Source organism: Alcaligenes sp. GCM10023179 (genome assembly GCF_042653705.1).
Lineage (GTDB): Bacteria > Pseudomonadota > Gammaproteobacteria > Burkholderiales > Burkholderiaceae_B > Alcaligenes > Alcaligenes phenolicus.
Genome location: NZ_JBHSIQ010000001.1, coordinates 1,441,791 through 1,498,857, shown reverse-complemented (window position 1 = coordinate 1,498,857; position 57,067 = coordinate 1,441,791). Strand labels below are relative to the sequence as shown.

Annotated in this window: 58 protein-coding genes (2 of these 58 only partly in view); 12 read left to right on the top strand and 46 right to left on the bottom strand. The window is 56.1% G+C overall.

The window, feature by feature from the left end; translation table 11 throughout:
• From ccoN to aceA, 4 genes are all read right to left on the bottom strand, one after another.
• Positions 1-49, bottom strand: partial view of a cytochrome-c oxidase, cbb3-type subunit I gene (gene ccoN / locus ACFPDR_RS06735; RefSeq protein WP_021446465.1) — the 5' end (the start) only. The gene continues 1,439 nt to the left of window position 1, outside the view; only the first 49 of its 1,488 coding nucleotides appear in the window; its start codon is at positions 47-49; its stop codon lies off the left edge, out of view.
• Positions 50-235: 186 nt separating this feature from the next.
• Positions 236-421, bottom strand: coding sequence for a cbb3-type cytochrome oxidase assembly protein CcoS (gene ccoS / locus ACFPDR_RS06730; protein ID WP_009455947.1), 186 nt, complete (start codon positions 419-421; stop codon positions 236-238).
• A gap of 1 nt (position 422) precedes the next feature.
• Positions 423-1,391, bottom strand: a complete 969-nt coding sequence (locus ACFPDR_RS06725) for a hypothetical protein (RefSeq protein WP_051359093.1) — start codon at positions 1,389-1,391, stop codon at positions 423-425.
• Positions 1,392-1,975: 584 nt separating this feature from the next.
• The gene (aceA, locus tag ACFPDR_RS06720; RefSeq protein WP_009455950.1) at positions 1,976-3,283 is read right to left on the bottom strand and encodes an isocitrate lyase; all 1,308 of its coding nucleotides are present in this window, start codon (positions 3,281-3,283) and stop codon (positions 1,976-1,978) included.
• Between the two features lie 308 nt (positions 3,284-3,591).
• Here aceA and queF point away from each other — a divergent pair, with 308 nt between their 5' ends.
• On the top strand, positions 3,592-4,419 hold the full coding sequence (gene queF, locus ACFPDR_RS06715; protein WP_203145671.1) for an NADPH-dependent 7-cyano-7-deazaguanine reductase QueF: 828 nt from the start codon (positions 3,592-3,594) through the stop codon (positions 4,417-4,419).
• A 175-nt stretch (positions 4,420-4,594) separates the two neighbouring features.
• On the opposite strand, the gene ACFPDR_RS06710 is transcribed toward queF, so the two are convergent.
• From ACFPDR_RS06710 to orn, 15 genes are all read right to left on the bottom strand, one after another.
• Positions 4,595-5,845 (bottom strand): MFS transporter, encoded by a 1,251-nt coding sequence (locus ACFPDR_RS06710; RefSeq protein ID WP_137430209.1) that lies wholly within the window; start codon positions 5,843-5,845, stop codon positions 4,595-4,597.
• Positions 5,846-5,850: 5 nt separating this feature from the next.
• Positions 5,851-6,423, bottom strand: coding sequence for a CDP-diacylglycerol--glycerol-3-phosphate 3-phosphatidyltransferase (gene pgsA / locus ACFPDR_RS06705; protein WP_026482947.1), 573 nt, complete (start codon positions 6,421-6,423; stop codon positions 5,851-5,853).
• Positions 6,424-6,462: 39 nt separating this feature from the next.
• Positions 6,463-8,286 carry an excinuclease ABC subunit UvrC gene (gene uvrC / locus ACFPDR_RS06700; RefSeq protein ID WP_035272716.1) on the bottom strand — a complete coding sequence of 608 codons (1,824 nt, stop codon included), beginning with the start codon at positions 8,284-8,286 and terminating at the stop codon, positions 6,463-6,465.
• Complete coding sequence (gene nagZ / locus ACFPDR_RS06695; RefSeq protein ID WP_009455966.1) at positions 8,249-9,304, bottom strand: beta-N-acetylhexosaminidase; 1,056 nt, start codon at positions 9,302-9,304, stop codon at positions 8,249-8,251. The genes uvrC and nagZ overlap by 38 nt, the downstream gene beginning before the upstream one ends.
• Positions 9,301-9,759, bottom strand: coding sequence for a holo-ACP synthase (gene acpS / locus ACFPDR_RS06690; RefSeq protein WP_060185274.1), 459 nt, complete (start codon positions 9,757-9,759; stop codon positions 9,301-9,303). Before acpS ends, nagZ begins: the two co-directional genes overlap by 4 nt.
• A 131-nt stretch (positions 9,760-9,890) precedes the next feature.
• Complete coding sequence (paaK, locus tag ACFPDR_RS06685) at positions 9,891-11,204, bottom strand: phenylacetate--CoA ligase PaaK (protein WP_009455971.1); 1,314 nt, start codon at positions 11,202-11,204, stop codon at positions 9,891-9,893.
• Between the two features lie 74 nt (positions 11,205-11,278).
• The gene (paaI, locus tag ACFPDR_RS06680) at positions 11,279-11,740 is read right to left on the bottom strand and encodes a hydroxyphenylacetyl-CoA thioesterase PaaI (protein WP_009455979.1); all 462 of its coding nucleotides are present in this window, start codon (positions 11,738-11,740) and stop codon (positions 11,279-11,281) included.
• Positions 11,740-12,531, bottom strand: coding sequence for a 2-(1,2-epoxy-1,2-dihydrophenyl)acetyl-CoA isomerase PaaG (gene paaG, locus ACFPDR_RS06675; protein WP_060185275.1), 792 nt, complete (start codon positions 12,529-12,531; stop codon positions 11,740-11,742). Before paaG ends, paaI begins: the two co-directional genes overlap by 1 nt.
• Positions 12,532-12,545: 14 nt before the next feature.
• On the bottom strand, positions 12,546-14,210 hold the full coding sequence (gene paaN, locus ACFPDR_RS06670) for a phenylacetic acid degradation protein PaaN (RefSeq protein ID WP_022983271.1): 1,665 nt from the start codon (positions 14,208-14,210) through the stop codon (positions 12,546-12,548).
• Between the two features lie 83 nt (positions 14,211-14,293).
• A complete protein-coding gene (gene paaE, locus ACFPDR_RS06665) occupies positions 14,294-15,376 on the bottom strand; it encodes a 1,2-phenylacetyl-CoA epoxidase subunit PaaE (protein ID WP_376910926.1) in 1,083 nt (360 codons plus the stop codon).
• Between the two features lie 4 nt (positions 15,377-15,380).
• Positions 15,381-15,881: a 1,2-phenylacetyl-CoA epoxidase subunit PaaD gene (gene paaD / locus ACFPDR_RS06660; protein WP_060185316.1), complete on the bottom strand. Its 501-nt coding sequence runs from the start codon at positions 15,879-15,881 to the stop codon at positions 15,381-15,383.
• Between the two features lie 5 nt (positions 15,882-15,886).
• Entirely contained in the window at positions 15,887-16,651 is a 765-nt protein-coding gene (gene paaC, locus ACFPDR_RS06655; RefSeq protein WP_035272706.1) for a 1,2-phenylacetyl-CoA epoxidase subunit PaaC, read from the bottom strand.
• Positions 16,652-16,659: 8 nt separating this feature from the next.
• Positions 16,660-16,944, bottom strand: a complete 285-nt coding sequence (paaB, locus tag ACFPDR_RS06650; protein ID WP_003799192.1) for a 1,2-phenylacetyl-CoA epoxidase subunit PaaB — start codon at positions 16,942-16,944, stop codon at positions 16,660-16,662.
• Positions 16,945-17,038: 94 nt separating this feature from the next.
• A complete protein-coding gene (gene paaA / locus ACFPDR_RS06645; RefSeq protein ID WP_009455984.1) occupies positions 17,039-18,031 on the bottom strand; it encodes a 1,2-phenylacetyl-CoA epoxidase subunit PaaA in 993 nt (330 codons plus the stop codon).
• Positions 18,032-18,317: 286 nt separating this feature from the next.
• Positions 18,318-18,863, bottom strand: coding sequence for an oligoribonuclease (gene orn / locus ACFPDR_RS06640; RefSeq protein WP_009455985.1), 546 nt, complete (start codon positions 18,861-18,863; stop codon positions 18,318-18,320).
• A gap of 43 nt (positions 18,864-18,906) precedes the next feature.
• Between orn and ACFPDR_RS06635 the strand changes: the two genes are divergently transcribed.
• Together ACFPDR_RS06635 and rsgA are read left to right on the top strand one after the other, a co-directional pair.
• The gene (locus ACFPDR_RS06635; RefSeq protein WP_035272704.1) at positions 18,907-20,154 is read left to right on the top strand and encodes a M48 family metallopeptidase; all 1,248 of its coding nucleotides are present in this window, start codon (positions 18,907-18,909) and stop codon (positions 20,152-20,154) included.
• Entirely contained in the window at positions 20,151-21,050 is a 900-nt protein-coding gene (rsgA, locus tag ACFPDR_RS06630) for a ribosome small subunit-dependent GTPase A (protein ID WP_376910925.1), read from the top strand. Before ACFPDR_RS06635 ends, rsgA begins: the two co-directional genes overlap by 4 nt.
• A gap of 78 nt (positions 21,051-21,128) precedes the next feature.
• Here the strand turns inward: rsgA and ACFPDR_RS06625 are convergent, their stop codons facing one another.
• Positions 21,129-21,800, bottom strand: a complete 672-nt coding sequence (locus ACFPDR_RS06625) for an NUDIX hydrolase (RefSeq protein ID WP_052159464.1) — start codon at positions 21,798-21,800, stop codon at positions 21,129-21,131.
• Between the two features lie 153 nt (positions 21,801-21,953).
• Positions 21,954-22,328 carry a 50S ribosomal protein L19 gene (rplS, locus tag ACFPDR_RS06620; RefSeq protein ID WP_003799181.1) on the bottom strand — a complete coding sequence of 125 codons (375 nt, stop codon included), beginning with the start codon at positions 22,326-22,328 and terminating at the stop codon, positions 21,954-21,956.
• Between the two features lie 272 nt (positions 22,329-22,600).
• Here rplS and ACFPDR_RS06615 point away from each other — a divergent pair, with 272 nt between their 5' ends.
• Entirely contained in the window at positions 22,601-22,876 is a 276-nt protein-coding gene (locus ACFPDR_RS06615; protein ID WP_035272700.1) for a lipoate protein ligase C-terminal domain-containing protein, read from the top strand.
• On the top strand, positions 22,873-23,643 hold the full coding sequence (locus ACFPDR_RS06610) for a lipoate--protein ligase family protein (RefSeq protein WP_035272697.1): 771 nt from the start codon (positions 22,873-22,875) through the stop codon (positions 23,641-23,643). Before ACFPDR_RS06615 ends, ACFPDR_RS06610 begins: the two co-directional genes overlap by 4 nt.
• A gap of 31 nt (positions 23,644-23,674) precedes the next feature.
• On the opposite strand, the gene ACFPDR_RS06605 is transcribed toward ACFPDR_RS06610, so the two are convergent.
• The 6 genes from ACFPDR_RS06605 to ACFPDR_RS06580 all read right to left on the bottom strand — a co-directional run bounded on the left by ACFPDR_RS06605 (position 23,675) and on the right by ACFPDR_RS06580 (position 29,519).
• A complete protein-coding gene (locus ACFPDR_RS06605; RefSeq protein WP_026482961.1) occupies positions 23,675-23,869 on the bottom strand; it encodes a hypothetical protein in 195 nt (64 codons plus the stop codon).
• Positions 23,870-24,076: 207 nt separating this feature from the next.
• Positions 24,077-24,718, bottom strand: coding sequence for a peroxiredoxin (locus tag ACFPDR_RS06600; protein ID WP_009455994.1), 642 nt, complete (start codon positions 24,716-24,718; stop codon positions 24,077-24,079).
• Positions 24,719-24,904: 186 nt separating this feature from the next.
• Positions 24,905-26,722: an acyl-CoA dehydrogenase gene (locus ACFPDR_RS06595; RefSeq protein WP_376910924.1), complete on the bottom strand. Its 1,818-nt coding sequence runs from the start codon at positions 26,720-26,722 to the stop codon at positions 24,905-24,907.
• 108 nt (positions 26,723-26,830) lie between these two features.
• A complete protein-coding gene (locus ACFPDR_RS06590) occupies positions 26,831-27,760 on the bottom strand; it encodes an electron transfer flavoprotein subunit alpha/FixB family protein (RefSeq protein WP_376910923.1) in 930 nt (309 codons plus the stop codon).
• Complete coding sequence (locus ACFPDR_RS06585; protein WP_009456000.1) at positions 27,761-28,510, bottom strand: electron transfer flavoprotein subunit beta/FixA family protein; 750 nt, start codon at positions 28,508-28,510, stop codon at positions 27,761-27,763. It lies immediately after the preceding gene.
• Positions 28,511-28,595: 85 nt separating this feature from the next.
• Positions 28,596-29,519 carry a histone deacetylase family protein gene (locus ACFPDR_RS06580; RefSeq protein ID WP_026482964.1) on the bottom strand — a complete coding sequence of 308 codons (924 nt, stop codon included), beginning with the start codon at positions 29,517-29,519 and terminating at the stop codon, positions 28,596-28,598.
• 11 nt (positions 29,520-29,530) lie between these two features.
• On the opposite strand from ACFPDR_RS06580, the gene mltB reads away from it, so the two are divergent.
• On the top strand, positions 29,531-30,724 hold the full coding sequence (gene mltB / locus ACFPDR_RS06575) for a lytic murein transglycosylase B (protein ID WP_009456004.1): 1,194 nt from the start codon (positions 29,531-29,533) through the stop codon (positions 30,722-30,724).
• Here the strand turns inward: mltB and cysM are convergent.
• From cysM to gyrA, 14 genes are all read right to left on the bottom strand, one after another.
• The gene (gene cysM / locus ACFPDR_RS06570) at positions 30,721-31,626 is read right to left on the bottom strand and encodes a cysteine synthase CysM (protein ID WP_088450354.1); all 906 of its coding nucleotides are present in this window, start codon (positions 31,624-31,626) and stop codon (positions 30,721-30,723) included. The genes mltB and cysM overlap by 4 nt on opposite strands.
• 99 nt (positions 31,627-31,725) lie before the next feature.
• Positions 31,726-32,112 carry a ComEA family DNA-binding protein gene (locus ACFPDR_RS06565; RefSeq protein WP_115633863.1) on the bottom strand — a complete coding sequence of 129 codons (387 nt, stop codon included), beginning with the start codon at positions 32,110-32,112 and terminating at the stop codon, positions 31,726-31,728.
• Positions 32,113-32,228: 116 nt separating this feature from the next.
• The gene (rfaD, locus tag ACFPDR_RS06560) at positions 32,229-33,227 is read right to left on the bottom strand and encodes an ADP-glyceromanno-heptose 6-epimerase (RefSeq protein WP_254002053.1); all 999 of its coding nucleotides are present in this window, start codon (positions 33,225-33,227) and stop codon (positions 32,229-32,231) included.
• Positions 33,224-34,153, bottom strand: coding sequence for a D-glycero-beta-D-manno-heptose-7-phosphate kinase (gene rfaE1 / locus ACFPDR_RS06555; RefSeq protein WP_022983278.1), 930 nt, complete (start codon positions 34,151-34,153; stop codon positions 33,224-33,226). Before rfaE1 ends, rfaD begins: the two co-directional genes overlap by 4 nt.
• Positions 34,150-35,397 (bottom strand): lipopolysaccharide assembly protein LapB, encoded by a 1,248-nt coding sequence (gene lapB / locus ACFPDR_RS06550; RefSeq protein WP_009456011.1) that lies wholly within the window; start codon positions 35,395-35,397, stop codon positions 34,150-34,152. Before lapB ends, rfaE1 begins: the two co-directional genes overlap by 4 nt.
• Positions 35,398-35,413: 16 nt before the next feature.
• Entirely contained in the window at positions 35,414-35,746 is a 333-nt protein-coding gene (locus tag ACFPDR_RS06545; protein ID WP_009456012.1) for a lipopolysaccharide assembly protein LapA domain-containing protein, read from the bottom strand.
• A 114-nt stretch (positions 35,747-35,860) separates the two neighbouring features.
• Entirely contained in the window at positions 35,861-36,220 is a 360-nt protein-coding gene (locus tag ACFPDR_RS06540; RefSeq protein ID WP_026482971.1) for an integration host factor subunit beta, read from the bottom strand.
• 5 nt (positions 36,221-36,225) lie between these two features.
• Positions 36,226-37,944, bottom strand: a complete 1,719-nt coding sequence (gene rpsA / locus ACFPDR_RS06535) for a 30S ribosomal protein S1 (protein ID WP_022983279.1) — start codon at positions 37,942-37,944, stop codon at positions 36,226-36,228.
• 84 nt (positions 37,945-38,028) lie between these two features.
• Positions 38,029-38,706: a (d)CMP kinase gene (gene cmk, locus ACFPDR_RS06530; protein ID WP_009463907.1), complete on the bottom strand. Its 678-nt coding sequence runs from the start codon at positions 38,704-38,706 to the stop codon at positions 38,029-38,031.
• Complete coding sequence (gene aroA / locus ACFPDR_RS06525; protein WP_376910922.1) at positions 38,703-40,025, bottom strand: 3-phosphoshikimate 1-carboxyvinyltransferase; 1,323 nt, start codon at positions 40,023-40,025, stop codon at positions 38,703-38,705. Before aroA ends, cmk begins: the two co-directional genes overlap by 4 nt.
• Complete coding sequence (locus ACFPDR_RS06520; RefSeq protein WP_035272684.1) at positions 40,022-40,906, bottom strand: prephenate dehydrogenase; 885 nt, start codon at positions 40,904-40,906, stop codon at positions 40,022-40,024. The genes aroA and ACFPDR_RS06520 overlap by 4 nt, the downstream gene beginning before the upstream one ends.
• A 357-nt stretch (positions 40,907-41,263) precedes the next feature.
• Positions 41,264-42,355, bottom strand: a complete 1,092-nt coding sequence (gene pheA / locus ACFPDR_RS06515) for a prephenate dehydratase (RefSeq protein ID WP_009463912.1) — start codon at positions 42,353-42,355, stop codon at positions 41,264-41,266.
• The gene (serC, locus tag ACFPDR_RS06510) at positions 42,348-43,457 is read right to left on the bottom strand and encodes a 3-phosphoserine/phosphohydroxythreonine transaminase (protein ID WP_009463913.1); all 1,110 of its coding nucleotides are present in this window, start codon (positions 43,455-43,457) and stop codon (positions 42,348-42,350) included. The genes pheA and serC overlap by 8 nt, the downstream gene beginning before the upstream one ends.
• Complete coding sequence (gene gyrA / locus ACFPDR_RS06505) at positions 43,457-46,141, bottom strand: DNA gyrase subunit A (protein WP_035272681.1); 2,685 nt, start codon at positions 46,139-46,141, stop codon at positions 43,457-43,459. Before gyrA ends, serC begins: the two co-directional genes overlap by 1 nt.
• A 440-nt stretch (positions 46,142-46,581) precedes the next feature.
• On the opposite strand from gyrA, the gene ompA reads away from it, so the two are divergent.
• From ompA to gph, 3 genes are all read left to right on the top strand, one after another.
• Entirely contained in the window at positions 46,582-47,178 is a 597-nt protein-coding gene (gene ompA / locus ACFPDR_RS06500; RefSeq protein WP_009464175.1) for an outer membrane protein OmpA, read from the top strand.
• Positions 47,179-47,261: 83 nt separating this feature from the next.
• Positions 47,262-47,984 carry a bifunctional 2-polyprenyl-6-hydroxyphenol methylase/3-demethylubiquinol 3-O-methyltransferase UbiG gene (gene ubiG / locus ACFPDR_RS06495; protein WP_009464176.1) on the top strand — a complete coding sequence of 241 codons (723 nt, stop codon included), beginning with the start codon at positions 47,262-47,264 and terminating at the stop codon, positions 47,982-47,984.
• Between the two features lie 6 nt (positions 47,985-47,990).
• The gene (gene gph, locus ACFPDR_RS06490; protein WP_083053339.1) at positions 47,991-48,686 is read left to right on the top strand and encodes a phosphoglycolate phosphatase; all 696 of its coding nucleotides are present in this window, start codon (positions 47,991-47,993) and stop codon (positions 48,684-48,686) included.
• Positions 48,687-48,692: 6 nt separating this feature from the next.
• Here the strand turns inward: gph and ACFPDR_RS06485 are convergent, their stop codons facing one another.
• Positions 48,693-49,559: a LysR family transcriptional regulator gene (locus ACFPDR_RS06485; protein WP_239054448.1), complete on the bottom strand. Its 867-nt coding sequence runs from the start codon at positions 49,557-49,559 to the stop codon at positions 48,693-48,695.
• Positions 49,560-49,643: 84 nt separating this feature from the next.
• On the opposite strand from ACFPDR_RS06485, the gene ACFPDR_RS06480 reads away from it, so the two are divergent.
• Positions 49,644-51,179 (top strand): MFS transporter, encoded by a 1,536-nt coding sequence (locus ACFPDR_RS06480; RefSeq protein ID WP_376910921.1) that lies wholly within the window; start codon positions 49,644-49,646, stop codon positions 51,177-51,179.
• On the opposite strand, the gene fdxA is transcribed toward ACFPDR_RS06480, so the two are convergent.
• The 3 genes from fdxA to ACFPDR_RS06465 form a co-directional block, all read right to left on the bottom strand.
• On the bottom strand, positions 51,176-51,508 hold the full coding sequence (gene fdxA, locus ACFPDR_RS06475) for a ferredoxin FdxA (RefSeq protein WP_009464181.1): 333 nt from the start codon (positions 51,506-51,508) through the stop codon (positions 51,176-51,178). The genes ACFPDR_RS06480 and fdxA overlap by 4 nt on opposite strands.
• Positions 51,509-51,629: 121 nt before the next feature.
• The gene (locus ACFPDR_RS06470) at positions 51,630-52,703 is read right to left on the bottom strand and encodes a linear amide C-N hydrolase (protein WP_035272672.1); all 1,074 of its coding nucleotides are present in this window, start codon (positions 52,701-52,703) and stop codon (positions 51,630-51,632) included.
• Positions 52,704-53,247: 544 nt separating this feature from the next.
• The gene (locus ACFPDR_RS06465; protein WP_009456315.1) at positions 53,248-53,577 is read right to left on the bottom strand and encodes a hypothetical protein; all 330 of its coding nucleotides are present in this window, start codon (positions 53,575-53,577) and stop codon (positions 53,248-53,250) included.
• A gap of 106 nt (positions 53,578-53,683) precedes the next feature.
• On the opposite strand from ACFPDR_RS06465, the gene ACFPDR_RS06460 reads away from it, so the two are divergent.
• On the top strand, positions 53,684-54,487 hold the full coding sequence (locus ACFPDR_RS06460; RefSeq protein WP_376910920.1) for a hypothetical protein: 804 nt from the start codon (positions 53,684-53,686) through the stop codon (positions 54,485-54,487).
• Between the two features lie 43 nt (positions 54,488-54,530).
• On the opposite strand, the gene ACFPDR_RS06455 is transcribed toward ACFPDR_RS06460, so the two are convergent.
• A complete protein-coding gene (locus ACFPDR_RS06455; RefSeq protein ID WP_376910919.1) occupies positions 54,531-56,606 on the bottom strand; it encodes a catalase in 2,076 nt (691 codons plus the stop codon).
• Positions 56,607-56,855: 249 nt separating this feature from the next.
• Between ACFPDR_RS06455 and ACFPDR_RS06450 the strand changes: the two genes are divergently transcribed.
• Positions 56,856-57,067 carry the 5' end (the start) of a metallophosphoesterase gene (locus ACFPDR_RS06450; RefSeq protein ID WP_376910918.1) on the top strand. It continues 913 nt past the right edge of the window, so only the first 212 of its 1,125 coding nucleotides appear in the window; it begins with the start codon at positions 56,856-56,858; its stop codon lies beyond the right edge, outside the window.

Genomic DNA, 57,067 nt, shown 5'->3' with positions numbered 1-57,067 from the left:
CGTAATTGAAGACTTCGGCGTTATTTCCGACTGCATCGGAAGTGCCCATTTGCTTCCCCTAAACAAACATTGTTAATACAAGCGACAACAAGCTACATCATCCAGCAAGTCGGTAATCTGCTACTTGATGCTTATCAAAAAACTTCGGAAAGCACGCGCTCGCGCGTGTTTCCGCCCCGCAGACTGTGTGTCGCCGACCATTTGCAGGGCTAAAAAACAAAAAAATTGGAAGGTATCAGGAATCGGGTGGACGCTCTGCTCCCGACAAACCCGCTGTGGAGTCGTCGTCCAGCAAGATGGAATCAGCCGCATTGCCCGTATCTTCGAACTGGCCAGCAAAAATGGCCCACCAGAAAGAGACACCGATAACAATGACCAGAAAAATGGAGATGGGGATCAGGACCAGCAAAGAGCCAAACATATCAGCCCTGCCTTGCTGCTGGACCGGTCCACTGAGCCGGCACCTCGCGGGTGCGGCTGCGATAGATGCGCCAGGAGTTGGCCGCCACGGCCAAAGAGGACACCAGCATGCTGACGGCGGCCAGCCAGGGGGCCACAATGCCCAAGGCCGCCAATGGAGTCATGAGCAAGTGCCAGACAATCGAACCGTACAGGTTTTGACGGGCGATGCGGCCGGTTTGCTGGGTCAGTTGTACAACTTCAAATTCATTCCTGGCAGGTCGGGCCAGCAAGCCGGCATGCGCCGAAGCGACGGCTGAAGGAACCGACATGGACATGGCACAGGGACAGCTCATGACCAGCATGGCAACCACAACAGGAACGACATGCGAAGGGTCCATCCAGTACCAGACCAGACCAAAGGCGGCGGCCAATACCAGCTGAATGCTGACAAACCAGAATGCCAGAGTATTGGCATGACCTGTCACGGACTGGCGAAAGCGTTCGATCAGGTCATGGGATGCGGACTGCGTCACCGACTGGCGGGCGCAAAGCTCCAGATAACGGGCAGTCAGCAAAAAGGCCACGAACATCGTGACCGAGTCGTAGTACACCTCGCCCTGCTGGATCCAGGTGTTGTACACACTAGGCAGGAAGGCACCCACAATACCCAAGGCCACCGGCACATCCATGCCTACACGACCTTCGGACAAGCTTTTGACAGCCCCTTTCAGGATGGGCCAGGCACAGTACAGCACGACAGGCATGGTCAAGCACAGGCCCGCCCAATTCATGAGCACAATGACTTGCGAGAGAGATTCAATGTCTTCAGCGCGAGTGCTGAAAGAGCGCATATAGCCGGGGAAAGCAAACATCATCACCTGCATGGCAGCCAGCCAGGACAGGCCCAAACGGGCTAATGTGTGTCGCCGACGTGACCGCTGCTCATCGGTGAGGGGCTTTGGAAGAGAAAAAATCGAATATGCGCGCATGGAAGGACTATAAGCCACTGATATTTCTTCATTCTTGATTTAAATCAATACGACTTTGCTTCGATCCTATATCGTTGTCCTTATGCATCTTGTTCAGGCCGTTACCCCCCCAACGCGGCGCTAACTGTTCAATGCTTTCAAGGCTGCTTATTGGCAGCCTTTTTTTTATTCCATCCGCAACACAGTGCAAGGATTTCACACTGCTTATGCGTCCCTTGCGCGGCCAAAGTCTACCACGCCTTTTCCCTATGAGAATGCCTTGATTATCAAGACTTTTCATGACGAAATAATGTAGCGCTGTGAATGCAAATCAATCCACGCAAACGTGCACCTTGAATTGAAGAACAGGCAGGTCTGACCATCCGCTTTGCAAGCCTTTTCGGGCTTGTTTCCGCTCCCTCTTTCCATACCTTCAAAGTCTGTTCAAAACAGCTGCCACCAAATATCAAGCCTTCAAATTTGATATTTGAAATATGTAGTTTTTAAGCAAAAAAGTGTGCCAATAAAAAAGCAGCCCACCGACTGGAGCGTACGGTGGGCTGCCTGCAACCAGAGAAGGGGCTATCTACCCTTCCCTGTCCTGCTTATGCCTCGGAGGGCGCAAACTGCTCGGCTTCTGTGGAGCCGGCCAGTGCGGTCGTCGAGGACTTACCGGCTTCAACTGTCTGAGTGACAGCATCAAAGTAGCCTGTACCCACTTCGCGCTGGTGTTTCACAGCGGTAAAGCCCAGGGGTGCAGCGGCGAACTCTTTTTCCTGCAGTTGAACGAAGGCGCTCATCTGGTTGCGGGCGTAGCCGTGGGCCAGCTCGAACATGCCGTAGTTCAGTGCGTGGAAACCAGCCAGAGTGATGAACTGGAACTTGTAGCCCATGGCACCCAGCTCGCGCTGGAACTTGGCAATCGTGGCGTCGTCCAGGTTCTTCTTCCAGTTGAACGATGGCGAGCAGTTGTAGGACAGCAGCTTGCCAGGGAACTGACGGTGGATGGCTTCCGCAAAGCGGCGGGCGTACTCCAGATCCGGTGTGGAGGTTTCGCACCAGACCAGGTCGGCGTAAGGAGCGTAGGCCAGACCACGGGCAATGGCTTGATCCAGACCGGCACGGGTGCGGTAGAAGCCTTCCACCGTACGCTCATCCAGAATGAAGGGGCGATCGTACTCGTCCACATCGCTGGTGATCAGGTCCGCTGCATCCGCATCCGTGCGGGCAACCAGAATGGTGGGAACGTCCAAAACGTCAGCAGCCAGACGAGCAGCCACCAGCTTGGAGATAGCCTCACGAGTTGGCACCAGCACTTTGCCACCCAAGTGACCACACTTCTTGGCCGAAGCCAGCTGGTCCTCGAAGTGAACGCCAGCAGCGCCAGCCACAATCATGGCCTTCATCAGTTCAAATGCGTTCAGCACGCCACCGAAACCGGCTTCCGCGTCGGCCACGATAGGAGCGAAGTAATCCACGTAGCCTTCGTCACCCGGGTTCACCCCTTCCATCCACTGGATCTGATCACAGCGGGCCAGGGAGTTGTTGATGCGACGCACCACGGATGGCACCGAATTGACGGGGTACAGCGACTGGTCAGGGTACATTTCGCCAGCGCTGTTAGCGTCGCCAGCCACTTGCCAACCCGACAGGTAAATCGCTTTCAAACCGGCCTTGACCTGTTGCATGGCCTGGTTACCCGTCAGGGCGCCCAGTGCGTTCACAAAGGGTTCCTGATTGATGGACTGCCACAGACGCTCAGCACCACGGCGAGCCAGAGTGTGCTCCTCGACCAGAGAACCACGCAAACGAATCACTTCCTCAGCGGTGTAACCACGCTTGATACCTTGCCAGCGTGGGTCTTCTGCCCAGCGTTTTTGCAAATTGCGGATCTCAGTTTCTCGAGCATTCATGGTGAACTCCTAAGATGGATTTAACAGTGAACAAGATGACTACAGTCTACCCAAATGCTGCACCGCACCCATGTTTTCTATCTTATATAAGAGTAAATATTTTTCTTTTAAAAATCATATAGATATATAATTAATTTCGAGATATGAAATGACTTACCTGTTTGTGAAATAAAAAACTGTGCGGCGCGCAAGCCGTTTTTTGCATACTGAGACAAGGATTTCACAATGTGGGATAATCGCCTTTATACCGCCCGGTGAGCGCCTGCTCGCTGCACCGGTTTTCCGTTTTATTGCTGCAGCACCCGTCAATGAGCAACAACTCCCCTCTTAAAGACTCGCCTCTTGGGCACGATGTGGTTTATCCCACACAGTACGACCCCAGTGTCCTGTTTGGTATTGAGCGCTCCCTGAACCGCCAGGCGCTTCAGGTTCCCGAGCAATGGTATGGCGCCGATATCTGGAACGGTTACGAGATCTCCTGGCTCAATCCCAAAGGCAAACCTGTCGTCGCCCTGGCGCGCTTTGTTATTCCCTGGAATAGCCCACGCATCATCGAGTCCAAATCCTTCAAGCTTTATCTGAACTCGTTTAATGATGAAGTGGTGGAAGATATGGCCAGCCTTGTACAGCGCATGGAGCAAGACTTGAGCGCGGTTGCCGGTGCCGCTGTCAATGTGACGCTGATTCCGCTCAAGGCCTTGAACGGTCAGCCTATCAGCCAGTTGGAAGGCCACTGCATTGATGAGCTGGACATCAGCATTCAAGACTACACCCCACAAAGCGACTTGCTGCAATGCTTGCCAGACGCCCCCATCGTGACCGAGTCTCTGGTCTCTGATTTGCTCAAGTCCAATTGCCCCGTTACCGGTCAACCCGACTGGGGCAGTGTGCAAGTACGCTATACCGGCCCACAGATTGATCCCGCTTCCTTGCTGCGCTATATCGTCTCACTGCGCCGTCACACCGAGTTCCATGAACATTGCGTGGAACGTCTCTACAGCGATATTCAGCAAAGCTGCAAGCCTGAGCGTTTGCTGGTGTATGCGCGCTACACCCGCCGTGGGGGCCTGGATATCAACCCCTGGCGCAGCAGCCATGCTGATAGCGTGGAAGAACCACGCCTGGCGCGTCAGTAGTCTCTATATAGCTATATAGAAAAGCGTGAACCGGAAAAGCCAATATGCTTTTCCAGGTTCGCGACTACAAGAGACCAGCTTTAAGGCAAGGCAAGAAAAAACCCCAAAACCTTGATAGGTTTTTGGGGTTTTCTTTTATGGCCTTGCGAAGAGGCCTTGCATAGCAGCAAGCAGATCAGGACTTGGTCGCGCGGCTTACTGTAGAGGCCACATACACAGCCAAACCGGCCGCGGTCCAATACCCGATGGCGGCACCATACCAGGGAGCCTGGGTCAGACCCACGTCCAGCAGCAAACCAAAGCCCACTGGTGCCAGGGAAGAACCTACGTCCATGCCCGAGTACACCAGGCCATACACTGCGCCGGTAGACCCTTTGGGGGTAACACGGCGTATCAGCATGTCCCGCGATGGCGAGGCAATGCCCGAGCAGAAACCAGCCGCCCCCACCACAAACAAAGCCAGCGAAGGCATGACCCAACCTGCCCCCAGTACCAGCAACAAAGCGCCCGATACGCACAGGGACACAAACACAATCAATTCAGAACGTGGTGTCGTGGAAGCAATAAAACCACCCACAAACATGCCCGCTGCCGAAGCCAGCATGAAGCCGGACAAGGCCGTACCCGCCGTTACCTTATCAATGCCATAGGTGTTGTGCAGCATAGGAATGGTGTAATTCTGCACCACGGCCATCGCTGCTGTAGCAAAGGCAAAGAACAGGAAGGCACCCCACAAGGAAGGACGCGACAACAAGGTAGACAAGGTCGTCCAGACCGACTCCTTGGCCTGCGGACGCGCAGGCGCTGCTCCCGAGGCCGTGCGCCCTGCCAAAGCATCCCGGTTCATCAGAACCAGCACCAGAATAGCCGCAATCAGGGCTGCCGCCGACAGTACAGCAACGCGCCAGTTGAAATAGATGGTCAGCGTGGTGATAAACACCGGCGTCAGGGCCCAGCCCAGATTCCCAGTCAAACCATGTGCGCTAAAAGCGTGGCCCAAACGAGCCGGGCTGACACGATGATTCAGGATGGAGTAATCCACCGGGTGGAACACGGCATTGCCCACGCCACCGATCAAGGCAGCTGCCAACAGCATTCCATAGCCATTGGCCGTCCCGATCAGCAAGGCCGCCACCACAAAACAGGACAGACCCACTTTCAGGACCGGCAAGGCTCCGATACGGTCAACCAGAAAACCGGAAGAGGCCTGCCCAAAACAGGACACCAGATAAAAGGTGGTCACCAGACCACCCAAGGTCAGGAAGTCGTAACCGAACTCTTGGCCAAGGGAAATATACAGTGTGGGCAGAATCAGCTGAAAGAAGTGCGAACTGGCGTGTGCGATACCGATAACGCCAATAACCCGCCAGTCCTGTGAACCGTCAGGCCCCGCCCCATCCAGCGTCGTTGTTGATGAATTAGCCATTTATCTTAGAGCTGCTTTTTCTTGATTTCCGGCCAGGCCTTCTGCAAGTAATAGCACATGGACCAGACCGTGAGAACCGCGGCCACAATAATCAGGGCTTGCCCAATAATCCGTGTCGGCAGGCCCATGACAGGCGACCAGTACAACAAACAAGGAATGGCAACCATTTGCGCGGCGGTTTTGAATTTACCCAAGCGATGAACTGCCACACTACCACTGGCACCAATCTTGGCCATCCATTCCCGCAATGCCGAAATGGTGATTTCACGGCCAATAATAATCAGGGCGATAAAAGCATCCACACGGCCCAGATCCAGCAAGACCAGCAAAGCGGCACTGACCATGAGTTTGTCCGCAACCGGGTCCAGGAAGGCCCCGAATGAGGACGTCTGGTTCCAGCGGCGAGCCAGCCAGCCGTCAAACCAATCCGTTGCGGCGGCCACGATAAACACCGAAGCGGCCCACAGATCGCGTGTTTCCATGCTCAGCCAATCCGCTGGCAGATAAAACAGGGCGACGATCAAGGGGATCAGAACGATGCGAAGCCACGTCAGGGCTATGGGCAGATTAAAAGGCATAGCTTGGATACCAACCTAATTTAAAACAAAGGCTCTCGCCTATCGTAAAGCATGATAAATGCGTTCGGCCAGTTCAGTGGATATTCCATCAACCGCACTAAGCTCATCAATACTTGCGTCCGCAACGCCACTAAAACCACCAAAGCGAGCCAGCAGACGCTGACGCCGTTTGGCGCCAATCCCGTCAATATCTTCCAGGCGTGACACATTGCGCGTTTTGGCACGTTGGGCACGCATGCCCGTAATGGCAAAACGGTGCGCTTCGTCACGCACCTGAGCGACCAGCATCAGTGCCGCCGACTCCACACCCAAAGCCACAGGCGGGCGATCATCGGCAAATACCAGGGTTTCCAGACCTACTTTACGCTTTTCACCCTTGGCAACGCCGACCAGGACGTGAATATCCAGGCCCAGTTCCACAAAAACCTGGCGGGCAATTTCCACCTGCCCCTTGCCACCGTCGATCAACACAATGTCGGGCAAAGGCGCCAAACCTTCGGCAACCCGCGAGAAACGTCGGTTCAGCACTTGGCGCATGGCCGCATAATCATCGCCGGGCGTGATGCCTGCAATGTTGTAGCGGCGATAAAGCGAGTTCTGCATCTCGTGGTGTTTATAAACCACACACGAGGCTTGGGTGGCCTCCCCTGCTGTATGGCTGATATCGAAACATTCAATGTGCAGGGTATCAAGCTGGGCCTCATCCAGGTCCAGTTGCAGGGCTTCGGCCAGGGCTCGGGTACGGTCAGCACGAGCGGTGGATTCGCTCAGCACACGGGCCAAGGCCAGGCCGGCATTCTTGGTGGCCTGCTCCAGCCAGATCTTGCGTACCCCTTGGGGGCGCACCACCACACGCGCCTTCACACCGGTTTGCTCAGCCAGCAATGGCATCAGGTCTGCATCAGGCAAAGCGTGCGAACAAACCAGAACCGGCGGCATGCGGCGCTCCAGATAGTGCTGGGCGATAAACGCGGCCAGCACATCACTAGGGGTGTCATCGTTGATTTGGGTGGGGAAGAAAGCACGGTCACCCAAGTGACGGCCGCCACGCACCATGGCCAGGTTCACACAGAACTTACCACCGGCGTTCAGCACCACAATAATGTCTACGTCTTCCTTGCCCACCTGCTCCATGCTTTGCTGCTGCAGTACGGCGGACAGGGCTTTCATCTGGTCGCGCAAAATCGCTGCCTGCTCGAAATCCAGCGAGTCCGAAGCCTGCATCATGCGCTCTTGCAGCTCGCCCAGAATTTCAGAGGTATTCCCGTCCAGAAAGCTGATGGCGCGCTGCACATCCAGCTGATACTGCTCGGGCGCGATCAAGTTCACACAGGGGGCCGAACAGCGCCCGATCTGATGCAGCAAACAGGGACGGCTGCGGTTGGCGTAAACGCTGTCTTCACAGGTCCGCAAACGAAACACCCGTTGCAGAATCTGAATGGTTTCACGCACCGCCCAGGAGTTGGGATAAGGGCCGAAAAAATGCCCTTTCCCGCTGGTACTGCCCCGGTAATAGGCAATACGCGGCGCCTGATGGGCGCTGATCATCAGGTAGGGGTAGGACTTGTCGTCCCGGAAAAGAATGTTGTAGCGCGGCCGCAGGCGCTTGATAAGGTTATTTTCCAGCAGCAAGGCCTCGGCCTCGCTGCGGGTAACGGTTACCTCGATGCGCGCGACGCGCGCCACCATATGGGCAATACGGGGACTGCTCAGCGTTTTCTGGAAGTACGAGCTGACACGGCGCTTGAGATCACGCGCCTTGCCCACATACAGTACCTCGCCCTGTTCGTCGATATGCCGGTACACGCCCGGCAGATTCGGCAAATCAGACAGAAAGGATTTTAGATTGAAGTCCGCGGGCATATTGATAGTGTTCATCCGCTTGCAAAGCGTCCCAATCCAAGGCTGGCGTCGTCGGCATCAGACGACGGATGCGATTTTGTGATTCCTCGGAAATCGTGAAATCCAGGCGCGAGAGCAGATCGTCGGCCAGATCGGGACGATTGCATACCAGCACCATGTCACAACCGGCACCCAGGGCAGCCTGAGCACGTGCCAGGATATCGCCCACGACAGTGGCGCCTTCCATGGTCAGGTCGTCGGAAAAAATCACGCCGTCATAAGCCAGGGCCTTGCGCAGCACACGCTGAATCCAGTATGACGAAAAGCCGGCTGGCAGCGGGTCCACTTTGGAATAAATCACGTGTGCCGGCATCACCGAAGGTAGCTGCAAGGTGCCCAGCCAGCCATAAGGAGCGGCATCCTCGTCCAGAATCTCTTCCAGCGTACGGTCGTCAACGGGAATCTCGTGATGCGAATCTGCCTCTACGCCGCCATGGCCAGGAAAGTGCTTGCCGCAGGCAGCCATACCGGCCTTGTTCAGACCACGTATCAAGCCAGCCGCCAACATGGAGACGGCACGGGGATTACGGTGGAAAGAGCGATCACCAATCACCTTGCTGACACCCCAGTCCAGATCCAGTACCGGCGTAAAGCTCATATCCACGCCGCAAGCGCGCAGCTCGGCCGCCAGCACATAGCCCGTATCGGCGGCAACAGCAGCGGCCTTGACCGCATCGCGCGTCCACAGTTGCCCCAACTGGCTCATGGCGGGCAGCGTGGTAAAGCCATCCTCGCGGAAACGCTGTACCCGCCCCCCCTCGTGGTCCACGGCGATCAGCAAAGGCTCATCCCGCGCTTCGTGAATGGACTGGCACAGGGCGGTCAGCTGAGCACGATTTTCAAAGTTGCGGCTGAACAGGATTACGCCACCGACCAGAGGGTGACGCAGGCGCTCTCGCTCCTGATCCGTCAGGACCATGCCCTGCACGTCCACCATGACCGGGCCCGGAGGCAGCACTGCTTGCGAGGAAGAACTCATTTAGTATCAGACTCAGCTAAGGATAAGGAAGGAATGGCAGGCGCTTTGGCTTCCAGCACCACAAAGGCCATGGCCATATCGGATTCATCTGTCAGGGAAATATGAACGGCCCCGAAGCGGGCGTCAAACCAGTCTTGCAAATCAGCAGACAGGCGCACTACCGGGCGGCCACCAGGCGCGTTCAAGGTTTGCATGCGTGACCAGGCCATAGGCATGCGCATGCCCAGCCCCACCGCTTTGGAAAAAGCCTCCTTGGCTGCGAAACGGGTGGCCAGATAGCGCAGGCCGCGCACCGGGTCGCGTGCCTGACGGCGGGCATAGACCTCTCGCTCCTGCTCGCCCAGAATGCGCTTTACAAAGCGATCACCATGACGAGCCAAGGCGCGCTCGATCCGCTCGATACGGATCAGGTCGGTGCCGATGCCGGCAATCAAACCGGACGGTATTGGGGGCATGATGTCATCAGAAAAAATACTGCAAAAGCGGCCTGGGCCGCCTACCAGCTTGCAATGATACCGTGAGAGCACGGAATACAAAAACGGCCCTGCCAGAGCAGAGCCGTTTTTTTGACGTCAATCCGCCAGACTTAGAACGCGCGCTTGTCGATCACACGTTTGGCTTTGCCCGTCACGGTACGCTCGACCATGCCGGAGGACTGCACACGAATTCGTGCGCTGACACCGATAAAGGTCTTGATGGAGTGGCTCAGACGACGGGCCATTTGCTCACGCTCGGCGTCGTTCAGGTGATTGAACTCGGGACGCACTTCAACCAGAATTTCCAGTTCGTCCATATTGCCGTTACGGCTCAATACCAACTGATACTGGGCGGCCAGCTCGGGCATCTTCAGAACCAGTTCTTCGACCTGGGTCGGGAACAGGTTCACGCCACGCACAATGACCATATCGTCGCTGCGGCCCGTAATCTTGCCAATACGGCGCATGCTGCGCGAAGTGGGCGGCAACAGTTGTGTCAGGTCGCGAGTGCGGTAGCGAATGACGGGCATGGCTTCCTTGCTCAGCGAGGTAAAGACCAGTTCGCCACTTTCACCCTCAGCCACAGGCTCGCCGGTTTCAGGGTTGATGATTTCGGGGTAGAAATGGTCTTCCCATACCACTGGGCCGTCCTTGCTTTCCACACACTCCATGGCCACGCCCGGGCCCATCACTTCGGACAGACCGTAGATGTCCACGGCGTCGATGCCAGCGCGCTGCTCAATATCCAGACGCATCTGGCCGGTCCAGGGCTCGGCACCAAAAATACCGATACGCAAGGAGGTATCGCGGGGGTCCATGCCCTGGCGCTCGATCTCTTCGACGATATTGCAGAAGTACGAAGGGGTAACCAGAATCACGTCGGGACGGAAATCCTGAATCAGCTGAACTTGTTTTTCAGTCTGGCCACCGGACATGGGAACCACAGTACAACCCAGGCGCTCGGCACCGTAGTGCGCACCCAGACCGCCAGTGAACAGGCCGTAGCCGTAAGCCACGTGGGCAATATCACCGGGGCGGGCACCGGCGGCCCACATGGAACGGGCAAACAGATCGGCCCAGGTGGAGATGTCATTGGCGGTATAGCCAACCACGGTTGGCTTGCCCGTGGTGCCACTGGAAGCGTGCACGCGTGCTACCTGTTCACGGGGAACCGCAAACATCTTGAAGGGGTAGTTGTCACGCAGGTCCTGCTTGGTCGTGAAAGGGAACTTGGAAATGTCCGACAACTGCTTCAAATCGTCGGGGTGCACGCCCGCTTCGTCAAATTTCTGCCGATAGTGCGGCACATTCTCGTAAGCATGCTTTAGCGTCCATTTCAGACGCTCCAGCTGCAAGTTGCGGATTTCGTCAACACTTGCATGCTCAATGGCATCGCGGCCAACCTGTTCTTTAATTGCTGTCATGGTGTACTCCTGCCCTGCCGCTGGTGTGGTACTTCCGACCCCCCCGGGTCTACAGGGTATGTATCGTCAAAAAATTATTTTTTTTCAATCCCGCCCAGTACCGTGCCATTCAGCCGGTACGAGCGCCCACGGAACAAGGCAACGCGCTTGTTGTTCTGGTTGACCACCTCGATGTCATACACCCCGGTGCGACCGGCCAGGGAGGCCTCGACCGCACGAGCGGTCAGGACGTCTCCTTCAAAGGCAGGAGCCAGGTAATCGATAGTGCAGCCGGACGCAACAGTCGGTGCATTGCGAGAATTGCAGGCAAACGCAAAGGTGCTGTCAGCCAACGCAAAAATGAAACCACCGTGACAGGTCTTGTGCCCGTTGAGCATGTCGGCGCGCACCGTCATGCTCATGTCGGCCTTGCCCGGTGCCACGCTATCCAGGCTCAGGCCCAAAGCCTGAGATGCCTGGTCATTGCCATACATATGGTCACTGACCTGCTCGGCCAGTGCTTGTGGGTCTTCAACAGCCATTGCGTTGCTTTGCATTACTTTCCTTTAAATTGGGGGGCACGCTTGCCCAGGAATGCATTAACACCCTCGCGGTAATCCTCGGATGCACCCAGTTCACGCATCAAGTCGCGCTCCAGATCCAACTGTTGATCAAGCGAATGGGCATCACTGGCATAAATCGCTTTCTTGGCGTAAGCCAGACCTTTGGTCGGTGCCTGCGCAAAATGGGCGGCCAGTTCGTTCAGGCGAGCCTGGAAAGCGTCATCGTCCACGCATTCCCAGATCAGGCCCCACTGCTCTGCCTGCTCGGCCGAGAGCTTGTCACCCAGCAAAGACAGGCCCATCGCGCGTGCCGTGCCCACCAGACGAGGCAGGAAGAAGGTACCGCCAGTGTCAGGCAGCAAGCCCAGGCGGCAGAATGGCTGGATAAAGCTGGCCGAACGAGTGGCGATCACGATGTCGCCGGCCAGAGCCAGGTTCGCGCCAGCACCGGCGGCCACACCATTGACACCCACCACCACAGGGGCCGCCAGCGCACGCAGACGGCGCACCAGCGGTGCGTAGAATTTTTCAATGGTGGCACCCAGATCCACGGGGGCATCGCCCGCGCTCATCTGACGCTCGGACAGGTCCTGGCCGGCGCAAAAGCCACGGCCATTACCGGTCAGAATCAGTACGCGCAGATCCGCACACTGTTCCACTTTATCCAGGGCCTGAGCCAGCTCACCGTGCATATCGGCCGTAAAGCTGTTGAGCTTGTCGGGACGATTCAAGGTAATGCGTGCTACGCCATTTTCCAGCTGAAATTGAATACTTTGGTCAGTCACCTGGCCACCCTCCTTTAGAAATGCCAGCGAGTCTGAACGACACGGAAACGGTTAGCAACATAGGCCGAATCCGACAGGGATGCGTTGGCAGCCGGGTTGGCGCCAGTGCCGTGGAAGTCGCTATAGGCTGCGGTCTGGTTGATGAACACAGCGCCGGTCAGGTTCAGGGACAGGGACACGCCGGAACGCTCGGCCATGCGCTGAATCTTGGCGGTCACGGCATCATCGGTGCTGTAAGCCGACAAGGTCAGTGCGCCGTGCTCGATCACGTTGCGACCTGCCACTTCAATGCTTTGCTCGGTCGAATCGGTTTGCACCACAAAAACGATGGGGCCGAACCATTCTTGTTGAATCTCGGGCTGATCCACACGGGCCTGCAAAACCAACGGTGTACGTACGCGGGCACCGGGGAATGCGGGGTGTTCCAGCGTCTGGCTGTCAGCCAGGATAGGCATGCCCAATTGGCGAGCCTGATCAATACGCTGTGCGCAGGCTTCGTTTTGCACGGCACCCGTAATTTCAACGGCACGGGCCGGATCGGACACCAGCTTTTGCACTGCCTGGGCCAGACCTTGAGCCACTTCGTCAAAGCTCATCACGCCATCGGCAGTACGGATACCGTCACGAGGCACGTAAATGTTTTGAGGGGCGGTACACATCTGGCCGGAGTACAGCGCAAAGGAGAACGCCAGGTTGCGGGCAACCGCCTTGAAATCTTCAACCGAATCAATAATCACCTGGTTCACACCGGCTTTTTCGGTGTAGACCAAGGCGTGGCGAGCATTTTCTTCCAACCAGTTACCGTTCTGGCTGCTGCCGGTAAAGTCGATCAGCTTGACGGCCTTGTTCAGTGCCAGTTGCTGGGCGGTGTCTTCCGATGGCTCGTGAGCGGCCAGCAAGACCACATTAGGATTGAAACCGGCTTCGGCCAGCACTTCGCGGGCGACAGCAACGGTAATGGCCAAAGGCAGAATCGCGCCAGGGTGCGGCTTCACAATTACGGTGTTACCGGTTGCCAGCGAGGCAAACAGACCGGGGTAACCGTTCCAGGTCGGGAAGGTGGAGCAACCAATCACCAGACCAATGCCACGGGGCACGACTTTGAACTGTTTCTTCATCTGGATGGGATCGTGCTTGCCCTGGGGCTTGATCCAGTCAACCAGACCGGGGATACGGGACATTTCCTGCCAGGCATAGGCCACGGCTTCCAGCGCACGTTCCTGAGCGTGAGGGCCACCGGCCTGGAAGGCCATCATGAAGCCCTGACCCGTGGTGTGCTGCACAGCGTGAGCGATCTCGAAGCTGCGCTGATTCAAGCGATGCAGGATTTCCAGGCAAATGCCAACCCAGGCTTGCGGGCCAGCATCGCGCCAGCTGTCCAGCGCCAGTTGCGACTGAGCCAGCAATTGGTCCACCGGCACTTTGGGGTAGCTAATGCCCAGATCAAAACCAAAAGGCGATTGCTCGTTGCCGACTTCACCTTGTGCGCCTTCCAGCGTCAAGGGAAAGGCTTTGCCACGGTAGGCTTCAAAAGCAGCCTGACCATCCTGAGCCGCGGTTTCACCGTAGGCGCGCGGGCTGGGATTTTCAGGATAAGCGCTCCAGAAGTTGCGCTCCAGAATACTGCTCAAAGCCTGATCCAGTGTTGCCTGATGCGTCTTGAAAAAATCTGCTGCCATACAATGTGCTCCTGAAACTAGTAGGACGCCAAGCTGGGAAGCTGGCGTCCAGATTCTTGAAAAACCGCTATGTTGCTGCGGTCTTAGGTTTCCTGATCGAAGTCAATCACCACCCGGTCGGTAACCGGAAAGCTTTGGCAACTGAGCACGAAACCGCGGGCTACTTCGTAATCTTCCAATGCAAAGTTGGCGTCCATGTCCACTTCGCCCTCTACCACTTTGCAACGGCAGGTAGAACAAACCCCACCTTTACAGGAGTAAGGCAATTCCAGCCCTTGCTCCAGTGCCGCATCCAAAATGCTGCTGTTGCTTTTGCTGATAGTCAGGTTGCGGGTAATGCCGTCCTGAATCACGGTCAGCTCGCACTCTTCCTTGCCCGGAGCCTTGCACGACTCTTCGCCCGTACGTAGTGCTCGTGGGCCTTTGGGAGCGCCGAACAGCTCGAACTTGATCTGGGATTTTTCCAGGCCGTTTTCCTGCAAAGCAGCAACCACCTGCTCGCTCATGTCCTGGGGACCACACACAAAGGCCACATCCACACTGGCCGGGTCAAACCATTGCTGCATCAGCTGACGCACTTTTTCGCCATCCAGACGGCCGTTGAACAGGTCGATATCCTGCGTTTCCCGGCTCATGATATACACGATGGAGAAACGTTCCATATAGGTGTTTTTCAGGTCCTCGATCTCTTCGCGGAACATGATGGCCGAGGAAGCACGGTTACCGAAAAACAGCGTGAAAGTGGACTTGGGCTCGGTATCCAGCGCGGTTTTTACCAGCGACAGAATCGGTGTAATGCCACTACCGACCGCAAAGGCGGCGTAACGGTGAGCCTGGCTGGGATCAAAGTCCACGGTGAAGTTGCCATCAGGCGGCATCACTTCCAGGGTGGCGCCCGCTTCCAGATGACTATTGGCCCAGGTGGAGAAAGCGCCATCATTCACACGCTTGATCGCCACGCGCAGCAACCGATCGTGCGGAGCCGCACAGATCGAGTAGGAGCGGCGCAATTCCTGGCCATCCAGGTGAGTGCGCAAGGTCAGGTACTGACCGGGACGAAACTGAAACACATCCTGCAAATCCTCGGGCACGGTAAAGGCCACCACCACGGCGTCGCGGGTGCTGCGGGAGACCGAGGCCACAGGAAGAGAATAAAACTGACTCATAGGACTAATGCGCCTTAAAGTAATCGAATGGTTCACCGCAGCTGATGCAGCGATACAGCGCTTTACAGGGTGTGGAGCCAAACTGGCTGATCACCCGTGTATGCGTGGAGCTGCATTGAGGACAGGCCACCACGGGCGCCTCGGGCTGACGCAGCAAACCAGAAATATCAACCGCACTTTGGGCCGGAGGAGCGATACCGTAGTCGCGCAAGGCCAGCTTGCCCTGCTCGCTCATCCAATCGGTCGTCCAGGCCGGTGACAACTTGGTATCCACCCGAACCTGCTCGATACCGGCCTGTTGCAAGGCCTGTTCAATCGAGTGGCTCATTTCGTACATCGCCGGACAACCGGAGTAGGTCGGTGTGATGGTGACCACACACACGTCCTGCTCCCAACTCACGTCACGCACAATGCCCAGGTCCAGCAGGGAGATCACGGGGATCTCCGGGTCTGGAACCGTGGCCAGCACTTGCATGACCTGCTCGGTGCTCCAGGTCTGTGTCATGGCGATCACCAAGTGGCGTCAGGATACATACGTGGCAGGTGCTGCATTTCTGCCAACAGAAACCCTAACGCTTCCGTGTGACGGCCTTGCGGACCACCACGGTAGGCCTTGTGCTGAGCATCCTGCTCGGCCGGGCAACGCAAGGTGGCGCGCTCCAGCGCATTCTGGATGTACTCCAGGCAAGGCTGCCACAGGCTGGCCATCAACGGCACAGCCTGACGCTGAGCCAGTTCCTCGGTGACCTCGTCATCCAGGAACAGCTCACCCAGGTAGAACCAGGCATCATCAATGGCTTTTTGCATGCGCTTGTGGCTTTCCGGGGTGCCATCACCCAGGCGCACGATCAAGTCGGTCGAGCGGCGCAGGTGATACAGCACTTCTTTATGCGCCTTCTGGGCAATCTCGCGAATCTGCTCGTCGCTGGATTCGATCAACTGCTCCAGCAGGAAGCAATGCCAGGCATCAAACAGGAACTGACGTGCCAGCGTGTCGCCGTAGTGACCATTCTCACGCTCCACCAACAAGTAGTTGGTGTACTCGTGGACGTCTCGGTGATAGGCCAGACGATCTTCGTCCCGGCCCTGACCTTCGGTCTCACCTGCCAGTGTCAGCCACATACGGGCCTGGCCCAGCAAGTCCAGTGCCGTATTGGCACAGGCCAGTTCTTCTTCCAGAGCCGGGCCGTGGCCAGTCCACTCACCCAGGCGCTGAGCCAGCACCAGGGTGGAATCGCCCATGCGCAGGGCGTAGGAAAACAAAGCTTTGTCCATACCAGTTCCTACATATTGATGCCGTCAGGCATGGGGAAAAACGTAGGGTGACGGTAGACCTTGGTGTTGGATGGCTCGAACAGCGGGCCTTTGTCACCAGGGCTGGAAGCAGCGATATCGGCTGCACGTACGACCCAGATGCTCACGCCTTCGTTACGGCGGGTGTACACATCACGGGCATTGTTGATGGCCATTTCGGCGTCCGGAGCATGCAGGCTGCCTACGTGCTTGTGGGCCAAGCCATGCTGGCTGCGAATGAAAACTTCCCACAGGGGCCAATCGTTCTTGCTCATAACTGAAAATTCCTTGCTGTGCAGCGGCGCTGTCAAAGCGCCTGCTGCGAATCGGATCGAATCAGAAACCGTGCTGGTTTCCTAGCCTTCTTGATCAGGCCACCTTGCGGACGGCTTCCTGCTTTTGGGCATGTGCATCCAGTGCATCACGGAACCAGGCGCCGTTCTCGTGGGCCTGGACTCGGGCTTCGAGTCGCTCACGATTACAGGGACCATTGCCCTTGATCACCGCCCAGAATTCTTCCCAGTCGATCTCGCCAAAGTCATAGTGACCGCGCTCTTCGTTCCAGCGCAGATCAGGGTCAGGAATGGTCAGACCCAGGTACTCGGCCTGAGGCACGGTCTGGTCCACCATCTTCTGGCGCAGTTCGTCGTTGGAGAACAGCTTGATCTTCCACTGCATGGACTGGGCGCTGTTGGTAGAGTCCGCATCCGAAGGACCGAACATCATCAAGGCAGGCCACCACCAGCGGTTGATGGAATCCTGAACCATGGCCTTTTGCTCCGGCGTACCGTGCAAGCACATCTGAATCAGCAAGTCGTAACCCTGGCGCTGGTGGAAGGACTCTTCCTTGCACACGCGCACCATGGCACGGGCATAAGGACCGTAGGAGCAGCGGCACAGCGGAATCTGGTTGATGATGGCCGAGCCATCGACCAGCCAGCCGATCATGCCGATATCGGCCCAGTTCAATGTTGGGTAGTTAAAAATACTGGAGTACTTGGCTTTGCCCGACAGCAGATCGTCGACCAGTTTGTCACGGCTTACGCCCAGCGTTTCGGCCGCGCTGTACAGGTACAGACCGTGACCGGCCTCGTCCTGCACCTTGGCCATCAAGATGGCTTTGCGCTTGAGCGAAGGGGCACGAGTAATCCAGTTACCTTCGGGCAGCATCCCGACAACCTCGGAGTGTGCGTGCTGAGAAATCTGGCGAACCAAGGTTTTGCGATAGGCTTCGGGCATCCAGTCCCTGGCTTCGATGCGGACACCCTCATCGATGCGCTCTTGGAACCGACGCTCTTCGTCGGACATCTGCTCGATATCCTGGACCTGCTTGACGCCTGTCTCTACAAGTTGTGCATACATGACCATCCCCGGTAAGAGTGCAGAAAGCGCCCAAACAAATTTGTTTCGACGCAAACCATATACACTTCATTATTTAATACGAAAAATGTGATGTCAATCGTAAAACCGTATCATATGGCCTTGAAGCAGATACTTTAAGGGTAAATACTTAGACGTAAAAAAACCGAGGTGCGACAAATCGCTATCCTCGGTTTTGATCCTGCCAATGTGTCCCCGCCTACAGCTGCAGCGCGCTCACGAACCGTGCCGGGACCCGCATCCCTTCCGCCCTGCCTGCCCTTCCCGTTTACAGACGGATGAAGTGCTCGCGGTAGTGTTTCAGCTCGTCAATGGACTCGTAAATATCGGCCAAGGCCTCGTGGCGGCTTTGCTTGACGAAACTTTTAACCACTTCAGGCTTCCAACGCAAAGCCAGTTCTTTCAGAGTGCTGACATCCAGATTGCGATAGTGGAAGAAAGCCTCCAGACGAGGCATGTAGCGGTACATGAAACGACGGTCCTGGCTGATGGTGTTGCCACACAGGGGCGACTTGCCAGCCGGTACGTGCTCTTTCAGGAATTCCAGCAACTGATCCTCGGCTTGCGCTTCGGTCAGGGTAGAAGCTTTGACCTTGTCGATCAGGCCGCTACGGCCATGCGTACCCTTGTTCCAGGCGTCCATGCCATCGAGCAATGCATTGCTTTGATGAACCACCAGAACCGGACCTTCCGCCACCAGAGTCAAGTCTGCTTCTGTTACCACGACCGCAACTTCGATGATGCGCTCTTTATCCGGATCCAGTCCTGTCATCTCCATATCGAGCCAGACCAGACGCTGTGTATGAACCGCCATATAATCATTCCTCAAAACGCCCATTTTACATATAGCCGCCTACATGCTGACTTTGTTGTTCATTATCTTTCTGCTTGCAGACGTTTTGCTGCGCTTTTATTTAGGCCTGCGGCAGATCCGGCACGTTTATCGTCATCAGAACGAGGTGCCGGCCGAGTTTTCCGAACGCATTGGCCTGCATAGCCATCAACGTGCGGCACGCTACACCATTGCACGTACCCGGCTGGGTTTAAGCGAGCGTCTGGTAGAGGCCCTGGTCTTGCTGGGCTTTACGCTGCTGGGCGGTCTGCAATGGCTGGATGTCACGCTGGGCAACTGGATCAGTCATGAACTGCTGCGTCAGCTAACCCTGATTGGCACGGTCCTGGCGATTATGGGTGTCGTGGGCCTGCCTTTTGCCTGGTATCGCAAGTTTGTACTGGAAGCGCGCTTTGGTTTTAACCGCATGAAGCCTGCCCTGTTCTTTGCCGATACCGCCAAAACTCTGATCATCGTCCTGATTCTGGGTACACCCTTGTGTGCCGCCCTGCTCAGTCTGATGGATTGGGCCGGCCCTTCATGGCCCTGGTACGGCTGGGGTCTGTGGCTGGTTTTCAATCTGCTGGTACTGTGGCTGTACCCGCGCGTTATCGCCCCCATTTTCAATACCTTCAAACCACTGGAAGATGCCAGCCTGCGTGAACGCATCAATGCCCTGGCGCAACGTTGCGGCTTTCAAACCAATGGCTTGTATGTGATGGATGGCTCGCGCCGCTCTGCCCATGGCAATGCATACTTCACCGGCCTGGGTCGCCAAAAGCGCATCGTGTTTTTTGATACCTTGCTGAACAAGCTGCAGCCCGAAGAAGTGGAAGCCGTGCTGGCGCATGAACTGGGCCACTTCAAGCATCGCCATATCCAACGCCGTCTGCTGATCAGCGTATTCACATCCCTGATCTTTTTTCTGCTGGCCGGCTGGGCCTGGGGCAAGGTGGGCTTTTATACCGGGCTGGGCGTGATTCCCCAGTTAGGTCGCCCCAACGACGCCCTGGCCCTGATCCTGTTCTTTATGGTGGTGCCTACCTTCACCTTCTGGATGGGCCCCTTGAGCGCCCTGCTCTCGCGCCGGGACGAATATCAGGCCGACAGCTTTGCCGCCCAGCACAGCCAGGCCCAGGACTTGATCAGCGCCTTGCTCAAGCTCTATAACGACAATGCCGCAACCTTGACGCCCGACCCTATGCACTCTGCCTTTTACGATAGCCACCCCAACGCGATTGATCGCATTCGACACCTGAAAAGCCTGGCATGACATCTAAATACATTAGCGGTCTGGTGACCGCCGCCCACGGTCGTCACTACTTTGTCGAACTGCCTGATGGCGAAACGATCAAGTGCTTCCCTCGTGGAAAAAAAGCCGGGATTGCAGTGGGCGATCAAGTCGATGTGTTGATGCAAGCCAAAGGGGAAGGCTCTATTGAGGCGGTGCAGGAACGGCGCAATCTGCTGTATCGCTCTGACGACTTCCGCACCAAGCAGTTTGCCGCCAATATTGATCAGCTTCTGATTGTGGTGGCACCGGAACCCGTGTACTCCGAAGACCTGCTGGGGCGTGCCCTGGTCGCGGCCTGGAGTGTGGATATTGAGCCGGTGATTATTCTGAACAAGGCCGATCTGAGCACCCACCTGGAACGGGCACGCACCAAGCTGGCCCCTATCGCCGCCCTGGGCGTCCCTATTCTGGAAATGGTGGCGCTGGAGCCAGAACAGACACGGGAAGCCCTGACTCCCTGGCTGGCGAACAAGCGCACATTGCTGCTGGGGCAAAGTGGCATGGGTAAATCCACCCTGCTCAATGCTCTGGTCCCGGATGCCGGCGCACTGACCCAGGAATACTCGCAAGCCTTGGGTGCGGGCCGACACACGACCACCAGCACCCGCCTGTATCACCTGCCCAATAGCGGCGACCTGATCGACAGCCCCGGCTTCCAGGCCTTTGGCCTGTCGCATATGACACAGGAAGATATTGCGCACGGCTTCCCCGATTTCCGAAAAGCGGTGGAGTCCTGCCGCTTTTATAACTGCACCCACAGGCATGAACCGGGCTGTGGCGTGCTGGCGGCCATCGAAGCAGGCAGCATTCACCCTGAACGGCACGCGCTATACCAGCGTTTGCTGGCCGAGCACGAAAACAAGCCACGCTATTAAGGGAACAAGGGGCAAAGCAAAACGCCCCTTTTTTGTGAAGGCGGGATACGCTGCAAAGCGCCCGCCTGTCAGGCCTGATTACAGGCCTTTGGCGTGAGTATCCCCACCGGCAGACAACTGCACCCAGGCAGCCGACAAGTGGTGATAAAGATTACGGATCAAGACCGCCGTAGCACCCCAGATAAAGTACGGCCCCCAAGGGATGGAGAAGTAGTAACGCCCTGCCCCGTCCGGCAAATCGGCGTGATGCAATTGATGACGCTGCGGGTCCAGCAGGACCGACAAGGGCACTTCAAAGACCTCGGCCACTTCAGAGCTATCGGGCAACACCTGAAAACCCTCTTGCAGCTCGCCAATAATGGGGCGCATCGCAAACTGGGTACTGGTCACAAAAATAGGATGCTGACCCAGATAACGCACAAAGCGCGGCTCGATGCCGATCTCTTCCTGGGTTTCACGCAAGGCGGCTTCGACCGGCCCCAGATCCGAGGCTTCAATACGTCCACCGGGAAAACTGATCTGCCCCGCATGATTGTGCAGGTGCATGGCCCGACGCGTAAAAATGACGGTAGGCCCTTCGGGGCGCTGCATCACGCCAATACAGACGGCGGAGCGCACATTCATGGAACCGGGCAAAAACTCTGGATAAAAGGAGCTGCGAAACAAAGGCTCGACCTGCCACTGTATGGGCTGGGCAAAAGCGCTACGCAGAAAATCCAGTTGCTGGGCCTGAGCAGGCAATTCAGGCAAAGAATCTAATGCAACCAGAGGCTGGCTGCGAGGGTCGAATCCAGGAACGATAACGGGCCTGATACGAGGCTTATCCATAAGAACTGGTATGTGATCCCACATAAAAACAAAGGCACCCGCCTGGGTGCCTTTGCATCGCTGTTCGCTTGGGAATTAGTTACCCGAACGACGAACGAGTTTTTCTTTGATGCGAGCGGCTTTACCCGAGCGATCGCGCAGATAGTACAGTTTAGCACGACGCACAGCGCCACGACGCTTGACTTCGATGCTGGCGATCTGAGGGGAATACAGCTGGAATGTACGCTCAACAGCTTCGCCCGAAGAAATCTTGCGAACGATGAAAGAAGAGTTCAGACCACGATTGCGACGGCCGATAACCACGCCTTCGTAAGCCTGGACACGCTTACGCGTACCTTCAACCACGTTTACGTTCACAACAACAGTGTCACCAGGACCGAACTCGGGAGGCAGCTTGCCACCGGTCAGGCGCTGGATTTCTTCTTGCTCAAGAATAGCGATCAAATCCACGATTGACTCCAAAACCATCGTATCAGCCGCACACATTATAAAAATCGCGCTGACAGAGGATGAAAAAATGATTAGCCCATGATTCTATCAGCAAAAAGCCTGAATTACCAAGCTTTTTGACTGATCGCAGCGTCGTTTCCCGGCGTTTAACTACGCTAAAATACGACACTTTGGGCACGGTGCCCCCGTATTAAACGCAGCAAAGGCGGAAATTTACTCGCTTCGCCCTCCCCTTGGCAAAAAGGGGCCGACCTTATCAAAGGACACAGTCTATGCATGCTGAATACAAAGTCCCTGGCGGCAAGCTGGTCGTGATCGATCTGGATGTCAAAGACCATATGATCGAACAAGCACGATTGAGCGGCGACTTTTTTCTGGAACCCCCCGAAGCACTGAGCCTGATCAACCAGGCCCTGCAGGGTCTGTCCGTCAACAGCAGTGCCGAAGAAATTGCGGCTCACGTTAGCCGCGCCCTGCCCAAGGACATTGAAATGTTCGGTCTGGACCCGCAAGCCATTGGCGTGGTCGTGCGGAGGGCCTTGGCATGATGAGCTGGAACGAGTTGCCCTGGGAACTGGTCCATATGGAGCCGCAACCCGCTGCCCTGCATATGGCCCTGGATGAAATCATCACCCAGGAAGTCAGTGAAGGCACCCGCGCCCCCACCCTGCGCATCTGGGAGTGGCAGGAAGCGGCAGTGGTGATTGGGCGTTTCCAGTCCTTGCGCAATGAAATTGAAGCCGAGGCAGCTGCCCGTCACGGTATACGCGTCGTGCGCCGTATCAGTGGCGGTGGTGCCATGTTCATCGAGCCAGGCAACACCATAACGTATTCGCTTAGCGTACCCAAGCAGTTTGTAGCCGGCATGACGTTTCAGGAGTCCTACGAGTTTCTGGATTCCTGGGTGATCGAAGCCCTGCGCGAAATTGGTATTGATGCCTGGTACCAACCGCTGAACGACATTACCAGTGCTGGTGGAAAAATTGGCGGTGCCGCACAAGCACGCCGTGGCAATGCTGTCTTGCACCATGTGACCATGGCCTACGACATTGATGCTGACAAGATGCTGGAAGTCTTGCGCATTGGCAAAGAAAAGCTCTCGGATAAAGGCACCACCAGCGCCAAGAAACGCGTGGACCCTATCCGCAGTCAAACCGGCATGAGCCGCGAGGCTGTGATTGAAGCCATGCTGGACGTGTTCCGCAAAAAGACGGCACTTCAACCCCGCACACTGGAAACACCCACACTAGAGCAGGCCGAAAAACTGGCACGCGACCGTTTCCTGTCAAACGACTGGACACAACTGGTGCCCTGATCGCCCCTTGGAACAGCACAAGGGCGTGGCCTTAAAACCCGCCCATGCTGCCCAACCACAACAAGCCAGGAATACTGGCCCCCCACACGGCAACCAAACACACATCCATGACCTTGGCCTTGAAAGACAGAGGCTTGGTGAACGGACTGGACGAGGCTGCGGAACGGACTGGTCCACGGAAACGTGGAGTGGCTTGAGGACGGTAATGACGGCTTGGACTGGACATGGCTAACTCCGTTTACTGTTTTCTTATACAGTACTGTACTTAAAACCAGCATCGAGTGCAATTAGTACCTGCGCTGATGTTGCGCCTTGTCCACTGATGCGCTGAGCCCAAGCGAGAGCCGTCTACCTGAAAAGGCTGTACCCACAAAAAAGCCCTCGTACCATAAGCAGGAGGGCTTTTTGTCTGAGCCTAAAGGCCAAGTGGCGATTACTTGTTAGGCTGAGGCGTCACACGCAGGTAAGGACGGATCTCGGTGTAGCCTTTGGGGAATTTCTGCTTCAGAACTTCCGGATCTTTCAGGCTGGGAACGATGATCACGTCGTCGCCGTCTTCCCAGTTCACTGGCGTGGCCACGCTGTGGCTGTCGGTCAGTTGCAGGGAATCGATCACGCGCAGGATCTCGTTGAAGTTGCGGCCCGTGCTGGCTGGGTAAGTGATGATCAGACGCACTTTCTTGGCCGGGTCGATGATGAACACCGAACGCACTGTCACGGTGGTGCTGGCGTTGGGGTGGATCATATCGTACAGATCCGACACCTTGCGGTCAGCATCAGCCAGGATGGGGAAGTTAACGGTGGTTTTTTGAGTTTCGTTGATGTCATCAATCCACTTGCCGTGGGAATCAACGTCGTCAACGGAAACGGCAATCACTTTCACGCCGCGCTTGGCGAACTCATCCGCCAGCTTGGCGGTGTAACCCAGTTCGGTGGTGCACACAGGCGTAAAGTCGGCTGGGTGGGAGAACAGAACGCCCCAGCTATTACCCAAGAACTCGTGAAACTTGATGGTGCCAGCGGAGGATTTTTGTTCAAAATCAGGGGCCAGGTCACCCAGACGAAGTGTAGCCATTACGTTCCTCTTTTCGAAATGCAGCCGCGATCAGGAGATCACCGACTTAAATAATCAGGACTAGTCAGATGATTTTGTCAGTATAAAGAGTACGTTTCAAATAATTAAACGTTATATCAATATACCCAAAAAAGGCCCGGCAGCCAAAGAAGCTGCGCGGGCCTTCATGCCTTGGGGCTGATCGAGTTACAGCAGCTCAGTCGACAGGTAAGGAGTCAGCTCCACACCATCCGCTACGGACTGTGCCAAGGCACCGGCACGTGGCAGCAAGTGGCTGGCAAAGAACACGCTGGTCGAGAGCTTGCGGCGCAGGAATGGATCCTGACTGCCTTCGCTCAATGCTTTCTCCGCAGCCAAAGCGGCACGGGCCATTTGCCAGCCAGTCAGCACATAGCCGGACAGCATCAAGAATGGCACGCTGCCCAGGAACACGGCAGGCAGGTCTTTCTGAGCGTTCATCAAGGTGAACATGGCAGCGCGTTCCACGCTCTTCACACCGGCTTCCAGACGATCGGAGATCAGGGTCAAGGCCGCTTTGTGATCACCGCCTTGAGCCGCACGTTCACGCAACTTGGCAACAGTTGCGCCCAACTCGGGAGCCAGACCCTGGATCACAGCGCCGGCATCACGCAGAACCTTGCGACCGATGAAGTCATTGGCCTGAATCGCGGTTGTCCCTTCGTAGATAGGCAGAATGCGCGAGTCACGGTAATGCTGGGCCGCACCAGTTTCCTCGATAAAGCCCATACCACCGTGCACCTGCACGCCCAGGGAAGTCACTTCCAGGGACATTTCAGTGCTGAAACCCTTGACCACAGGCACCAGGAACTCATACAGAGCCTGGTAGCGCTTGCGGGCATTTTCGTCGGCACTGTGACGCGCCTTGTCGTTCACACCGGCAGCAAAGTAAGCCAAGGCACGGGAGCCTTCCGTCAGAGCACGCATTTGCACCAGCATGCGCTGCACGTCGGGGTGATGGGCAATCGACACGGCCTTGCCGCCAGTCAGAGGCGCACCCTGTACACGCTCGTTGGCGTATTCAAGAGCCTGCTGGAATGCACGTTCGGCCACGGCGATACCTTGCACGCCCACCGCATAACGGGCCGCGTTCATCATGATGAACATGTACTTCAGGCCTTCGTTTTCCTTACCGACCAGGTAGCCGACGGCACCCTCGCCCACATCACCCTTGCCCGAGCCGTACAGCAGCACAGCGGTTGGGCTACCGTGGATGCCCAGTTTGTGCTCCAGCGAAGCACACCAGACATCGTTACGCGCGCCCACGGAACCATCGTCGTTCACCATGAACTTGGGCACGATGAAAAGCGAGATCCCTTTCACACCGGCAGGCGCATCAGGCGTACGAGCCAGCACCAGATGGACGATGTTCTCGGCCATATCGTGCTCACCGTAGGTGATGAAAATCTTTTGACCGCTGATGCGGTAGCTGCCGTCATCCTGAGGAACAGCACGGCTGGCAACCTGGGCCAGATCCGAACCGGCCTGAGGCTCGGTCAAGTTCATGGTGCCGGTCCAGCGGCCTTCCAGCAAAGGAGGCAAGAAACGTTGTTTCTGTTCTTCCGAGCCAACCATGGACACAGCTTCGATCACGCCGTCGGTCAGCAAAGGACACAGGGAAAAAGCCAGGTTGGCAGCATTGATGTTTTCACATGCCACGGCGCCGATCAGCTTGGGCAAGCCTTGGCCACCCAGTTCGGCTTCGTGCTGCAAACCCTGCCAGCCAGCTTTTGCAAATTCTTCAAAGGCTTTCTTGAAGCCGGGTGTGGTGGTGACCACACCATCATTCCACTTGGCGCCATTCTGATCACCGGCACGGTTCAAAGGTGCTACTTCCTGCTCAACGAAGCGGGCGTTCTCATCAATAATGGCATCGATCAACTCGGCCGAGAAATCCTCAAAGCCAGGCAATTCCAGCACACCAGGTAGATCAGCCAGCTCTGTAAGTGCAAAGCGGATGTCTTGGGTGGGTACACGATACGTCATGAACACTCCTACACAGAAACAAAAAGGACCGAAGCCACAATCAGGCCCCTAGGATATACGCACTGAAAAAAAGCCTGCTGGAGAAGTCCCCAGCAGGCCGATGGGCGCTTAGAGCGCTTTTTCTAACTCAGGCACAGCTTCAAACAGATCCGCGACCAAACCGTAGTCGGCCACGCCAAAAATAGGCGCTTCGGGATCTTTGTTGATCGCCACGATAACCTTGGAGTCTTTCATGCCAGCCAAGTGCTGGATGGCACCGGAAATACCCACGGCCACGTACAGCTGAGGAGCCACGATCTTGCCTGTCTGACCCACCTGCCAGTCGTTCGGAGCATAGCCGGCGTCCACTGCAGCGCGCGAAGCACCCAGTGCGGCACCCAACTTGTCAGCCAGACCGTCCAGCAATTTGAAGTTTTCGGCGCTGCCCATACCGCGACCACCGGACACGACCACACCGGCACCCGCCAGCTCAGGACGGTCGCTCTTGGCCACTTCACGGCTGACGAACGTAGAACGGCCCGAATCAGCCACGGCGCTCAGCTCTTCAACAGCGGCGCTACCACCTTCAGCGGCCACAGCGTCAAAGGCGGTGGTACGCACGGTGATCACTTTAACGGCATCGCTGGACTGAACAGTCGCCACAGCATTACCGGCATAAATAGGACGGGTGAAGGTATCCGCCGACTCCACGGACAAAATGTCCGACACTTGGGCAACATCCAGCTTGGCCGCAACGCGAGGGGCAATGTTCTTGCCCGAAGCGGTTGCCGGGAACAGGATGTGGCTGTAATTGGAGGCGATGGCCAGCACTTGGGCAGCCACGTTCTCGGCCAGGCCTTCAGCCAATGCAGGGCCATCGGCCAACAGAACTTTGCTGACACCCTGAGCCTTGGTAGCCGCCTGGGCCACGCCAGCAGCCTGGTTACCTGCGACCAGAACATGCACATCACCGCCGATCTTCTGAGCGGCAGCCAGGGCGTTGAGTGTTGCAGCCTTCAGCTGCTGATTGTCGTGCTCGGCAATAACAAGGATAGCCATTTAAATCACCTTCGCTTCGTTCTTCAGTTTCTCGACCAGTGTGGCAACATCGGGCACCATAATGCCGGCAGCACGAGCTGGAGGCTCAGTCACTTTCAGAGTTTTGATACGAGGAGCCACATCAATGCCCAGCTCTTCGGGAGTCAGGGTTTCCAAAGGCTTTTTCTTGGCCTTCATGATGTTGGGCAGTGTCACGTAACGAGGCTCGTTCAGGCGCAGGTCGGTGGTGATCACAGCGGGCAAGCTCAGTTTCAGTGTTTCCAGACCGCCGTCCACTTCACGAGTGACCGACACACTGTCGCCCGAAACTTCAACTTTGCTGGCAAAAGTGGCTTGTGGCCAGTCCAGCAAGGCAGCCAGCATCTGACCAGTCTGGTTAGCGTCGTCGTCGATCGCCTGTTTGCCCAGGATCACGAGCTGAGGCTGCTCTTTGTCCACCACGGCCTTGATCAGCTTGGCCACGGCCAAGGGCTGCAATTCAGCGTCGGTTTGCACCAGGGTGGCCCGATCCGCACCAATGGCCAAGGCCGTGCGCAGCGTTTCCTGGCTTTGTGCAACGCCGCAAGAAAGAGCGATCACTTCAGTGGCTGCACCGCTTTCTTTGAGGCGAGTGGCCTCTTCGACAGCGATTTCGTCAAAGGGGTTCATGGACATTTTCACATTGGCAATGTCCACCCCGGTTTGGTCAGATTTCACGCGCACCTTGACGTTATAGTCAACTACGCGTTTCACGGGTACTAACACCTTCATGTAATGTTCTCCAGTGCAGTCTTAAATAAAAATTATTCTGTTGAAATAAGGCTTTAGAAGAATTTCAAAGCCCGAAGCCACTCGCCTAAAGCCCGGCGAAGGCCTTGATGTGAGCCACCACGCTGCGCCCCAGGGACGAGGGATCGTACCCCCCTTCCAGCATACTGACCAGACGTTGTCCGGCACTAGGCGCACTGGCCTGGACCACCATAGCGGTCAATTCCGCATAATCGGCCTCAACCAAGCTGAGCTGTCCCATTTCATCTTCACGGTGGGCATCAAAGCCGGCCGAGAAAAAGACAATTTCAGGGGCAAACGCCTCTATGCGGGGCAAACAAACCTGTTTGAACAGATCGATAATCTGAGCAGACTTGGTGTAGGCCTCAACCGGTATATTTACCATGTTTTGCGCCGCCGGGTCCTGAAAGGAATCAGGAAAAAACGGAGACTGAAAGAAACTGCACATCAGAACCCGCTCGTCGCCGGCAAAAATCTGCTCGGTTCCATTGCCGTGGTGCACATCAAAATCCACGATCAGCACACGCTTGAGGCCATATTTTTCCATCGCATAGGCCACGGCCACAGCGATATTGTTAAAAAAACAAAACCCCATCGCCCGCGCCCGCTCGGCATGATGACCGGGAGGTCGTACCGCACAAAATGCGCCCGTCGCCCCTTCGTTCATGACGCCATCGACCGCATCCAGGCCCGCTCCGGCTGCGGCATAGGCTGCTTCCAGAGTGTGCGGATTCATCAAGGTGTCCGGATCGATATTGAAATACCCCTGCTGCGGCAATTGCTCTTTGAGCTTTTGCACATAAGCGGCATCGTGTACCCGCAAGATATCCTCATCCGTCGCCAGCCTTGCCTGTCGCTGAGCCAGATAGGATGCCAGACCGCTTGATAGCAGTTGATCGTTTATGGCATCCAGTCGCTGCGGACTTTCCGGATGCCATCGGCCCATCTCATGCAAATGGCATGATGGATGGATAAAATATAGTGTCTCCATGAGGATGGATTATGTTCAGACCCACTCGAATTTTGCAAGCAGTACTGATCGCGCTGAGCACTGCCGGCTGCGCCACAACCACTTCCCAAGCTCCGACCACGGACACCAAACCCAGCAGCGGCGCGGCTTTCCAGACCTCGGCAAAAAAAACCGGCACCGTCGAAATCAAGGCTTTGGCCGAACCCGCGTCCATTCAGGCCGGTGAATCTCGCTCTGGTCGGACACAATTTTTTAAATTAAACGGTGAATTAAACGATGACATTGCGAGCTACGCCCAAGAAGTGGCGACAGTACGCAAGATCCCGCTGGATGTCGTCACCGATATGTTGCAGCAAGCTCAATATAACGAGACCGCCGCCAAATTAATGCGCCCCACCAAAGGGCGCATCAAGCGCAGTTGGGTAACGTATAAAAAACGCAATGTAGACCCGGCCCGCATTCAAGGTGGCGTCCAGTTCTGGCAAAAACATCGCCTGGCCTTGGACCAGATTTCCAAAGACTATGGTGTACCGCCCTCTATTATTGTGGCCATCCTCGGCGTGGAAACCGTCTACGGCAAAATCATGGGCGACTTCAAAGTGCTGGATGCCTTGTTTACGCTGGGCTTTGCCTATCCGGATGACAGCCGTCCCGAGCGTGGCCAGTTGTTCCGTGATCAATTAGCGGACCTGATCGAATTGCATTATCAAGGCGAGCTGGACGCACGTATTGTTCAAGGCTCGTTCGCAGGCGCTATGGGTATGTCCCAGTTCATGCCCGGCAGCTTGATACGCTATGCCGTCGATGGCGATGGAGATGGCCGTATTGATCTGCGCAATAACCCAGCCGATGCCATGGCGTCGATTGCCAACTTCTTGCGTGCACACGGCTGGGAACCCGGCCTGCCGGTTTTCGCTCCGGTCGAATTGAGCAACGCAAGTAAAGCGATGGTGGACGGTGGCATTTATCCCAAACTTAGTTGGGCACAATTGAATAATGCCGGTGCGACGGTGAAAGGTCAGAGCCAGAACGCAGGCCCCTGGCAGCAGGCTCAATTAGGTGTAGTGAACCTGGTGGACGAGCCACGCAATACCACCGAGTATCGCCTGGGCACGCCCAACTTCTTTGCCATTACCCATTACAACCGCAGTTACTTTTATGCCAGCTCGGTCGCCGATCTGGCTTCCGAACTGGCCAAACAAATGGGCTACGGCAACCCTAATTAATTAAAGATGCCGGTAGACAGGTAACGGTCGCCACGGTCACACACAATGAAAACGATCGTGGCGTTTTCTACGCGCTGAGCAACGCGCATGGCTGCCACCAAGGCACCGCCGGACGAAATACCGGCACAGATCCCCTCTTCAGCGGCCATACGGCGCGTCATGATCTCGGCCTCTTGCTGGCCAATTTCCTCGAACCTATCCACTTTGGAGGGATCGTAAATTTTGGGCAGATACTCTTCTGGCCATTTACGAATGCCGGCAATTTGCGCCCCTGGTGCAGGCTGAGCCCCCACCACCACTATGCCGCTGTTCTGGCTGCGCAAATAATTACCCACACCCATGATGGTGCCCGTCGTGCCCATGGCGCTGACAAAGTGAGTGACCTGACCATCGGTTTGCTGCCAGATTTCCGGGCCGGTGCTATGCACGTGCGCCGCTGGATTATCCTTGTTGGCAAACTGATCCAGCACCTTGCCCTGCCCTTCAGCCTGCATCTTCAACGCCAGATCACGGGCATATTCCATACCGCCTTGATCCGCAGGCGTCAGAATCAACTTCGCGCCATAGGCTGTCATGGAAGCACGACGCTCCAGCGACAGGTTATCGGGCATGATCAAAATCATTTTGTAGCCACGCACGGCCGCAATCATGGCCAGGGCAATACCAGTATTGCCACTGGTGGCCTCGATCAAGGTGTCTCCCGGCTTGATATCACCGCGGCGCTCGGCCTCTTGAATCATGGAACTGGCAGCACGGTCTTTCACCGAACCGGCAGGGTTATTGCCTTCCAGCTTGGCCAACACGACATTACCGCGTGCCTGCCCAAACTCGCCTGGAATACGCTGCAAGCGAACCAAGGGGGTTTGGCCAACGGTATCTTCAATGGTGGGATAGTTTTTCATCGATCAATCTCTTACCTTGAGCAAGAAGGCAGCCAGCTCGCACTGACTGCCCATGCAGACTAAACAAACTACTAGCTTAAAGCGAGTCTACGCCCAGGGCTACGGCTTTCTTCTTATATCCGCATCGACCGTATTGGAAACCGCCTTGCTGGCGGCTTTGGCAGGTTCCACTTTCAGGCCCGACTGCTCCATCGTAACGATCTTTTTCGCGCCTATCCCTTTGACCCGGTCCGCCAAATCCTGCAAAGAGTCGAAAGGGCCACCCCGCTGGCGCTCCTCCAGAATCAACTCGGCCGTGCGGGGGCCTATACCTTTAATTTGCTGCAATTGTTGAGCATCAGCCGTATTCAAATCCACCGCGGCAGCCAAGTTCCAGGGCCCCAATAAGCATAGGGCAAGCAGAAAGCGAAGAACGGACGCACGCCAACCTTGCATTGAGTGCAACCAGCGATGGGAAACGGGGGACAAAATCAGGGAGGTAGACATGATAAAGGCTCCTTGGAAAGAAGCCTTTATGGTGCTGCCTGGGTGAATGCAAAAGCGGGCCGGAGACCGCATTTAGCCATGCGTGGCAGCCCGCATGGACTTTAAAGCCCTACTGCTTAGCGCAGAGCCCCCGACTGCAGCAGACGGCGTACGTACTCAGCGACACCCGTCTGTACATCGTGGAAAGGCTTGTCGTAACCAGCCGCACGCAGCTGTGTCAGGTCTGCCTGGGTGTGGCTTTGATAACGGCCTTTCAGATCATCGGGAAACGGGATGTATTGCAGAAACTGCTGCGTCACCAACTCTTCCAATGTCAGAGTAGGCAAGCCATCATGCTCACGCAAGGTGTTGACGACGGTCTGGGCTACATCATTGAACGGCTGGGCACGTCCCGAACCGCAGTTGAACACGCCCGACTGCTTGTCCTGACCCAGGAAATGCAGATTCACCGACACGACATCATCAATAAAGACGAAGTCACGTTGCTGACCGCCATCCACATAGCCATCCCAGCCACCAAACAAGAGTACATGACCGTCGCGACGGTATTGCAGCATATTGTGATAAGCCACCGAGGCCATACGACCTTTGTGCTGCTCTTGTGGACCATAGACATTGAAGTAACGCAGGCCGACCACTGGCGCACGCAGACTATCCAGATGACGACGCAGCACTTGGTCGAACAGAAACTTGGAATAGCCGTAGACGTTCAACGGCCCTTCGTTGCTGAGGTCCTCGGCATACAAGGGACCCGCACCGTAAACAGCGGCGGACGAAGCATACAAGAGAGGAATACGCTTGGCCTGGCAGTACTCGAAGATTTCCAGCGTCACGCGGTAGTTGTTGTCCATCATGAACTGACCATTGCGCTCGGTCGTATCCGAACATGCGCCCTGGTGCAGTACAGCTTCAATATTGGAGAACTCGTCGCGCGCCAACCGGGCACGGAAATCGTCCTTGTCCATATAGTCGGCAATTTGGCCATGCACCAGATTGACGAACTTGTCGCCATCGCTCAGGTCGTCCACCACCAGAATGTCAGTCACACCCTGCTGGTTCAGGCCTTTCACCAAATTGCTGCCAATAAAGCCAGCGCCACCGGTCACTACGATCATGCCAATTCCTTTGCCGTCACAATGGACGTACCCAATTTTCCGACCACGATACCACCCGCGCGGTTCGCCCAGCGCATGGCCTGCAACCAGTCCAGACCCGCCGCTCGCATCACCGCCAGCGTTGCCAATACCGTGTCCCCGGCACCCGAGACATCGAACACCTCTTGTGCCTGCGCATCCACATGCTCACGCCCCTGCTCGGTGAACAAGGTCATCCCTTGTTCGGAACGGGTAATCAGCAAGCATTCCAAATTCAGCTTGCGACGCAAATCTTGAGCGCGTCGCATCAAATCATCTTCATCTTTCCAGGCGCCCACAGCTTCCTGCATTTCCGAACGATTCGGCGTCAGGATAGTGGCACCTTGATAGCGCTCGTAGGTTTTGCCTTTGGGATCGACCAGAACAGGAATGTTCTTCGATCGTGCCAACGCAATCAAACTTTCTACCTGGGCCAAAGCGCCTTTCGCATAGTCCGACAAGACCAGCACCTGATGCTGATCCAGCAAGTCGCTCATGTTTTGCTGCAACTGATCCAAAGCGCTGCTGGCCGGGCTTTCTTCAAAATCCACGCGCAGCAATTGTTGCTGACGCCCCAGCACGCGCAGCTTCAGCGATGTGGGCATGACCGGATCTTGCACCCAATGCGCCTGAACATGGTCCGCTTCAGCCAGTTCACGCACGGTCTTGCCCGCTTCGTCCTGCCCAATCACGCCCAAGAGACTGGCCTGGGCACCCAAAGCGGCAATATTGCGTGCCACGTTGGCGGCACCACCCAGACGGTCCTCTACCCGCCCCATCTTGACCACAGGAACGGGTGCTTCGGGGGAGATACGATCCACATCGCCAAACCAGTAACGGTCCAGCATGACGTCACCCACGACCAGCACACGGCTGGCAGCAACAGCCTCACCAGGGAAGGTCATCATTTCAGCTCCTCAAGGCGGCGAGGTGCATAGGTTTCCCAGGAGTTGCAGCCGGGACATTGCCAATAGAAATGGCGAGCCTCAAAACCGCAAGAACTGCAGGAATAACGATCCAGACGCTGGGTGTGACGATGTATCAAGGAACGCAGCAGGCTTAAATCCGCACCTGCAATAATCTGATCGACACCGACAGCCTCCGCGCCTTCGGTACTTTCCTTGCCCTGCCCTTGATCCTGGAGTTCAACTTCCAGCATCTTGTCCAGACCCAATAAAGAAGGATGGGCACGCAAGGCATCACGGGCAAACGCCCAAGCCTGCAAATGGCCTTCCTGTTCGCGCAGAACACGGAACAGCACATTGAAAATATCCAGGCTGGGATGCTGCTGATAATGACTGCGCAGCATGGCAACGCCCTCTTCGCCCCGACCCAGCTTGCGGTAACTGTCCAGCAGCTCGGTCGCGTACAGGCCCACATATTCAGGCGCGCTGCTCAAAATGGAAACCAGGTAAGCCCGCTCCTGCTCGCTCTGGCCTTGCATACGCGCCACACGAGCACGCAAACCGGCAACCCGCGCCTGAGAAGCATACATGCCTTGGCCCGTGCCCAGCTTGCGAATGGCATTATCCGCCTCGTCCAAAGCTTTGGCGGCACGTTCAAAATCAGGCTGCTTGCCTTGCAACGCCCCTTCAGCCTGCTCACACTGGTAATGCACCAGTTGCGGCACAGGCTCATCGACCAAGGCACGCAAACGGCGCACCGCTTCAATGGCACGCGGCCAATCGTGCTCGGACTCATAAATACGGATCAAGGCGCGCATGGCCGGAATAGCAAAGCGCGTTTCACGCACCGCTTCAAAAGCGGCCTCGGCCCGGTCCAGCATGCCAGCTTTCAGGAAATCCTGGGCAATCTGAAACTGGGCATTTTCACGATCTGCGACCGGCAGATCAGCGCGCGACAGCAGACTTTGATGCACTCGGATGGCGCGCTCCATTTCACCACGACGGCGAAACAGGCTACCCAGTGCAAAGTGCAGCTCGGTGGTTTCGGGGTCCAGCTTGGCCACTTCCACAAAGGCGTCAATGGCACGATCCGGCTCTTCATTGAGCAGGAAGTTCAAACCCTTGAAATAGGAATCCGGCAAGGTGCGAGTTTCGGACATCATCTGCCGAAAATCCACCCGCGCGGCGACCCAGCCCAAGGCAAATAGAATTGGTACAAAAACCAACCACCAGGTTTCAAAATCCACTGTTTACTCCAAGGACTTACAAAGGCGCCAGCGGGGCGACGGTCTCGGGCGCCACAGCAGCCGTATTCACGGGCGATTGCTGCGCTTGCTCCAGTCTGTCTTGCAGACGGTCCATTTCGCGGCGCAAGCGGTTGACCTCGCGACGGCGGCGCATCACCGCACCCACCATCAAAAGCAGCCCCAACACCAAACCTAAAATAAACGCGGCCAGCATTACGACGATCAGCGGAACGTCTTGAATAATATGCTCGGCGAAAAAGCTGACTTGCACCGGTTCCGTGTTTTTCAGTGCGAACAGAAGCACGATCACAAAAACGAGCAGACGCAGTACCCAGACTAGATAGCGCATTTTTAGGGCTCCAACAGTGTTTTTATAATGTCTGATTGTACGTGCAAGCGGAATTTAGCGCACACGCAAAACAGGCCCTGAAAAGGGCCTGTGTAATCAGTATGCAAGTAGGTCTTAACCGTGACGGACTCTCGCATTGAGCTGCTCGAAGGCAGACGACTGGTCGTCTGCTTCGATTTGCTCTTGCTCGAGAAAGACAGAATCGACTCGCTCGCGCAATTCCTTGCCGGCCTTGAAGTGCGGCACCTGTTTACCAGGCACCATCACTTTTTCACCCGATTTGGGATTGCGCCCTACCCGCGGCGAGCGGGTAGAGAGCGAAAAGCTGCCAAACCCTCGGATTTCGATCCGTTGACCGCTGGCCAGGGCCTGGGTCATAGAATCCAAAACCGTTTTCACGGCGAAATCCATATCGCGCAGAGCCAGCTGCGGATAGCGGCTGGCCAACAACGCGATCAGCTCAGACTTTGTCACGCTGATTAACCGTCGTCACGTTGCTGCTGGTCCAGCTTGGCACGCAGCAGAGCACCCAGATTGGTCGTACCGGACGAAGCGCTGGCTTCGGTCAGGCGGGCCATGGATTGAGCGGTTTCGGCGGTATCACGAGCCTTGATGGACAACTGAATCGAACGGGTCTTGCGATCCACGCTCAAGATCATGGTTTCGATTTCCTGACCTTCTTTCAGAGCCGTCGTGGCATCTTCAACACGGCCCGAGGAGATCTCGGAGGCGCGCAGGTAGCCTTCAACGTCCAGCGACAGAGTTACAACAGCACCCTTGGCTTCCACGGACTTGACGACGCCGCTAACCACGGCACCCTTGTCGTAGGTTGCTACGAAGTTGTTGAACGGATCGCCTTCCAGCTGTTTGATACCCAGGGAAATGCGCTCTTTGTCGGTGTCGATGCCCAGAACCACGGCGTCAACTTCGTCGCCCTTCTTGAAGTTGCGAACGGCTTCTTCGCCAGTCTCGGACCAGGACAGGTCGGACAGGTGAACCAGACCGTCGATGCCGCCAGGCAGACCAACAAACACGCCGAAGTCGGTGATGGACTTGATGCCACCGCGAACCTTGTCGCCGCGCTTGAAGTTGATGGCGAAATCTTCCCATGGGTTGGCACGGCACTGCTTCATGCCCAAGGAGATACGACGACGATCTTCGTCGATTTCCAGAACCATGACTTCGACTTCCTCACCCAAGGTCACAACCTTGCGTGGGTCAACGTTCTTGTTGGTCCAATCCATTTCGGATACGTGAACCAGACCTTCGATACCGTCTTCCACTTCAACAAATGCACCGTAGTCGGTCAGGTTGGTAACCTTGCCGAACAGACGGGTGTTTTGTGGGTAGCGACGTGCCAGACCGATCCATGGATCTTCGCCCAGCTGCTTGACGCCCAGGGAGACGCGGCTCTTTTCCTGATCGAACTTGAGGACCTTGGCTTCGATTTCCTGACCCACCTGCAGAACTTCGGATGGGTGACGAACACGGCGCCATGCCATATCGGTGATGTGCAGCAGACCGTCGATGCCGCCCAGATCCACGAACGCACCGTAATCGGTGATGTTCTTGACGATACCTTTGACGATAGCGCCTTCGGACAGGGTTTCCAGCAGTTTCTGACGCTCTTCGCCCATGGAGGCTTCCAGCACAGCGCGACGCGACAACACGACGTTGTTACGCTTGCGATCGAGCTTGATGACCTTGAATTCCAGGGTCTTGCCTTCGTATGGCGTGGTGTCCTTGACAGGACGCAGATCAACCAGCGAACCGGGCAAGAAGGCGCGGATGCCGTTGGTCATGACGGTCAGACCGCCCTTGACCTTACCAGTGATGGTACCGTTGACCAGTTCGCCGGACTCAAGCGCTTGCTCGAGGGACAACCAGGCCGACAGACGCTTGGCGCGGTCGCGGGACAGAATGGTGTCACCGTAGCCGTTTTCGAAGGCGTCGATTGCCACGGAAACAAAGTCACCAGCTTGAACTTCCAGTTCGCCCTGATCGTTCAGGAACTCTTCCAGAGGGATCAGTGCTTCGGACTTCAGGCCAGCATTGACCAGAACGTAGTTGTGGTCAATACGCAGAACCTCGGCGGAGATAACTTCGCCGCTTTTCAGGTCTTGGTTTTTAATGCTTTCTGCAAACAAATCGGCAAAGCTTTCGCCGCCCGTTGCGTCTGTGTGAAGGTTAGTGGACATTAAATCAATCCGTTAGCCAAAATGGCCATAAAAAACACACCAGGCAGAACCCGGTGGAGTGAACAAAGCCCGATCAGCACGGGATTAGGCTGTCGGGACCGCAATGCCCGACCAAAGGTCGAGCACCTTATTTACAACTTCCTGGATGCTGAGCTGGGAAGAATCCACAATGTGGGCACCCGGCGCAGGCACAAGCGGAGCATGAGTTCGAGAACGATCACGTTCGTCGCGCGCACGCAAGTCCGCCAAAAGACTCGTAAGATTAGCAGAAATACCCTTTTCGCTCAACTGTTTACAGCGTCTTTGGGCTCGCACCTCCGCATCTGCCAGCAAAAATATCTTTAAAGGTGCGTCCGGGAAGACAACTGTGCCCATATCGCGCCCATCGCCCACCAAACCGGGGGCAACGCGAAAATCCCGCTGCCGTTGCAAAAGTGCCTCACGCACCAGAGGCAAGGCCGCCACCTGAGAGGCCAGATTTCCTACCTCTTCCTGACGAATAGCGTCGCTGACGTCATCGCCATCCATGTAGATATGGGGGTAGTCAAAATGCACGTTCAGGCTCTGGGCCGCATGCTGGACCTGGGCCTCGTCCTGGACATCCACGCCGCGACGCAGGCAGGACAAGGCGGTCAGGCGATACAAGGCACCGCTGTCCAGCGTATGCCAGCCCAGCCGCTGCGCGACCAGGGAAGCAATCGTCCCTTTACCGGAAGCGGTAGGGCCATCAATGGTTATGACGGGAATGCTCTGCTCTGTCATGCCTGCACCAATTGTTCAAAAACAGAAAAATACTCGGGGAACGTCTTGCTGACACAGCCGGGATCCAGAATGGTGACCGGCACCGGGCCAAAGCTGGCCAGTGAAAAACACATGGCAATGCGGTGGTCATCATACGTTTCGATGCTAGCCGAACGCCATTGACCGGCGGCAATAGGATGCACAGTCAGCCAGTCCCGCCCGGATGCTACTGTTGCCCCCAGCTTGCGCAATTCGGCCTGCATGGCATCAATACGGTCTGTCTCCTTCACGCGCCAGCTGGCGATATTGCGCAAGGTGCAAGGACCATCAGCAAACATGGCCATGGCAGCTGCCGTCATGGCGGCGTCAGGAATATGGTTGAAATCCAGATCAAAGGCCTTGAGCTTGTCGCCCTTGGCTACGCACTGACCAGAAACGATCAGTTCATTGGCATGACGCTCGATATGAGCACCCATGGCTTGGGCCACATCCGCAAACTGAATATCGCCTTGCAGACTTTCTGTACCCACGCCCTGAATACGTAGCGGGCCACCGCCAATAGCTCCCAAAGCAATGAAATACGAAGCGGACGAAGCATCGCCCTCCACTACGTACAAGCCGGGGCTGACATAAGCTGCATCGGCGGGGACAGTAAAGCTGCTCCAGCCGTCGCGCTCCACCTGCACACCGAAACGCGCCATCATGGCCAGCGTGATTTCAATATAAGGCTGAGAGATCAACTCCCCTTCCACCTCGATACGCAAAGGCTGGCCCGTACGAGCAGTCAACAAGGGAGCGGCCATTAACAAGGCTGTCAGGAACTGGCTGGATACCGAGCCTTTCACCGACACACGACGCTGATCAGCCTGTACCAACTCACCAATCGCCAAGGGAGGATAGCCCTCTGCCCCCAGATATTGCACCTCAGCTCCCAGGCTGCGCAGCGCATCCACCAGATCCCCAATGGGGCGCTCGTGCATGCGGGCAATACCGCTAAGGTTGAAGCGACCACCCATCAAGCCCAAAGCAGCGGTCAAGGAGCGGAAAGCCGTACCGGCATTACCCAAAAACAGATCCGCATCGCGATGCGCAAAAGGAGCCCCACCGTCGATCACTACCGTGCCCTGCCCCAGGTCCTGCACAGCCACGCCCATTTGCTGCAGAGCGGCCATCATGACGCGGGTATCGTCCGAATGCAGCAAGCCTTCCAGGCGTGTTTGCCCTTGAGCCAAGGCGGCCAACAACAGGGCTCGATTAGAAATGCTCTTGGACCCTGGCAATTGCAGTTGTCCGCTAGCGCGGCTGACGGGGTTCAAAACAAGACTGTCGCTTTGGCTCATTGCAAACCACTCCTACTTGCCCAAAAACGGCGCGCCAAGGCAGCACGCTCTAAAAATTCGTATAAAGCCTGACCATCCTGGTCCTGCAAAGCCTGTTCGGCCTGATCCAGGGCCTGACGTACTTCCTGCAATTGACCCAAGACAGCCTCGCGGTTGCTCAGGAAAATATCGCGCCACACTTCGGCTGATCCGGCTGCAATGCGGGTGAAGTCCCGAAAGCCAGTTCCTGCCAAGGCAAAGCGCTGATCCGAGTTGGCACTGGAGGCCACCTGCCACATAAAAACCGAGGATAAAAAGTGCGGCACATGACTGACCGATGCCAGCACTTCGTCATGCGTAGCCGGGTCCATCAACATGACACGCGCCCCGCAAGCCTCCCACACGGCAATCAAACGCTCGCGTGCGCTGGCACTGTTTTCTTCCAGGGGGGTCAAGATGACGTTGCGACCGTCGTACAGATCAGCACGCGCCGCTTCGGGACCTACGGTTTCCGCACCGGCAATGGGGTGGCCGGGAACAAACTGGCTGATACGATCACCCAGCGCATCACGCGCCACACTGACCACATCAACCTTGGTGCTACCTGCGTCGCTGATCAAGGTGTCGTCACGCAGATGGGGACGCAAGGTTTTCAATACCGAGGCCATGGCCCCGATAGGCGTAGCCAACACAATCAGGTCCGCTTGCTGCGCGGCTTGCTCAAGCGTGGCGACATCGTCAATCAGGCCCAGTTCTTGGGCACGTCGCAAGCTTTTCAGCTGCCGACCTACGCCCAGCACTTTTCCTACCGCCCCGGAGCGCTTGAGCGCCAGAGCCAAAGAGCCGCCAATCAAACCGACTCCGACGATCGCCAGCACCGGAACCAAGGGCGGCGGCGCCATAGTTTCTGATGACGCTATCATGATTAATTCCGTTCCCTCTCAGGCCGTCCATGCTGCGCGTATTGCGTGAAATAGCACGAGCAAAACCGGGATATTGATGCAGACTTTGCCAGACTGCTGTGTAAACCCCATCAAAGGATTAAAGCAACGCGCAAAGCCTCTATTTTGTCTAGCCAGTTCTTGATGACACAGCGCACCAAGCAACTGCGCAAGACAGACCGAAACAAGCAGATCCTGTGCGAGCCACTCGTCCTGACAAGGCATGTCCTGAACAGGCACGTCCTGAACAGGCATGTCCCACACAGACAATAAGGCCTTGAGGGGGAAGCCCCCCCAGGCCTTTCTTGTTGCTGATGCTTAAAAGTCGTTTACGGGGTAAGAACCCAGAATCTTGAAAAAGGCGACTTGTTTCTTCAGTTCTGCCAAAGCAGCAGCCATGGCTGGCTCATCACGATGGCCGATCAGGTCTACGTAGAAATAATATTCCCACTGCCCTGTCCGTGCAGGACGCGACTCCAGGCGAGTCATGGACACGCCATGCACAGCCAAAGGAGACAGCATGTCATAAACAGCGCCAGCCCGGTTGGGCACCGCCAGAATGATGCTGGTCTTGTCATTGCCGCTAGGCAAGGACTCGATATTGCCAATGGCCAGGAAACGGGTGCGGTTGTGCGGATCGTCCTGAATACCGGCCTCGACCACACCCAGATTCCAGGCGGTAACAGCTGTATTGCCCGCAATCGCTGCAACCGTAGGATCGGACGACGCAATGCGTGCTGCTTCAGCGTTGCTGGAGGCGGCCTCACGCAAAAGCTGTGGGTAATGCTTTTGCAGCCAGTTCTGGCACTGCGCCAAGGCCTGAGGATGGGCCATCACACGGGTGACGCCTTCCATCGTGCCAGTTTGGGTCAGCAGATTGTGATGCACACGAATCGAGCGCTCGCCCAAGACACGCAAGGGCGAGTTCAGCAGCAAATCCAGCGTGCGGTTCACAGCACCTTCGGTCGAGTTCTCGACGGGCACCATGCCTACTTCAGCCTGACCCACTTCGACGCTGCGGAAAACCTCGTCGAAGGAGTCACATTGCAGGCCATCCAAAGCATGGCCGAAATGCTCGTAGGCGGCCTGCTCGGAAAAAGAGCCCTGCGGGCCCAGATAAGCCACGCGCAATACGCTTTCCAGACCGCGACAGGCAGAAATAATCTGCCCCCACACCGCTTCGACTGCTGCCGGTGTGAACGGGCCATCATTTTCAGACTGCAAGCGACGCACAATACGTGCCTCGCGTTCGGGCTTGAGGATGACTTCCTCTGTATTGAAGTCCTGCTTGATCTTGCCTACTTCCAAAGCCGCACGAGCACGCTCGTTGAGCAACTCCAGGATCTGGCGATCCAGCTCATCAATACGATTGCGCCAAGGGAGCAGGCGCTCAGTTAAGGTATTAGCCATTCCGTCGTTCAAATTCAGTCATGAAATCGATAAGTGCCTGCACACCCTCCAGCGGCATGGCGTTATAGATTGAAGCGCGCATACCGCCCACGCTCTTGTGTCCTTTCAGGGAAGTCAGGCCTGCAGCCGTAGCCTGTTCCAGAAACAGGGAATCCAGGGACTGATCACGCAAGAGGAACGGGACGTTCATACGCGAGCGATACGCCGGATGCACGGTGTTGTTATAGAACTCGGACGCATCCAGAAAGCCGTACAAGGCCTCGGACTTGGCCGCATTGCGTGCCTGCATGGCAGCCACACCACCCTGGCGCTCCAGCCACTTGAACATCAGCCCGGCCATGTAGATCGAGTACGTAGGCGGCGTGTTGAACATGGACTGCTGCTTTTCAATGTTGGCGTAGTTGAACGCCGACGGGCACAGATCCATGGCATGGCCCAGCAAGTCCTTGCGTATCATCATCAAGGCAATACCGGACATGCCGGCATTTTTCTGGGCACCCGCGTAAGCAACCGACACGCGCGAGAAATCGATCGGGCAGGACAGGATGTTGGACGACACGTCAGCAACGACGGGGACATCCAGCTTGGGAATATCATTGAACTCCACGCCACCAATGGTTTCATTGGTGCAAACGTGCAAGTAAGCCGCATCCGGGCGCACATCCCATTGGGAAGGCTCGGGGAACCAGGTCCAGGGCGCCCATTCCTTGCCCTGATCCTGCCACGCCTGACCACTGGTACCGGCAACGTGGATATCACCGTAGCGCTGAGCCTCTTCGCAGGACTTGACCGACCAGCTGCCCGAAAGCACGTAGTCGGCCTTGCCACTGCCATTGCGCTGAATCAGGTTCAAGGGCAAAAGGCCATTCTGGCCTTGTGCCCCACCCTGAACAAACAGCACCGCGAAATCATCGGGCACGGACAACAAGCTGCGCAAATCGGCTTCTGCCTCGTCACGCACACCCATATAGTCCTTGCTACGGTGGCTCATTTCCATGATGGACATGCCGGTGCCATGCCAATCTGTCATTTCAGCAGCGGCTTGCTCCAGCACTTCCAACGGCAGCATTGACGGGCCTGCCGAAAAATTCCATACACGCATTACTCGTTTTCCTCGCCGGAAGGGTCCGCCTGGTCTTGGGCGGAATCAAGTTGATTATCCTGCTCCTGACCTTCTGGCGCCTGACCCTCTTCGGCCAGCTCGGCGTCGACCTCGTCATCGGTCTCCACCACGCGGTACACACCAGACAGCTCGCTGTCATCGTCCACGCTGATCAAGGTCACACCTTGAGTCGCACGACCCATTTCGCGGATTTCCGCCACGCGAGTGCGTACCAGCACACCGGCGTTGGTGATCAGCATGATCTCGTCGGTTTCACGAACAAGCACCGCACCCACGACCTTGCCGTTACGGGCCGAGGTCTGGATGGCAATCATGCCCTTGGTGCCACGACCGTGACGCGTGTATTCGCCAATCGGGGTACGCTTGCCGAAACCGTTCTCGGTGGCGGTCAGCACGGATTGAGTTTCGTCCTCGGCCACCAGCAGGGCAATCACGGACTGACCTTCTTCCAGCGTCATGCCGCGCACACCACGGGCTGCACGCCCCATTGGGCGCACATCGCCCTCGTCAAAGCGCACAGCCTTGCCGGCATCCGAGAACAACATGACGTCGTGCACACCGTCGGTCAGCTGAGCGCCGATCAGGTAGTCGCCCTCGTCCAGGCCCACAGCAATAATGCCGGCCTTACGGGGGTTGGAGAAGTCGGACAGCGGGGTCTTCTTGACCGTACCGCGCGAGGTCGCCATGAACACGAACTGATCTTCGCTGAATTCCTTGACGGACAGCACCACGTTGATCTTCTCGCCATCTTCCAGAGGGAACATATTGACGATAGGACGGCCACGCGAGTTGCGTGAACCTTGAGGCACTTCCCAGACCTTGAGCCAGTACACACGGCCACGGTTGGAGAAGCACAGCAGGTAATCGTGGGTATTAGCGATGAACAGCTTGTCGATCCAGTCGTCCTCTTTCATGGCGGTGGCCTGCTTGCCACGGCCACCACGACGCTGGGCCCGGTACTCGGACAGCGGCTGGCTCTTGATGTAGCCGGTATGCGAGAGCGTCACCACCATATCCATAGGGGTGATCAAGTCTTCGGTATCCAGCTCGGTGGCGTTGTGCTCGATTTGCGAGCGACGAACGTCCTTGCCAGTGGCCGAGAACTCGTCGCGCACGGCGATCAGCTCGTCACCAATAATGGCGGACACACGGGCCGGGTTGGACAGGATGTCCAGCAAATCAGCAATCTTGTCCATGACCTCACGGTACTCCTGAACAATCTTGTCCTGCTCCAGGCCAGTCAGGCGCTGCAAGCGCATGTTCAGAATTTCCTGGGCCTGCACTTCGCTCAGACGGTACAGACCGTCTGTGTTCATGCCAAATTCAGCGCCCAAATCATCCGGACGGTAAGCCTGACGGCCGCCCACAATGGCGCTGGTGTCGGCACGGGCCAGCATCTCGCGCACCAGACCAGAATCCCAGGACCGAGCCATCAGCTCGACACGGGCAACCGGTGGCGTTGGAGCCGCTTTGATGATTTCGATGAACTCATCAATATTGGCCAGGGCCACAGCCAGACCTTCCAGCACATGACCGCGCTCGCGCGCTTTGCGCAACTGGAATACGGTACGGCGAGTAACCACTTCACGGCGGTGGCTCAGGAAGTAATCCACCAACTGTTTCAGGTTGAGCAGACGGGGCTGGCCATCGACCAGTGCCACCATGTTCATCCCGAAGGTTTCTTGCAACTGCGTATTCTTGTAGAGGTTGTTCAGCACAACTTCCGGCACTTCGCCGCGCTTCAGTTCAATGACCAAACGCATACCGTCCTTGTCGGACTCGTCGCGGATATCGGAGATACCCTCGATGCGTTTTTCGTTGACCAGCTCGGCAATGCGTTCCTGCAGCGACTTCTTGTTAACCTGGTAAGGAATGGCGTCGACCACGATGGCCTGACGGTTGCCCTTTTCCATGTCTTCAAAGTGTGTACTGGCACGCATGATGACGCGGCCACGACCCGTGCGATAGCCTTCGCGCACACCGGACATGCCATAAATAATGGCGCCGGTCGGGAAGTCGGGGGCCGGGATGTATTCGATCAGCTCATCAACCGTGCACTCGGGGTGGCTCAGGCAGTACAGACAGCCGTTGACCACTTCAGCCAGGTTATGCGGCGGAATATTGGTAGCCATACCCACGGCAATACCCGAGCTGCCGTTGACCAGCAGGTTGGGCAGACGCGAAGGCAACAGGGCCGGTTCTTTTTCGCTGCCATCATAGTTAGGCACGAAATCCACGGTTTCCTGGTCGATATCGGCCAGCAGTTCGTGGGCGATCTTGGCCAGACGGATTTCGGTGTAACGCATGGCCGCGGCGTTATCCCCGTCGATGGAACCAAAGTTACCTTGTCCGTCGACCAGGGTGTAGCGCATGGAAAAGTCCTGCGCCAGACGCACGATAGTGTCATAGACGGCAGAGTCACCATGAGGGTGGTACTTACCGATCACATCACCGACGATACGAGCCGACTTCTTATAGGCACGATTCCAGTCGTTATTGAGTTCATGCATGGCGAACAGAACACGGCGATGCACGGGCTTCAAACCATCTCGCACGTCGGGAAGAGCACGGCCCACAATCACGCTCATGGCGTAATCGAGGTAGCTGCGGCGCATCTCCTCTTCAAGCGAAACGGGAAGCGTCTCCTTGGCAAAGGAATCCATAGGTCAATTCTTTATAGATATGGGTTAAGCAGTAAGCCAGCCGTAAACGGACAAGAGGAAATTCTAGCACTTTCACATAGAGGGACGCAGCGTAGCGAGGCGAGAAGGCGGGCGATATGTGATTGAAACGGTCGATTCGCCAAAAATCCATCGTCCACTAATCGTATCGATGATGGATTGAAGAAGCGGCCCCACCCTTTCCCTGTTGCCTAAAACCAACAATAAAAGGAAAGAACAAGGCTAATTCCACGCATCTTCACGAATCGTTCCCCGTCCCCCTCACGCATGTGGCCGAAATGTCTTAAGATTCGACCTAACACGCATGAAACCCAGCGCAAGCAAGTCTTTGTTCCGTTCAAAGGATTGCTATACTGGTTCCGTTAATCAGCGGCAGGGGTTCGCTGCGGTCACTTAACAGCATCAGCTCAACGAGGAGAAATATGAACAAACCCTCCAAAATCGCACTTGTACTCGCCATTGCCGCCGCATCGGCCACTAGTGCAGTTTCCGCACAAGAGTCCGGCGAAGTTAACAACTGGCGCAATCCGTTCGGCGACGTTTGGAAAAACGGCACCAACGAACTGTGCTGGCGCAACAACTTCTGGACACCTGCTACAGGTATTCCAGGTTGTGACGGTGTGCCCGTTGCCCAAGCCCCCGAAGCTCCTGTCGTCGCTCCTACTGTCACCAAAGTGACTCTGAACGCTGACACATTCTTCGACTTCGACAAATCCACCATCAAGCCAGAAGGCCGCCAGGTTCTGGATCAAGTGGCTGACACCGTTCAGTCCATCGATCTGGAAACTCTGATCGCTACCGGTCACACTGACTCGATCGGCGCTGAAGCTTACAACCAGAAGCTGTCCGAGCGTCGCGCCAATGCTGTTAAAGCATACTTGGTCAACAAGGGCGTACCTGCAGACCGTATCTACACCGAAGGCAAGGGCGAAGCTCAGCCAGTGGCGTCCAACAAGACCCGCGAAGGCCGTGCTCAAAACCGTCGCGTAGAAATCGAAATCGTGGGCAACCGCAAGTAATTCTTGCTGCATCACGTATTTCTGTAGCTAAGGCTACAATTAAGGCTCCGCTTTTGCGGGGCCTTAATTTTTTTGGATGAGCCATGACCGCTTCCACCGTCACTAACGTCAATGTCGATCCCGCAGAGATCGATAAATTCAGTGCACTGGCATCCCGCTGGTGGGACCCTGACAGCGAGTTCAAACCGCTGCACGCCATCAACCCTTTGCGTCTGGACTGGATTCTGTCCTACACCGGCTCCCTGGCGGGCAAGCAGGTATTAGACGTCGGTTGTGGTGGCGGAATCTTGTCGGAAAGCCTGGCTCAGTCCGGCGCCGACGTCACCGGCATTGATCTGGCCGAGCGCTCCTTGAAGATTGCCCGTTTGCACAGTCTGGAATCGGGCGTACCCGTCAAATACGAGATGATCAGCGCCGAAGATATGGCCGATCAGCACCCTGGTCGTTTTGACGTTGTCACCTGCATGGAAATGCTGGAACATGTCCCCGATCCGGGCTCCATCATTGCGGCCTGCGCCAAACTGGTCAAACCCGGTGGCTGGGTCTTTTTCTCGACCCTGAATCGCAATCCCAAATCTTTCTTGTTTGCCATTGTGGGTGCCGAGTACCTCTTGCGCCTGATTCCCAAGGGCACGCACAGCTATGAGGGCTTCATCAAACCCAGCGAGCTGATTTCCTCGGCCCGCCGCAGTGGTCTGGATGCCCTGGCATTGAAAGGTCTGGAATACAACCCGATTACCGAGCACTATCGCCTGTCTGGCGACACCTCCGTCAACTACCTGCTGGCCAGCCGCCGCCAAAGCTAAGCCCTCATGAATAAACTGGTTCTATTCGATTTTGACGGCACCTTGGCCGACTCTGCTCCAGATCTGGCTGCTACGGCCAATCGCATGCGCAAGGAACATGGCCTGCCTGATTTGCCCTACGAAGCGCTGCGGCCCTATGCCTCGCACGGTGCACGCGGACTGCTCAAGGTAGCGCTGGATATCAATACCGATCACCCCAACTACGCACAATTGCGAGCGCAGTTCCTGCAGGACTACAACGATCACATGACGGAGCTGACCTATCTGTTTGAGGGCGTAGCCCCCATGCTGAAACAGCTAGAGCAGGCCGGCTACACCTGGGGCATCGTCACCAACAAGCTGGAATACCTGGCCCTGCCCCTGATCCGTCATTTAGGACTGGAAGCGGGTTGCGCAGTCACCGTCGGCGGCGATACCACCCAGCACACCAAGCCTCATCCCGCCCCCTTGCTGTATGCCGCCGAGAAAACGGGCTTTGATCCCAAAGACTGCCTGTACGTAGGTGATGATCTGCGCGACATCCAGGCAGGTCAGGCGGCGGGCATGGCTACCATGATTGCCGCCTACGGCTACTGCGCGCAGGACGACAGCCTGAGCACTTGGCAAGCCGATATGACCGTGCATCACGCCTCTGATATCTGGGAAGGCGTACAACGCTGGGCCAACGGTCAGCTATCCCGCCCTTCCCCGCTGGCCTGCTAAACAGGCTTAAGGCAGCAGCTCCGACAGGCGCTGCTGCATCCACACTGCCGCAGGGGGCAAAGTTTGCCCCTGTCGCCACAGCATCCGCACTGGCAAGGGTGGCAAAACCATCTCCCGGCAATGCAACTGCGCCAACTTGTTGCGCAAGTTTTCATACTCCGCAATGTTCAGCGGCAAAATCGCCCAGCCCAGACTATCGGCCACCATATCGGCAATGACATAAAAGCTGTCTGAGCGCCACACACTGGGGCTGACAACCGTCTGCTCTGTCCCTTCGATATGAATCAGCAATTGTCGATGTGCCGTCAGCTCCTTACGGCTGACCTGATGCAGACTGGCAAGCTGGTGCGTACGCGCCACACAAATTGCTTGGGGCACAGCGCCAATATAGCTTTGCGCAAATGACGTGGCATCAGCTCCACGATCAAACTGAAAAGCCATATCCGAGCGGCCTTCCTGCACATAGTCCATCACCTCGGAAGCGGTTCCGTTCCAGACCGTCAACTCCAGCGCAGGCCAGCGTTCAGCCAGCTCCTTGAGCAGCAGCCGCAAGGGCTCTTGAGGCAAGGCTTCATCCAGAGCAATTTCCAGTCTGGTCGGTTGCCCTTGCGAGAAATCCAGTGCCCGACGATTCAACACGTCTACCTGACGCAACAAAGCCTTGGCTTCCAGCAGCATGATTTCGCCCGGCACCGTCAGGCTTAACGTTCGTCGTGAACGATCAAACAGCTCCAGATTCAGATCCGCTTCCAGCAGGGAAATCGAGGTGCTGACGGCTGACTGCACCTTGCCCAACTCTTTCGCGGCCTGAGTCATGGAGCCAGTTTCTGCCACAGCGACAAAATGTCGAATACGTTCTAGTGTCCAATCCATTTATCTATTTTATAGATGCTAATCAACTTTGACTGTTGATAATATTGATAGATCATACTTGCTTTCCTACCCCTCTGGTCTTTTATGCTGCACAGCTCGATTACCCATCAAGCCCACACTGCTCCCCTATCCCCAAGCCGTCGCTGGTTGATCCTGGCAATTGTGTCGGCAGCTCTTCTACTGATTGTGGTGGACATGACGGTGCTCTACACCGCCCTGCCACGCCTGACCCATGATCTGCAGGCCTCGGCCGCGGACAAGCTGTGGATCATCAACAGCTACGCTCTGGTCGTCTCCGGACTGCTGCTGGGCATGGGCACCCTGGGTGACCGCCTGGGTCACAAGCGCCTGTTCCTGTCGGGTCTGGCCATGTTTGGTCTGGCTTCAGTCGCAGCCGCCTACTCTCCGAACCCAACGGCCTTGATCGCCGCACGCGCCTTTTTAGGTGTGGCAGCGGCCATGATGATGCCCGCCACTTTATCGCTGATACGCATCACCTTTCATGATGAGCGCGAACGTGCGGTGGCCTTCGGTGTCTGGTCTTCTATCGCCTCCGGTGGTGCCGCCTTTGGTCCGGTTCTGGGCGGATTCCTGCTGGAACATTTCTGGTGGGGATCCGTCTTTCTGATCAACGTGCCCATCGTGCTGATCGCGCTGCCTATGGGCTGGATTCTGGTGCCCCGCTCCACGCCAGATGCATCGCGCCCCTGGGATATCAAAGGCTCCTTGCTGATCATGGTGGGCCTGGTAGCCAGCACCCTGGCTATCAAGGAAATGGGCAAGCTGCATACGGATTGGGGTTTGACCGCTGCCGCCCTGCTGATCGGCATCTTGTTTCTGAGCTGGTTCGTCCGTCAACAAAACCGCAGCCGTTTCCCTTTGCTGGACTTTTCCCTGTTCAAGGACGCCACGCTAAGCACCGCCGTACTCTCTGCCTTGACGGCCTCAGCGGCCTTGATCGGCATGGAACTGGTGTTCAGCCAACGCCTGCAATTGGTACTGGGTTTCTCACCATTGGAAGCGGGCCTGGCCATTATTCCCTTGCCGCTGGCAGCCTTTATAGCCGGCCCCTTGGCCGGGCGCCTGCTGGTCGTTATCGGCAGCAAGCGACTGCTGATTGGTGCCTTGAGCCTGGCGGGAGCAGGCATGGCCGCTTATCTGCTGTGGCATAACAGTGCACAGCCTCTACAAGTGATCAGCCTGATCATGCTGGGCCTGGGTGTCGGTGCAGCCATGACGGCGGCTTCCAGCACTATCATGCAAAGCGTGCCACCTTCGCGCGCTGGCATGGTGGCCTCGGTCGAGGAAATGTCTTATGAACTGGGTGGTGCGCTGGGTGTGACCATTATGGGTAGCCTGCTGTCCTTCGTATACAGCGCCAGCCTGATCCTGCCACAGGAATTAAGTGACCGCGCCCTGGCCTACGACAGCCTGGATCAGGCCTTATTGATGACAGAAACCATGCCACAGAATCTGGCTCTGACCTTAAGTGAACTGGCCCGCGACTCTTTTGATAAAGGCTATGTCGCCGTACTGGCCAGTTGTACGGCTTTGCTGGTGATGGCGGCCTTGGCGGTCTGGTACTTCCAACGCAACAACAGCCATCAGAAAGCCCATTAATCTTTCTTCAACAGCGCCAACTTGTCGGTCTGAGTCGCCCAGTACTCATGATCCGGCAAGGGTGCCTTTTGTTGACTGATACGCTTCCAGGCCGGGTCCTCGCTCAAGGTCCGGTTCAGTTCCACATAGACCTGCTGCTCGGGCGTCACATCCTGATCACTGACAATCGCCCCCACCGGACACTCGGCCACGCAGATGGAGCAATCAATGCACTCGTCAGGATGAATGACCAGGAAATTCGGGCCTTCAAAAAAACAATCCATGGGGCACACCGTCACACAATCGGTGTACTTGCACTGGATACAGGCTTCCGTCACTACATAGGTCATGAAACAACTACTTCAACAAATAAAGACGGGGCATAGCATAACAGCTGAACATGAACATCATGTGATCGCTGTCGGCTATGCCCCGGGTATTCAGCCTAGAGTGGCATATACCACTGCCCCATTAAACAGCGGGCGGTTCGGCGGGTTCGAACTTGAATGGCTGGGCTGGTTTGAAGTGCTCCAGCACTTCACCCATGTAGACCTTGCTTTGCTCCGGCCCCAGATCCAGCTTCATCACTTTGCCGGTTTCTGCCGAAAAATCTGCTTTTTTCATATCCACCCAGAATGCACCGGGTGACAGAACCGAGTCAAAATAATACAAACTACGTTGATGGTCGAATACCGTGCGCCAGCGTGTCGATGAGTTGTTGGGCTGATCGGGCACTGTCATGCCATATGGAGTAGAAGCGTTACGTATCACGCTCAACACACTGGCTACGGCCTTGTCATCACTCAGGTTGCGTGGCACTGCATCAATGTAAAAAGAGGCGCGAGCAAAACGATCTGCAGCACGGCTAGTGCCGGGTAACATGTTCATGCCCCCCACCTGTTGCCAGTAATCCTTGATGGCCAATTGCTGATCAAATGTGGGCGAATTGGTCAGAACCTGGTATTTACGACTATGGTGGATGTGTTGCTTACCGTCGATATACTCGATAATCGCACTATCCCCTGTGGCATCCGACATGGACAGGTGCAAAGTTGCCAAGCGATCTTCACCTTTGACCTTGGCAGTAACGACTACAAAGGGATTTTTTTCTAAAGCAGCAACCGCTTCTGCCACGGTTGCAAAATTATCCAAGACGTACTGTCCCCACAAAGACATGCTTAAGGTCTTATCGCCTTTTTGAGGCGTTGGATATTGGGACTCCACCAGCCACAGCAAGTTGACGTTCAAACCTTTTTCATTGGCCCCGTCGGTAGAAGCAATGTCATAACCCGACGCAATCACGCTGCCGTATTTCGAGGTCCACTCAATGGACGAGGGGCCAGCTTCGCCAGTACGTTTTTCACCGCGAGGAAAAATCCAGAGGTTGGTGCCGACATCCAGCTTCCAGTCCATGGAACGACCGGTAATCACCTGTCCGTTATCACCCAGAAAAACAGCTCGGGTACACGCCTGAGAGGCCGCAGGCACCAAAGCCAGCCCAACTGCGCATGCCAGCAAAGTACGACGACATTTTTTTAGCAACATCTTTCTCTCCAGAGACGGCTAGCCGCCCAATCAATAAAACAAAAAAACCGACTGCTTACACAGCCGATACATTGGACACGGGTGTAACAAAAACAGGATTAGGACATTGCGTCAAGCCAAGTTAAGTCTTGTGGTGCAAGACCGACAAAAACAGAGCATGAAATCCCTTGTTTTGAGAATAAAAACATTTGCTAACTCATGATCGACCGCAATATTATTTTTTCTTCCTGATCGCCTTGAAGCTGCGCTTTTCACTCTGAAAACGTGGGTAGCTGCCTTATCAGCCCGCGTATAAATGAACCAAATACGATCTCCAAACTAAACACGCCTTTTTCTTGTTTTTAAAAAACTTAAAAATAGTCATTCAGGTCTGAAAACACAGGCGATGTGTGCTCGAAATCTTTTACCCAGAACTAGAAGATCATTAATGACCAGGAATGGCCAAATCCTATCCGTAGGCACAAGGAACGGCATAATGCCTCGACACGGACTTCAATAACATGCAATAAAAAACAGCCCGTTACGGGCTGTTTTGCAAATTCGTCTAAAACTCCAGGCAATCAAAAAACCCCGGCAATCCTGCATAGCTATCCATAAGCTGGTCAATGACATAAGCACTGTCACGGGTTTCCAGAGCCAGCAGGTTTTCCCGGTAATCTTCTTCAGCCAATCCAACGGCTATGCGGCCCGGTTCGACACGGGCACCGGCCAGCAGCTCGGACAGCTTGGGGTCCTGCATCGCCTCCAGGGCAGCGCGCAAGGCCAGTTCTTCGTCCGTGAAACCAACTTGTCCGGTGCGATCAGCGTGTAACGCCGCTTGCACTAAGGGCAACAAATTATCAATATCTTGCTTGCTAAGGTAAAACACATGCATGACACGTTCTCCACGGGTTGGTGATCGGCTAGTCCAGCATACCGAAAGACACAAGACTGGCGCTAGTGCGCCGTCATTTACAGAATTAAAAAGGGGGTCCATGACAATGATGCGTAAACTCACTCATTCCCGCTGGCTATTATTGGGAATCTTGCCACTGGCCAGTCTGGCTCATGCCCAAGTGAGTGCTCAAGGTCCAGACGCCATGTCCGACAGCACGACTTCGCCACACTATGCCGTGCAGATTACACCCTATGCCTGGATTACCGGCTTGTCGGGTGAGTCCTCCCCCTTCAAACGCGCGCCCTCCCTGGATATAGAAAAGTCCTTTTCAGATGTCCTGCACGATCTGCGTGCCGCGGCCTTTCTGAACGCCTGGGTGCGTCGCGACCGCTATGTGTTCAACAGTGACCTGCTCTACGTGAACACACGTGAAAGTGAAGTGGTAGGTGGTTTGCCTTTGGTCGGTGCTGCAGAAGGGACCGTGGACACACGTCTGTTCATGGCCACGTTGCAAGGTGGTTACCGCATCTACGACACTGAACATGCCAGCCTGGACGCACTGGCCGGTTTTTCTTTTTGGGATATACGCACCCGTGCCCATCTGAGTACGGCGGGCCGAACCCGACATCATCAGGAGAGCTTCAATTGGGTGGACCCCATGATAGGACTGCGTGCGTTCTATCGTTTCACCCCGGAGTTTTCCACTCAAGCCCAGATCCACTTGGGCGGCTTTGGCGTGGGCTCGCGCCTGAGCTATCAAGCTACCTTGACCTTGAACTACGACCTGTCAGAGAACTTCTCCATCGCTGCCGGATACAAGATGCTGGATGTGGACTATCGTCGCTCCGGCCATGTCTTTGACACTCGCATGTCGGGCCCCGTGCTGGGGCTGAGCTGGCGCTACTGACGGCACGTGAAAGGGGGCGGCACCGCCCCCTTTTCACAAGACATCAGGCCATACCATCTACCTGATGGCGTCGCTCCCAGAACCGTGAAGACACTTTTTCAAGCAGATCATCACCGGTTTTGATGACGAACACCCCCTTGTCTACTGATACGCCCGCCCTGTCCAGCAAGGGTTGGGCTGCGCCGTTATGACCAATTGCTTTCAAGTGTCCATAGGCGTCGGCTACAAAATCCACCGCCGCCTTGTTAGTGCACAGTTTTGAAGCTTCTTCCTGGGTAAGCAGCAAGGCCACCGCATCAAACAGAACCGAAGGCGCACCCGCAATCTTTTCGTCGGCAGCCAAGTGTGTGCCATCTGACAGCGTCACCCCCCCTACTTGCGGAGCGATAAGCTTGACGGCCACCCCGGCTTCCTGAGCCCCTGTCAGCAGCATTTCCAGCAAGCCCTTGTCAGCTCCGTCCGTTACCAGAATACCCAGCATCCGACCGGCAATCGGCGACTTCTGGGCCAGTATGGACAAGGCTTTGGAAGGTGCCATGTCGATCGGCTCGCGGGCGGGCTTGGCAGGAGGCGGCAAATCCAGCCCCAATCCCTGAGCCGCTCGTTTGGCCAGATCCTCATCAATGACACGCATGTGCGAGAGCACACGCACACGAACATGATTGAGCTGGACCTTGGACAGTTCAAATACCAGCCCGGCAATCAGATGCTCCTGCTCAACTTCAGTCTGAGAGCGATAAAACAATCGGGCCTGGCTGTAATGATCCGAGAACGACTCAGCCCGTACACGCAGTTTTGCGCCATCGTCTACGGTACTGGGGAAGGTGCGAAAGCCATGCGGCTGCGCGCGCGGTCCGCCCGATCCACCCGCCTCCTCCAGGCTATTGGGCTCGTAGGTCGCACGGCCCTTGGGAACCTGCGTCTGCATCATGCCGTCGCGCTGCATATTACTGAATGGGCAGCGGGGTGCATTGATAGGAATCTGATGAAAGTTGACCGTTCCCAGTCGAGACTTTTGCGTATCCAGGTAGGAGAACAAGCGGCCTTGCAGCAAGGGATCATCCGTAAAGTCGATCCCCGGAATGATGTTGGACGGCAAGAAAGCAACTTGCTCGGTCTCTGCAAAGAAGTTGTCGGGATAACGATCCAGAACCATACGACCCACGATTTTGACGGGCAGACTTTCCTCGGGAATGAGTTTGGTCGCATCCAGCACATCGTAGTCCTGCTTGTCCGCCCACTCCTGATCGAAAACCTGCACACCCAGTTCCCACTCCGGGAAGGCTTCGCTTTGAATCGCCTCGTACAAATCGCGTCGTAGATAATCCGAGTCCACCCCGGAAATCTTGACCGCCTCATCCCACAGGGTGGACTGCAAGCCCTGCTTGGGTTTCCAATGAAACTTCACAAAGTGCGACTTGCCCTTGGCATTCACAAAACGGAATGTGTGCACACCAAAGCCCTGCATCATGCGAAAGGACCGTGGCAAGGCTCGATCGGACATCAGCCACATGACGGTATGCAAAGACTCGGGCATCAGGGAGACAAAATCCCAGAATGTGTCATGGGCTGACGCTGCCTGAGGAAAGCCCCGGTCCGCCTCGGGTTTGACGGCGTGGATCAGATCCGGGAATTTGATGGCGTCCTGGATAAAAAAAACGGGCATATTATTGCCCACCAGATCCCAGTTGCCTTGCTCGGTATAGAACTTGACCGCGAAACCACGCACGTCGCGTGGTGTGTCTTTGGAGCCTTTAGAGCCGGCTACCGTTGAGAAACGACAGAACACCGGCACCCGATGTCCTTCCTTTTGAAATACACAGGCCTGGGTCAACTCCGGGATTGCTTGCGTGCATTCAAAATAACCATGTGCTCCTGTGCCGCGAGCATGAACAATGCGCTCCGGTATACGTTCATGGTCGAAATGGAATATTTTCTCGCGCAGGACAAAATCTTCCAACAAGGTCGGGCCACGCGCCCCGAAACGCAAGGAATTCTGATTGTCCGATATCGGTACGCCATGATTGGTCGTCAACTCAGCATGGCCAAACTGATGTAACTCCCCGCCTTGCCCCACGGCATCCTGATTGGTTTTGGCTGCGGATTTTTTAGTCACCATATGTCCTCCAATCAAATCAAACGAAAACCCCGTTCCACTGGGGTGCCCTTGGGAAAAAGCCTAGAAGTTTTAATGACTTGATGTGCGAAGCAATCTCTCAAAACGTAATCAAGCATGTCCACCTTTTTTCGTGACGGAGCTGTAACTGTCTGATGAGCGCTGACATCATGCCCACTTCCTCGCTCTATACTGGGCACGCTTTATCGCCTGCTCAAGCGCGGGCTCCCCGTTTCTTTTTGGAATGATTTCGTGTTTCAAGTCGCTGCCCTCGTTTTTGCCCTTTATGTCGCCTGGCGACTGATCAAACCGCTGAAGATCAAACCCTGGATCAAATGGCTGCTCAGCATCTTGGCCGTCGCCGCCACCTTCCACCACTACACCGTAGCGCTGTTCTGGGGCTCACGGGCTTCACCGGAAATTCCCGCACCAGTCATCATGATCCTGGGCTGGGCTTTCGGGGC

Coding starts and splice junctions, on each gene's coding strand:
- aceA (WP_009455950.1), bottom strand. CDS start 3,283: ATGAATGCTCGAGAAACTGAGATCCGCAATTTGCAAAAACGCTGGGCA.
- orn (WP_009455985.1), bottom strand. CDS start 18,863: ATGGCGGTTCATACACAGCGTCTGGTCTGGCTCGATATGGAGATGACA.
- rfaE1 (WP_022983278.1), bottom strand. CDS start 34,153: ATGATGACCTTCCCTGGTGAGGCTGTTGCTGCCAGCCGTGTGCTGGTC.
- cmk (WP_009463907.1), bottom strand. CDS start 38,706: ATGACAGAGCAGAGCATTCCCGTCATAACCATTGATGGCCCTACCGCT.
- ACFPDR_RS06600 (WP_009455994.1), bottom strand. CDS start 24,718: ATGGCTACACTTCGTCTGGGTGACCTGGCCCCTGATTTTGAACAAAAA.
- cysM (WP_088450354.1), bottom strand. CDS start 31,626: ATGAAAAACTATCCCACCATTGAAGATACCGTTGGCCAAACCCCCTTG.
- ACFPDR_RS06565 (WP_115633863.1), bottom strand. CDS start 32,112: ATGTCTACCTCCCTGATTTTGTCCCCCGTTTCCCATCGCTGGTTGCAC.
- ACFPDR_RS06545 (WP_009456012.1), bottom strand. CDS start 35,746: ATGCGCTATCTAGTCTGGGTACTGCGTCTGCTCGTTTTTGTGATCGTG.
- mltB (WP_009456004.1), top strand. CDS start 29,531: ATGTTCAGACCCACTCGAATTTTGCAAGCAGTACTGATCGCGCTGAGC.
- fdxA (WP_009464181.1), bottom strand. CDS start 51,508: ATGACCTATGTAGTGACGGAAGCCTGTATCCAGTGCAAGTACACCGAT.
- paaC (WP_035272706.1), bottom strand. CDS start 16,651: ATGGACAAAGCTTTGTTTTCCTACGCCCTGCGCATGGGCGATTCCACC.
- paaN (WP_022983271.1), bottom strand. CDS start 14,210: ATGGCAGCAGATTTTTTCAAGACGCATCAGGCAACACTGGATCAGGCT.
- ACFPDR_RS06485 (WP_239054448.1), bottom strand. CDS start 49,559: ATGGATTGGACACTAGAACGTATTCGACATTTTGTCGCTGTGGCAGAA.
- paaE (WP_376910926.1), bottom strand. CDS start 15,376: ATGAGTCAGTTTTATTCTCTTCCTGTGGCCTCGGTCTCCCGCAGCACC.
- ACFPDR_RS06580 (WP_026482964.1), bottom strand. CDS start 29,519: ATGGAGACACTATATTTTATCCATCCATCATGCCATTTGCATGAGATG.
- paaB (WP_003799192.1), bottom strand. CDS start 16,944: ATGAGCAAGAACGATTGGCCCCTGTGGGAAGTTTTCATTCGCAGCCAG.
- ACFPDR_RS06610 (WP_035272697.1), top strand. CDS start 22,873: ATGATGAGCTGGAACGAGTTGCCCTGGGAACTGGTCCATATGGAGCCG.
- pheA (WP_009463912.1), bottom strand. CDS start 42,355: ATGGCTAATACCTTAACTGAGCGCCTGCTCCCTTGGCGCAATCGTATT.
- ACFPDR_RS06465 (WP_009456315.1), bottom strand. CDS start 53,577: ATGCATGTGTTTTACCTTAGCAAGCAAGATATTGATAATTTGTTGCCC.
- ubiG (WP_009464176.1), top strand. CDS start 47,262: ATGACCGCTTCCACCGTCACTAACGTCAATGTCGATCCCGCAGAGATC.
- rsgA (WP_376910925.1), top strand. CDS start 20,151: ATGACATCTAAATACATTAGCGGTCTGGTGACCGCCGCCCACGGTCGT.
- serC (WP_009463913.1), bottom strand. CDS start 43,457: ATGCGTGTATGGAATTTTTCGGCAGGCCCGTCAATGCTGCCGTTGGAA.
- ompA (WP_009464175.1), top strand. CDS start 46,582: ATGAACAAACCCTCCAAAATCGCACTTGTACTCGCCATTGCCGCCGCA.
- ACFPDR_RS06635 (WP_035272704.1), top strand. CDS start 18,907: ATGCTGACTTTGTTGTTCATTATCTTTCTGCTTGCAGACGTTTTGCTG.
- ACFPDR_RS06460 (WP_376910920.1), top strand. CDS start 53,684: ATGATGCGTAAACTCACTCATTCCCGCTGGCTATTATTGGGAATCTTG.
- ACFPDR_RS06520 (WP_035272684.1), bottom strand. CDS start 40,906: ATGGCGCCGCCGCCCTTGGTTCCGGTGCTGGCGATCGTCGGAGTCGGT.
- acpS (WP_060185274.1), bottom strand. CDS start 9,759: ATGCCCCCAATACCGTCCGGTTTGATTGCCGGCATCGGCACCGACCTG.
- rfaD (WP_254002053.1), bottom strand. CDS start 33,227: ATGATCGTAGTGACCGGTGGCGCTGGCTTTATTGGCAGCAATTTGGTG.
- ACFPDR_RS06590 (WP_376910923.1), bottom strand. CDS start 27,760: ATGGCTATCCTTGTTATTGCCGAGCACGACAATCAGCAGCTGAAGGCT.
- queF (WP_203145671.1), top strand. CDS start 3,592: ATGAGCAACAACTCCCCTCTTAAAGACTCGCCTCTTGGGCACGATGTG.
- pgsA (WP_026482947.1), bottom strand. CDS start 6,423: ATGCCTTTTAATCTGCCCATAGCCCTGACGTGGCTTCGCATCGTTCTG.
- ACFPDR_RS06605 (WP_026482961.1), bottom strand. CDS start 23,869: ATGTCCAGTCCAAGCCGTCATTACCGTCCTCAAGCCACTCCACGTTTC.
- paaA (WP_009455984.1), bottom strand. CDS start 18,031: ATGTATGCACAACTTGTAGAGACAGGCGTCAAGCAGGTCCAGGATATC.
- ACFPDR_RS06595 (WP_376910924.1), bottom strand. CDS start 26,722: ATGACGTATCGTGTACCCACCCAAGACATCCGCTTTGCACTTACAGAG.
- rpsA (WP_022983279.1), bottom strand. CDS start 37,944: ATGTCCACTAACCTTCACACAGACGCAACGGGCGGCGAAAGCTTTGCC.
- paaD (WP_060185316.1), bottom strand. CDS start 15,881: ATGACACAGACCTGGAGCACCGAGCAGGTCATGCAAGTGCTGGCCACG.
- paaK (WP_009455971.1), bottom strand. CDS start 11,204: ATGACAGCAATTAAAGAACAGGTTGGCCGCGATGCCATTGAGCATGCA.
- ACFPDR_RS06585 (WP_009456000.1), bottom strand. CDS start 28,510: ATGAAGGTGTTAGTACCCGTGAAACGCGTAGTTGACTATAACGTCAAG.
- aroA (WP_376910922.1), bottom strand. CDS start 40,025: ATGAGCCAAAGCGACAGTCTTGTTTTGAACCCCGTCAGCCGCGCTAGC.
- gph (WP_083053339.1), top strand. CDS start 47,991: ATGAATAAACTGGTTCTATTCGATTTTGACGGCACCTTGGCCGACTCT.
- gyrA (WP_035272681.1), bottom strand. CDS start 46,141: ATGGATTCCTTTGCCAAGGAGACGCTTCCCGTTTCGCTTGAAGAGGAG.
- ACFPDR_RS06470 (WP_035272672.1), bottom strand. CDS start 52,703: ATGTTGCTAAAAAAATGTCGTCGTACTTTGCTGGCATGCGCAGTTGGG.
- uvrC (WP_035272716.1), bottom strand. CDS start 8,286: ATGCCCGCGGACTTCAATCTAAAATCCTTTCTGTCTGATTTGCCGAAT.
- ACFPDR_RS06725 (WP_051359093.1), bottom strand. CDS start 1,391: ATGCGCGCATATTCGATTTTTTCTCTTCCAAAGCCCCTCACCGATGAG.
- ACFPDR_RS06480 (WP_376910921.1), top strand. CDS start 49,644: ATGCTGCACAGCTCGATTACCCATCAAGCCCACACTGCTCCCCTATCC.
- ccoS (WP_009455947.1), bottom strand. CDS start 421: ATGTTTGGCTCTTTGCTGGTCCTGATCCCCATCTCCATTTTTCTGGTC.
- paaI (WP_009455979.1), bottom strand. CDS start 11,740: ATGCAAAGCAACGCAATGGCTGTTGAAGACCCACAAGCACTGGCCGAG.
- nagZ (WP_009455966.1), bottom strand. CDS start 9,304: ATGAGTTCTTCCTCGCAAGCAGTGCTGCCTCCGGGCCCGGTCATGGTG.
- ACFPDR_RS06455 (WP_376910919.1), bottom strand. CDS start 56,606: ATGGTGACTAAAAAATCCGCAGCCAAAACCAATCAGGATGCCGTGGGG.
- ACFPDR_RS06710 (WP_137430209.1), bottom strand. CDS start 5,845: ATGGCTAATTCATCAACAACGACGCTGGATGGGGCGGGGCCTGACGGT.
- ACFPDR_RS06615 (WP_035272700.1), top strand. CDS start 22,601: ATGCATGCTGAATACAAAGTCCCTGGCGGCAAGCTGGTCGTGATCGAT.